This is a genomic window from Variovorax sp. BGA-UO-ETr-C22, assembly GCF_059567965.1.
The window spans coordinates 57,672-115,342 of the sequence record NZ_JCAQPA010000011.1 but is presented as its reverse complement, the minus strand read 5'-3'; the positions used below and the strand labels follow the sequence as shown (position 1 = coordinate 115,342).

Below are 57,671 nucleotides of genomic sequence, written 5' to 3'. Positions count from 1 at the left end.
GCGTCGGCGACTGGGTCGTGGTGCTGCTGCTGGCCGTGCTGGCCGCCGTGTCGGTGGGGCAGACGGCCACCAAGGTGTCGATGATCTCGCTCACGCCCGAGGCGCGCGAGGCCTTCCTGCGCAAGCACGTGCCCGGCTACGGCGTGATGGACTATGTGCGCCGCAACGTGACCGGCCGCGTCTACCAGATCGCGCTGAACGAGGCGATCTACTACGGTCCCAACCCGATCTGGGGCGACACGCTGGGGCGCTGGCGCTACCGCGACTACCTGCTGATGTCGCCCGGCGACACGGCGCGCAAGCTGGCGGCCGAGGGTTTCACCACCGTCGTCATGTCGCCCGAGATGGTGAAAGTGCTCAGCGTGCGGCCCGGCTTCGACCAGTACTATGGCCTGCTGCACGACCAAGACGGCAGCCGCGCCTACCGACTCCTTCCGACGACCGCCCCATGACGACCGACCACCGACCCGCCCCCGTGTCCGCCATGCCGCGCATTGCCGCCGTCATTCCCTGCTTCAACGAGGCCCTGGCCATCACCCAGGTGATCGAGGGCTTCCGCGCGGCCCTGCCCGGTGCCGAGATCCACGTCTTCGACAACAACTCCACCGACGACACGGCCGCCGTGGCCCGCGCGGCCGGCGCGATCGTCACGCACGTGGCCGCGCGCGGCAAGGGCAACGTGGTGCGGCGCATGTTCGCCGACGTCGAGGCCGACATCTACGTGATGGTCGACGGCGACGCCACCTACGACACCACCGCCGCGCCGCGCCTCATCGCGCGGCTGGTCGAGGGCAACCTCGACATGGTGGTCGGCAGCCGCGTGGACGACGGCCAGGACGCGCTCACCTACCGCGCCGGCCACCGCTTCGGCAACTGGCTGCTCACGGGCACCGTGGCGCAGCTCTTCGGCGGCGGCCTCACCGACATGCTCTCGGGCTACCGCGTGTTCTCGCGCCGCTACGCCAAGTCGTTCCCAGCCCTGTCGCAGGGCTTCGAGATCGAGACCGAGCTGACCGTGCACGCGCTTGAACTGCGCATGCCCTACGCCGAGGAAGCCACCGCCTACAGCACGCGCCCCGAAGGCTCGCACAGCAAGCTCTCGACCTACCGCGACGGCTGGCGCATCCTGAAGACCATCGGCAAGCTGTTCGTCAGCGAGCGGCCGCTGCAGTTCTTCTCGATCGTCGCGGCCGTGCTCGCGATCGCTGCGCTCGCGCTGGCCCTGCCGCTGTTCATGACCTACGCCCACACCGGCCTGGTGCCGCGGCTGCCCACGGCGGTGCTCGCCACCGGCGCGATGCTGGCGGCGCTGCTGTCCTTCGTCTGCGGCGTGGTGATGCACACCGTCACGCTCGGTCGGCAGGAGGCCAAGCGGCTGCGCTACCTGGCGCAGCCCTGCGTGCGCGAGAGCCTGCGCAAGAGCCTGCGCGCGCACTGACGGCGGCGCGATGAAGATCGGGCGCGAGTTCCTCTCGTTCGCCGTGGCCGGCGTGATCGGCTTCGTGGTGGACGTGACGGTGCTCTACCTGCTGGCGCCGCTCTTGGGGTGGTACGGCGCGCGCGTCGTGTCGTTCCTGGCCGCCGCCACCACCACCTGGCTCTACAACCGCCGCTACACCTTCGCGGCGAGCGCGGCCGGCGCCGCCACGGGGCGTTCGGTCTGGCGCGAATACCTGGGCTACCTCACGACCATGCTGGCCGGTGCCGTGCTGAACTACGGCGCCTACGTGCTCACGCTGCACTGGGTGGAAGGCCGATGGGCCGCCGCGCTCGGCGTGGCGCTGGGCAGCATCGCGGGCATGGGCGCCAACTTTCTCTCGGCGCGCTACCTGGTCTTCCGCTCGCACCGCAGCGGCGGCTGAGGCCGCCGCCGGGCGCGTGCACTCAGGCTCAGTGCCCGCCCGACACCACCACCGGGATCTCGGTGGCCGGCGGCGTGTTGCGGCTGCGACCGCAGCGCACGAGGCCGTCGATCATCACCATGCCCACGCCCGGGATGTCGCCCAGCTGCACGCTTTCGAGCAGGCCCGGCGCGGGCGAATGCTGGGCGCGGTCCATGAACACGAAGTCGGCCGCGCGGCCCACCTCGATCAGGCCGCAGTTGAGCTTGCGGATCTTCGCCGTGTTGCCGGTCGCGAAGCAGAACACCAGCTCGGCCGGGATGTTCGCGATGGACGACAGCATCGCCACCATGCGCAGGATGCCCAGCGGCTGCACGCCCGAGCCCGCGGGCCCGTCGGTGCCCAGGATCACGCGGTGCGGGCACTTCAGTTCGAGCGCGGCCTTGGCCGCCGCGATGGCGACTTTCTCGTTGCCGTTGTGCACGATCTCGATGGCGCGCGTGCTCTTCTCGCACAGCTCGCACACATGCGCCTCGGGCAGCGAGGTGTGGCCGCCGTTGATGTGGCCGATGATGTCGGCGTCGGCCTCGAGCACCACGTCCTTGTCGATCAGGCCCGAGCCGGGGATCGACGGGCCGCCGGTGTGGATCGTGCTCTGGATGCCGTACTTGCGCGCCCAGGCCACCATTTCCTTGGCCTCGTAGCCGGCCTTCACCGAGCCCAGGCCCACTTCGCCCAGCAGGCCCACGCCGGCTTCGGCGAGTTCCTTGAAGTCGCTCTCGACCATGCCCTTTTCGATGACCGGCGCACCGGCCAGCACCTTCACGCCGCCGGGGCGGAAGTTGTCGAAGGCGCGCTGCGCGGTGATGGCCAGCGCCTTCAGGCCGACGATGTCCTTCGGGCGGCCGGGCAGGTGCACCTCGCCGGCGGAAATCATGGTGGTCACGCCGCCGTGCATGGTGGAGTCGATCCAGCCGATCTGGCCCTGGCGCGGCGTCCAGTCGCCGAACACCGGGTGCACGTGGCTGTCGATGAGGCCGGGTGCGACGCAGGTCTTCTTCGCGTCGATGACGGTGACGGCGCCTTCGAGGTCGCAGTCTTTCTCCTTGCCGACCGCCACGATCAGGCCGTCGTTCACCACCAGGGTGTCGGCGTCGAGGATGGGCTTGTCGATGTCGCCCGAGAGCAGCAGCCCGATGTTCTTTATGACGACCTTGCCCGACTTTGCGCCGGCTGCGATTTCTGCCATTTCGTGGTGTCCTCGTCGTGGGGTGGGGAGTTGTTGTCTTGTTCCTGGATGTCGTCCGCGCGCACGGTACGCAGCAGGGTCTCGATGACGAAATCTTCCCAGTGCGCGACGGCTTCCGGCGACTCCAGCGGCTCGCCGAGGAAGGCCGTGAGCGTGTGCCGGTTCGAGGTGTAGAAATAGCCGGTGGACGCGATCAGCAGGTAGATGTCGCGCGCCACGAGGTCGGTGCGGAACAGGCCCTGGGCCGCGCCGCTGGCAAGGATTTCCGAAATGATGGCCACCGCCCGCGACGAGTACTCGCGCGCCCGCAGCGACTTCGAGATGTGCCGGCCCTTGTGCAGGTTCTCGGTGTTCAGCAGCGTGACGAACTCGGGGTTCTTGCGGTAGTAGCCGAGCACGAAGCGGATGACTTCGGTGAGCGCTTCCACGGGCCGCGAGGCGTCGAGCGCAATGGCGGCCTCGGCATCGTCCATGCGCTGGTAGATGCCTTCGAGCACCGCGATGAACAGGCCCTCTTTGCTGCCGAAGTAGTAGTAGATCATCCGGTCGTACGACTTGGCGGCCTTGGAGATCTTCTCCACGCTGCCGCCGTCGTAGCCGTACTTGGCGAACACCTTGGTCGCCGCCTTGAGGATGCTGTCGCGCGTGGCCTGGGCCGCGGCCTCGCGCACGCCGGTGCGGCGCTGGGGCTTGGGCTTGCTGACGGAGCGGGAGTCGGCCATCGTGCGCGCAGCGCCTGTGTGTCGGGTCTTACTTCTCGGCGAAGGCGCGTTCGACCACGAAGTCGCCGGGCGTCGAGGTGTTGCCTTCCTTGAAGCCGCGCTTTTCCAGGATGTGCTTCAGGTCGACCAGCAGGCCGGGGCTGCCGCACAGCATCACGCGGTCTTCCTCGACGTTCAGCGGGGGCAGGCCCAGGTCGTCGGTGAGCTTGTTGCTCTCGATCAGGTCGGTGACGCGGCCCTGGTTGCGGAACTCCTCGCGCGTGACCGTGGGGTAGTACAGCAGCTGCTTGGCGATCATCTCGCCCAGGATCTCGTGCTTGGGCAGGTGGTCGGTCACGAGGTCGTGATAAGCCAGTTCGTCGACCTGGCGCACGCCGTGCACCAGGATGACCTGCTCGAACTTCTCGTAGGTGTCGGGGTCGCGGATGATGCTCATGAACGGCGCCAGGCCGGTGCCCGTGCCGAACAGGTACAGGCGCTTGGCCGGCAGCGTGTAGTCGATGAGCAGCGTGCCCGTGGGCTTGCGGCCCACGATCACGGTGTCGCCCACCTGGATGTGCTGCAGCTTCGAGGTGAGCGGGCCGTCTTCCACCTTGATGCTCAGGAACTCCAGGTGCTCCTCGTAGTTCGGGCTCACGATGCTGTAGGCGCGCAGCAGGGGCTTGTTGTTGACCTTCAGGCCGATCATCGTGAAATGACCGTTCGAGAAGCGCAGCGCCGGGTCGCGCGTGGTGGTGAAGGTGAACAGGCGGTCGGTCCAGTGGTGGACGCTCAGGACGCGTTCTTCGCTGAATGCACTCATACAGAACTCAAGTGTTGGTTGAAGACAGAAAAGGGTGGCTGAGCCGAAATGCACGCCTTTGGGGCGTCCGCCATCGGCCGGCTAGCAACCCTCCATTGTCGTTGGTCGGAAAAACCCCGATGAACACCGCGAGAAAACACCATTGCAAGCATCGGGCCTGTTTGCTACATTGACCTTTGATGTAGTGAACGCAACATGAAAGTGTAGGGGATGCTACACAAACGAAAGCCGCCGCACAAGCACCTGCACGGCACGTTTGTTGCAAACCTCCGGGGCCTGAAGACCCGCTCCGACAGCACCACACCACGAGATCGCCTCGATGACTGAACACACCAAGACAGACGGACTGCCCGGCATCGACATGCCCCTGGTCGCGCAGGCCGGCGGCGCCGCCTTCGGCAAGGCGCCGCCGCGCAACGAGAAGATGAGCACCGCCAAGGTCGAGTGCAACGCCTGCCCGGTGCTGTGCCAGATCTCCGACGGCCGCACCGGCGCCTGCGACCGTTACGCCAACCGCCAGGGCGTGCTGGTGCGCGTCGACCCGGTGGTGCTGCTGCGCCGCACGCTCGCCGCCGAGCAGCCGGCGCTCGTGCCCTTCGATCGGCCCGGCGCCGATGCGGCAGAGGCCCATGCTGCGCCCGACTGGAACGGCGACCTGCTGCACGCCGACGAGGTCTTCGTCACCGGCGTGGGCTCGTCCACCACGTACCCCGACTACAAGCCCGCGCCCTTCATCGTGGCTTCGAAAGCCCAGGGCGTCGACATGGTCACCGTCGTCACCGAAGGCATCTTCAGCTACTGCAGCTTCAAGGTGAAGATCGACACCGACCGCTTCCTGGGCGCCGAGCAGGCCAACGTGCGCTACAAGGGCGAGGTCGTGGGCCATGTCACCACGGCCGAGTACGGCTCGCAGATGCTGTCGCTGGGCGGCGTGCACCACCTCACGGGCGGCAGCAAGAAGGAAGGCCGCATGACGGCCGAGCTCATGCAGCTCTTGGGCAACAAGCAGGCGGTCGAATGCACCATCGACGGCGGCGCCAGCCTCGTCATCCAGGCCGGCAAGGCGCCCATCGTCAACGGCGTGGAAGAACAGCGCATGCGCGTGGGCTGCGGCTCGGCCGCCGTGGGCATCTTCGCGCGCCAGTTCGCCGGCGTGGCCGACGAGGTGGTGGTGGTCGACGACCACATCACCGGCGTGCTCACCGAGCACCAGGCCGGCCGCTGCCTCGACATGACGCCCTCGGGCATCCAGATGCTGGGGCGCAAGTCGACGCCCGGGCGCTACTTCCAGGTCGCGAACCCGGGCAACGGCTGGGGCGGCACCGACATCGCCGACCCGCTCGCGATCATCGAAGGCTGGGAAGAGGGCGTGGCCCGCCCCGGCCTGCGCCTGCTCATGACCTCCACCACCGGCGAGCATGCGCAGTGGTACGTGCTCGACGAGGCCCTGAAGCCCATCGAGCAGCCCATGCCGCCCGAGGTGCGCCGCATCGTCGACCGCATCGGCGAGAACTGCGAGCCTTCGCTGTGCACCGTGCTGTTCCTCGGCGGTGCCGGCGGCAGCCTGCGCGCGGGCGTCACCGAAAACCCCGTGCTGCTCACGCGCGCCATCAAGCGCGCGCTGGTCAACGTCACCTGCGGCGGCGCACCGGCCTATGTGTGGCCCGGCGGCGGCATCACCGTCATGGCCGACGTCATGCGCATGCCCGACAACAGCTTCGGCACCGTGCCCACGCCGGCCATCGTCGCGCCCATCGAGTTCAGCATGCGGCGCGACGACTACGAGGCGCTCGGCGGGCACGTCGAACACATCTTCCCGCTCGAGCAGGCGCTCGCGCGCGGTGCGTGGCAGGAAGACGGCGCACCGCTGGCGCGCCAATGGCTCGTCATCGACGATGCCAATCCGTGGCCGCTCGGTCACGCTCCCATGCTGGGTTGAAAAATGTCCGCCCAACGCACGGCGCTCGACGCGGGCCGCTGGCATTTCAACCACGGCCCGATCGACATCGTGGCCGAAGCGCACGGCGACCCGTACGCCGTCGCCGCCGCGCACGACGCGGCCTGGGCGCGCTTCGGCCATGTGCTCGACGAACTCGTGCGCGAACTGCCGCAGCTGCGCCTGCCCGTGGCCGCACGCCAGCGCCCGCGTGGCGTGGTCGCGCGCCGCATGTGGGACGCCTGCGATGCCTTCTCGCCGCTGTTCCTCACGCCCATGGCGGCCGTGGCCGGCAGCGTGGCGCAGGAACTCATCGCCTTCTACGACCGGCCCGGCATCGAGCGCGCGTGGATCAACAACGGCGGCGACATCGCGCTGCACCTCGCGCCCGGCCACACGGCGCGCGTGGGCTTGTTTGCCGACCTCGCGCGCTTCGACTGGCGCGACAGCGGCATGCTCACGACCGACGGCCAGTTCGAACTGCACGCCGACCAGCCCGTGCGCGGCGTCGCCACCAGCGGCTGGCGCGGGCGCAGTTTCTCGCTGGGCATCGCCGACAGCGTGACGGTGTTGGCCGCCACCGCGGCGCAGGCCGACGCTGCCGCCACCGTGATCGCCAACGCCGTCGACGTGGCCGACGCCGCCATCCAGCGCCTGCCCGCCAGCGAATGCAAGGACGACAGCGACCTCGGCGACACCCTCGTCACCGTCGACGTGCCGCCGCTGGCGCCCGCGCAGGTGCACCATGCACTCGATGCGGGCGCGGCGTGCGCCCGCGCGTTGCAGAAAAGGGGGCTCGTGTGGGCCGTTCTGCTCGTTTGCCAGGGGCAGTGGCGGCGGGTGGAACCCTTATGCTCGAAGTCGCTGGACATCGCGCTGCCCGAAGCAGTTGGTTCAGTATTTGCTTAACGAAAAGCAAGGTTCTTTTTCATGATCGAAATCCGTCGCGTCTTCACCCATGTCGAGCACATCCACCACGAGTTCGGACCGCGTGCCGAAACCCCGCTGGTGCGCGGTGCCATCGGCGCGGTGCTGACCAATCCTTTCGCGGGCCGCTACGAGCCCGACATCCTGCCGATGATGGCGCTGCTCGACCCCGTGGGCGTCGACATGGCGCACCAGCTGCACGCTGCCATGGACGTGCCGCTCGAGCAGATCGCCACCTACGGCAAGGGCGCCATCGTCGGTGCCGACGGCGAGCTGGAGCACGGCGCGCTGTGGCATGTGCCCGGCGGCTACGCGATGCGCGAGCTGCTCGGCTGGAAGGGCAGCCGCGCCGCCTACACCGCGGGCAAGGCCGAAGAGAAAACCGGCCAGCCCGGCAACGCGCTGTCGATCGTGCCCTCGACCAAGAAGGTCGGCCCGCCCGGCGCCGCGCTCGACGTGCCGCTCACCAACATCAACGCCAGCTACGTGCGCGGCCAGTTCGATGCCATCGAGGTGCGCGTGCCCGGCGCGCCGATGGCCGACGAGATCGTCTTCATCCTCGCGATGAGCACCGGCTACCGCGTGCATGCGCGCGTCGGCGGCCTGCTTGCCAAGGACATCAGCAAGTGGGACGGCCTGCGCTGACCGCACAAGACAAGAGACAAGACAAGGAACACACAGACATGACCGCCAACATCCGCAAGCTCGTCATCCAGGTCGATGAAACCCGCAAGGAAATGGGGCAGGACGTGACGCCGCCCACGCGCCGCGCCGTCGCCATCGCCGTCATCGAGAACCCCTACGCCGGCCGCTACAGCGAGAACCTCGACGAGCTCATCGCCATCGGCGAAGAGCTCGGCGCGCTGCTCGGCCAGAAGGCCGTGAAGGCGCTGGGCATCGAACCCGGCCAGGCGCAGAGCTACGGCAAGGCCGCCATCGTCGGCGAGCGCGGCGAGCTGGAGCATGCCGCCGCCATCCTGCATCCCAAGCTGGGCGCGCCGCTGCGCGTGGCGGTCGAGAAGGGCGCGGCGCTCGTGCCTTCGGCCAAGAAGCAGGGCACGCTGGGCACCGCCATCGACGTGCCGCTGGGCCATAAAGACGCCGCCTTCGTGCGCAGCCACTTCGATGCCGTCGAGGCCCGCGTGAGCGACGCGCCGCGCGCCAACGAGATCGTCGTGGCCGTGGCCGTCACCGACAGCGGCCGCCCGCTGCCGCGCGTCGGCGGCCTGCAGGTCAGTGAAATCAAGGGCGAAGACGGTCTTCGCTGACCTGTCATTGCATCGTCACCCGCATCGTGTTTTCTGTTCGAACTTCTAGGAGCTTCCCGATGAATCCATTGCGCCTTGCCTTCTGCGCCGCTTCCGTCGTCACGCTGGCCACCGCCCTCGTCCCCGCGCATGCGCAGGGCGTGATCAAGATCGGCGAAATCAACAGCTACAAGGCGCAGCCCGCCTTCCTCGAGCCCTACAAGAAGGGCATGGAACTGGCGGTCGACGAGATCAACGCCAAGGGCGGCGTCAACGGCAAGAAGCTGGAGCTCATCAGCCGCGACGACAACGCCAACCCCGGCGACGCCGTGCGCGTGGCCGAAGAACTCATCTCGCGCGAGAAGGTCGACGTGCTGGCCGGCGCCTTCCTGTCGAACACCGGCCTGGCGCTGACCGACTTCGCCAAGCAGAAGAAATTCTTCTACCTCGCCGCCGAGCCGCTCACCGACAAGATCGTCTGGAGCAACGGCAACAAGTACACCTACCGCCTGCGCCCCTCGACCTACATGCAGGTCGCGATGCTGGTGCCCGAGGCCGCCAAGCTCAAGAAGAAGCGCTGGGCCATCGTGTACCCCAACTACGAATACGGCCAGTCGTCGGTCGCCACCTTCAAGACGCTGCTCAAGGCGATCCAGCCCGACGTCGAGTTCGTCGCCGAGCAGGCACCGCCGCTGGGCAAGGTCGATGCGGGCAGCGTGGTGCAGGCCCTGGCCGATGCCAAGCCCGACGCCATCTTCAACGTGCTGTTCGGCGCCGACCTGTCCAAGTTCGTGCGCGAAGGCAACACGCGCGGCCTGTTCAAGGACCGCGAGGTCGTGAGCGTGCTGACCGGCGAGCCCGAGTACCTTGACCCGCTGAAGGACGAGGCGCCCAACGGCTGGGTCGTCACCGGTTATCCCTGGTACGGTGTGAAGACCGCCGAGCACAAGGCCTTCAACGACGCCTACCAGGCCAAGTTCAAGGACTACCCGCGCCTGGGTTCGGTGGTGGGCTACAGCGCCATCTACTCGATCGCCGCCGGCGTGAAGAAGGCCGGCAGCACCGACACCGAGAAGCTCGTGGCCGCCTTTAAGGGCCTGCAGGTCGACACGCCCTTCGGCAAGATCAGCTACCGCGCGCAGGACAACCAGTCCACCATGGGCGCGTACGTCGGCAAGACCAAGAACGACGGCGGCAAGGGCGTGATGGTCGACTACGTCTATCTCGACGGCGCCAAGTTCCAGCCCACCGACGACGAAGTGAAAAAGATGCGCCCTGCGGACTGACCGCACGGCTCCTGCAACGCGTCCGCCGCCGCTTCTTGAGCGCGGCGGGGCGCGGTGTCTCCAGTTTCCTCAGGGTCCTTCATGAGCTTTTCAGGCTTCGTTGTTCAGTTGCTCAACGGGTTGGCTGGCGCGTCTTCGCTGTTTCTGGTGGCGGCCGGCCTCTCGTTGATCTTCGGCGTGACGCGCATCGTCAACTTCGCCCATGGATCTTTTTTCATGGTGGGCATCTACGTCGCGTACACGCTGGTCGAGAAGCTCGGCCCGAGCGTGGGCTTCTGGCCGGCGCTGTTGATCGCCGCGCTCGCGGTGGGCGTGCTGGGCGCGCTCATCGAGGTGCTGCTGCTGCGCCGCATCTACAAGGCGCCCGAGCTGTTCCAGCTCTTGGCCACCTTCGCGCTGGTGCTCGTCATCAAGGACGCGGTGCTGTGGCTCTGGGGGCCTGACGAACTGCTCGGCCCGCGCGCGCCGGGCCTGAAGGGCTCGGTCGAAATCCTCGGGCGCCAGTTTCCTTCCTACGACCTGTTCCTGATCGTCGTCGGACCGCTGGTGCTCGGCCTCGTGTGGCTGCTGCTCACGCGCACGCGCTTCGGCACGCTGGTGCGCGCCGCCACGCAAGACCGCGAGATGGTCAGCGCGCTGGGCGTCAACCAGGCCTGGCTCTTCACCGCGGTGTTCGCGCTTGGCGCGCTGCTCGCGGGCCTGGGCGGCGCACTGCAATTGCCGCGCGAACCCGCCACGCTCGAGATGGACCTGAACACCATCGGCGCCGCCTTCGTCGTGGTGGTGGTCGGCGGCATGGGCTCGCTGCCCGGCGCCTACGTGGCCGCGCTGCTCATCGCCGAGATCAAGGCCGTGTGCATCTGGCTGGGCGTGGTGCAGATCTTCGGCATCGACGTGTCGTTCTCCAAGCTCACGCTGATGGTCGACTTCCTCGTGATGGCCATCGTGCTGGTGTGGCGTCCGTGGGGCCTGTTCGGCCGGCCGCAGGCGCCGAGCCGCTACGTCGGCATGCAGGAAGAACCGCTGCGCCAGCCAAGCACCGCCTACATCGTGGCCGCCGCAGGGCTGGCGCTGGTGCTGGCCGCGCTGCCGCTGCTGACGGCCGGTTCGCCCTACACCACGGTGCTGATGATCGACCTGCTGATCGCCGCGCTGTTCGCCACCAGCCTGCACTTCATCATGGGGCCGGCCGGCATGCACTCCTTCGGCCACGCTGCGTACTTCGGCCTCGGGGCCTACGGCGCGGCGTTGCTGGTGCGCGCGCTGCACCTGCCGATGGAGCTGGCGCTGGTGGTCGCGCCGCTGGTGGCCGCGCTCGGCGCCTTCGTCTACGGCTGGTTCGCCGTGCGGCTGTCGGGCGTGTACCTGGCGATGCTCACGCTGGCCTTCGCGCAGATCACCTGGGCCGTCACCTACCAGTGGGACAGCTTCACGGGCGGCAGCAACGGCCTGACCGGCGTGTGGCCCTCGGAGTGGCTGTCGAACAAGCAGGTGTACTACTGGCTCACGCTGGTGCTCGTGGGCGCGGGCGTGTGGTGGCTGCGCCGCGTGCTGTTCTCGCCCTTCGGCTATGCGCTGCGCGCGGGCCGCGATTCGGTGCTGCGCGCCGACGCCATCGGCATCGACGTCAAGCGCATGCAGTGGGCGGCCTTCGTCATCGCCGGCACCGTGGCCGGCCTGGCCGGCGCGCTCTATGCGTTCTCGAAAGGCAGCATCTCGCCCGAGAGCCTGTCGGTCGGCAAGTCGGTCGACGGCCTCGTGATGGTGCTGCTGGGCGGCATCCAGACCCTGGCGGGCCCCGTGGTCGGCGCCGTCACCTTCACCTGGCTGCACGACACCGTGGCGCGCAACACCGACTACTGGCGCGCCATGCTCGGCGCCATCATCCTGATCCTGGTGCTGCTGTTCCCGCAGGGCATTGCAGGGTCGATCAAGCAACTCGTCGACAGGTGGCGCGCACCGAAGCATGATGAAGCAGACGCCAAGCTCAAGGAGGTGAAGGCATGAGCCTCCTCAAAGTAGAAAACCTCGGCAAGTCTTTCGGCGGCGTGAAGGCCGTGGACGGCATCAGCTTCGAGCTGCCGCCCGGCGAACTGCTTGCGCTCATCGGCCCCAACGGCGCCGGCAAGTCGACCACCTTCAACATGGTGAACGGCCAGCTCAAGGCCGACCAGGGCTCGATCACGCTCGACGGCCACGAACTCGTGGGCCGCAAGCCGCGCGAGATCTGGCGCAAGGGCGTGGGCCGCACCTTCCAGATCGCCGAAACTTTTGCCTCGCTCACCGTGGTCGAGAACGTGCAGATGGCGCTGCTCTCGCACGACCACAAGCTGTTCTCGATGTGGCGCCGCGCGGCCGACCACAAGCGCGACGAAGCGCTGGCGCTGCTCGACCAGGTCGGCATGAAGGCGCAGGCCGACCGGCCCTGCAGCGTGCTGGCCTACGGCGACGTGAAGCGCGTCGAACTCGCCATCGCCATGGCCAACTCGCCCAAGCTGCTGCTCATGGACGAGCCCACCGCCGGCATGGCGCCCCAGGAGCGCAACTCGCTCATGGCGCTCACCAAGGACCTCGTCATCCAGCGCGGCATGGCCGTGCTCTTCACCGAGCACAGCATGGACGTGGTGTTCGCGTACGCCGACCGCATGATCGTGCTGGCGCGCGGGCGCCTCATCGCGCAGGGCAAGCCGCTCGAGATCCGCGACCACCCGAAGGTGCAGGAGGTGTACTTCGGCAGCGGCAAGACCTTCGAGAAGATCGCCGAAAAGGCCGCCGCATTGGGAGTTGCCGCATGAGCACGCATGAACCTCTTCTGGAAGCCAAGGCGCTGTGCGCCTGGTACGGCGCCGCGCAGATCCTCTACGACGTCGACCTCGAAGTGCGGCGCGGCGAAGTCGTCGCGCTCATGGGCCGCAACGGCGCGGGCAAGTCGACCACGCTCAAGACGCTCATCGGCATGCTCACCAAGCGCCGCGGCGCCGTGCGCTTCCTGGGCCACGACATTTCGAAAAGCGAGCCGCACCACGCGGCGCGCCTGGGCCTGGGCTTCGTGCCCGAAGACCGGCGCGTGTTCACCGACCTCACGGTGATGGAGAACCTCGAGGTCGGCAAGCAGCCCGCGCGCCAATGGGCCGACGGCACGGCCGCGCCGCTGTGGACGCCCGAGCGCCTGTTCCAGTTGTTCCCCAACCTCGGCGAAATGCCGAACCGCCCCGGTGGCCGCATGAGCGGCGGCGAGCAGCAGATGCTCACCGTGGCGCGCACGCTGATGGGCAACCCCTATCTCGTGCTGCTCGACGAGCCCTCCGAGGGCGTGGCCCCGGTCATCGTCGAGCAGATGGCCAACATGATCCTCGAGCTCAAGGCGCAGGGCGTGAGCATCCTGCTGTCGGAGCAGAACATGCACTTCGCCGAGCTGGTCTCCGACCGGGCCTACGTGCTCGAGAAGGGGCAGATCCGCTACCACGCCACGATGGCCGAGTTGGCCGCGAACGAAGAAGTGCGCAGGGCTTACCTCAGCGTCTGACCGTTTCCTTTCCTCAACCACCGGAGTCCACACCATGCATCGCAGAACCGTCCTGAAGTCCGCCGCTGCCCTGGGGCTCGTCGGCAGCCTCGGCAGTTTCGGCCTCTCCGCTTTCGCGGCCGGCAAGATCAAGCCCGGTGGCAAGGCCGCGCTGATCGTGGTCGATGTGCAGAACTGTTTTCTCGACGGCGGCACGCTCGCGGTGAAGGGCGGCAACGAGGTGATCCCGGTCATCAACGCGCTGGCGCCCGCGTTCCAGAACATCGTCGTCACGCAGGACTGGCACACGGCGGGCCATGCCTCGTTCGCCAGCACCTACAGCGGCAAGAAGCCCTTCGAGACGACGAAGCTCAATTACGGCACGCAGGTGCTGTGGCCCGACCACTGCGTGCAGGGCACTGAAGACGCCGCGCTCGGCAAGGAGCTGAAGGTGCCGACCGCGCAGCTCATCATCCGCAAGGGCTTCCACAAGGACATGGACAGCTACTCCGCCTTCGAGGAGGCCGACCACAAGACGGCCACCGGCCTGGCCGGCTACCTCAAGGCGCGCGGCATCAAGACCGTGTTCGTCACGGGCCTGGCCACCGACTTCTGCGTGGCCTGGACCGCGATGGACGCGCGCAAGGCCGGCTTCGAGGCCTACGTGATCGAAGACGCCACGCGCGGCATCGATCTCAACGGCTCGCTGGCCGCCGCCTGGAAGCAGATGACGGCCAAGGGCGTCAAGCGCATCCAGTCCGGCGACATCCAGGCCGGCTGACGACGACGAAGCCCGCGGCGCCGCCGCGGCAACACCCCTCCGACGACAACAACAAAGAGACAGACGACGCATGAAGCTTTCGATTTCAAGGCGCACCCTGGTGGCGGGCGGCGCGGCCCTGGCGCTCGGCCCCGGCCTGCTGCGGCCGGCGCGCGCGGACAACGGCGTGACGGACAGCACCATCCGCATCGGCCAGTCGGCCGTGTTCAGCGGCCCGGCGAAAGACTTCGGCGTCGACTACCGCGCGGGCATCCAGCTGTACTTCGACCGCGTCAACAAGTCGGGCGGCATCCACGGCCGCAGGATCGAACTCGTCACCTACGACGACGCCTACGAGCCCGCGAAGACGGCCGCCAACACGGCCAAGTTGATCGACGAGGACAAGGTCTTCGCGCTCACCGGCTACGTCGCCACGGGCAACCTCGCGGCCGCCATGCCGCTGGCCGAGAAGGCCGGCGTGCCGATGTTCGCGCCGCTGGTGGGCACCACGTCGTTTCGCACCAAGACCAACCGCTACCTGTTCCACGTGCGCGCGGGCTACGACCTGGAGCTGCGCAAGATCATCAGCCACCTCTCGACGCTGGGCATCCAGTCGATCGCCGTGGTCTACCAGGACAGCGCCTTCGGCAAGTCGAACCTCGCCACCTGCGAGCAGCTGGCCGCCGAGTACAAGGTGAAGGTGGTGCAGACGCTGCCCATGGCCATCGCGGCCGAAGACGCCAAGCAGGTGATCGGCGGGCTCGCCGAGGGCCGGCCCGGCGCCGTCGTGATGATCATGGCCGGGCGCATGACCGAGGTCTTCATCCGCGACTACCGCGCGAGCGGCGCGGCGGCGCCGCTGTACACGCTGTCGGTCGGCATCACCGACGCGGCGGGTTCCGCCAAGCGGCTCGAAGGCAAGCTCGCCGGGCTGGTCACGGCCAGCATCGTGCCGCCGCCCGGTGCGCAGCGCGTGCCCATCGTGGCCGACTACCAGCGCGACCGCGCCGAGTTCGGCCAGAAGATCGACAGCTACACCGCGCTCGAGGGCTACATCGTCGCGCGTGTGATGACCGAGGGCCTGCGCCGCGCGGGCAAGGCGCTCACGCGCGACAGCTTCATCGCCGGGCTCGAGAGCATCGGCAGCACGCGCTTCGGCGACTTCCCCGTCGACTACAGCGCGAAGAACCACAACGGCTCGACCTTCGTGGACCTGGAGATGTACACCCGTGACGGCCAGTTGCGGCGCTGAGCCGCTGCACCTGCAGGTCAACGGCCGGGCGCACGCGCTCGCCGGCGTGCCGCGCGAAGCCTCGCTGCTGCACCTGCTGCGCAACGACCTCGGGCTCAACGGGCCCAAGTACGGCTGCGGGCTCGGGCAGTGCGGTGCGTGCACGGTGCACGTCGACGGCGTGGCCGCGCGGTCCTGCGTGATTCCGGCGCACGGCGTGGCGGGGCGCAGCATCACCACGCTCGAAGGCCTGGGCATGCGCGGGCGCTGGCACCCGGTGCAGGCCGCCTTCGAAGACGCGCAGGCCGCCCAGTGCGGCTACTGCCTCAACGGCATGGTGATGCAGGCGGCGGCGCTGCTCGCGCGTGATCCGCATGCGAGCGAGGCGCGCATCCGCAGCGAGCTCTCGGGCAACCTGTGCCGCTGCGGCACGCACATCGAGATCCTCGACGCCGTGCAGCGCGCCGCCGTGCGCCTGCGCACGGCCCCGCCGGACGCCCCCGCCGCATGACGCGCCGCGCCGACCTGCCGCAGACGCGCGCGGAATTCCTCGCTGCCGATGGCGTGCTGCTGGTGGTGCGCGAGGCGCCGCCCCCGCCGCCGCCCGCCAAGGGCCAGCCCGCCTTCATCGCCAGCCACCCCAGCGAAGGCGACGAGGTGTTGCTCGCGCTGTGGGACGACGGCAGCGTCTCCGCGCTCAACGGCCACGTCGACCTGGGCACCGGCATCCAGACCGCGCTCGCGCAGATCGTGGCCGAGGAGCTCGACCTCGGCATGCCCTGCGTGCGCATGATGCTCGGCGACACCGCGCGCGCGCCCAACCAGGGCGCGACCATCGCGAGCGCGTCGATCCAGATCCACGCGCAGCCGCTGCGGCTGGCCGCGGCGCAGGCTCGCGTTTGGCTGCTGGCGCGCGCGGCCGAACGGCTGGGCGCGGCCGTCGATGCGCTGCAGGTGCGCAACGGCGTGGTGCGCGTGGCCGAGGCGCCGGAGCGCCACCTCAACTACGCGGACCTCGTGGCGCACCAGCGCACGGTGCTGCGGCTGGACCTCGATGCCACCCCCAAGAACCCGGCCGACTACCGCCTCGTCGGCACGCGCCAGGCGCGCGTCGACATCCCGGCCAAGCTCGCGGGCGACCTCGTGTTCGTGCACGACATGCGCGTGCCCGGCATGCTGCACGGCCGCGTGGTGCGCCCGCCGTATGCGGGCGCGGACCACGGCGAGTTCATCGGCAACACGCTCGAAGCGGTCGACGAAGCGTCGATCGCGCACATCCCCGGCATCCGCGCCGTGGTCGTGGTGCGCGACTTCGTCGGCATCGTCGCCGAGCGCGAAGAGTACGCCGAGCAGGCGATGCGCGAGCTGCGCGTGACCTGGAAGCCCTGGCCCGGCATGCCCGACCTGCGCGACGTGGCACAGGCCCTGCGCGACAACCCCTCGACGCAGCGCCTGCTGGTCGACGAGGGCGATGTCGACGGCGCGATGGCCGCCGCCGCGCAGCCGATGCAGCGCACCTACGTGTGGCCCTACCAGATGCATGCGTCCATCGGCCCCTCGTGCGCGCTGGCCGAGTGGCAACCGGCGGACGGCAGCGGCATGCAACTGCGCTGCTGGGCCGGGTCGCAGAATCCGCACGTCCTGCGTGCCGATCTTGCGAAGTTGATGGGCGTGGACGACGTGCAGGTCGACGTCGTGCGCATGGAGGCCGCGGGCTGCTACGGCCGCAACGGCGCCGACGACGTGGCGGCCGATGCCGCGCTGCTCGCGCGCGCCGTGGGCGCGCCGGTGCGCGTGCAGCTCTCGCGCGAGCAGGAGCATGCGTGGGAGCCCAAGGGCGCCGCGCAGCTCATGGAGATCGACGGCGGGCTCATGGCCGACGGCCGCGTCGCCGCCTACGACTTCGAAACCTCGTACCCCTCGAACGGCGCGCCCACGCTGGCGCTGCTGCTCACGCGCACGGTCGAGCCGGTGGCGCAGGCCTACGAGATGGGCGACCGCACCGCGCGACCGCCCTACACCTACGACAACCTGCGCGTGAAGGTCAACGACATGGCGCCGATCGTGCGCGCCTCGTGGCTGCGCGGCGTGTCGGCGCTGCCGAGTTCGTTCGCGCACGAGTCGTACATCGACGAGCTGGCGACGGCCGCCGGTGTCGACCCCGTGCAGTTCCGCCTGCGGCACCTGGACGACCCGCGCGCGGTCGAGCTCGTGCAGGCCACCGCGCAGAAGGCCGGCTGGCGCATGCGCACCGGGCCGAAGGAGAACGCCGACGGCGGGCTCGGAGAGGGCGGCGACATCCTCTTCGGCCAGGGCTTTGCGTACGCGCGCTACATCCACAGCAAGTGGCCGGGCTTCGGCGCGGCGTGGGCTGCGTGGGTGGCCGATGTCGAGGTCAACCAGAAGACCGGCGAGGTGCACGTGCGCCGCGTGGTGGTGGGGCACGACGCGGGGCTGCTGGTCAACCCGGCGGGCGTCGAGCACCAGGTGCACGGCAACGTGATCCAGACCACGAGCCGTGCGCTCAAGGAGCAGGTGCAGTTCGCGCCGCAGCAGGGCGCCGCAACGGGCGGTGCGCAGTTGCCGGGCGTGCTGCCTTCGGGCGTGGTCGCGAGCCGCGAGTGGGGCAGCTACCCGATCCTCAATTTCCGCGACGTGCCGGTGATCGAGGTCATGCACATGCCGCGTCCCGGCGAGCCGTCGTTGGGCGCGGGCGAGTCGTCGTCGGTGCCGGGCACGGCGGCGATCGCCAATGCGATCTTCGATGCGACGGGCGTGCGCTTCCGCTCGCCGCCGTTCACGCCGGAGACGGTGCTGGCGGAACTGAACCGGGGTTCGCTGCCACCGCCTCCGGGCCAGGGCGATGGCCACGCGAAGGGCGATGCCGCCGGACCCTCTTCCTCAGCTGCCTCGAGCGCAGGCGTGAGCAACGCCCTGTGGCCGCGTCGCAAGGGCCTGTGGGCCACCGGCGCCGCGCTCTTCATCGGCGGCCTCGGCGTCATCGCCGGCCTGCTCGGCTGGCGCGCGGCCATCGCGCCCGTGTCGCTCAGCGCGCCGGTCTACAGCGAGTCCACCATCGAACGCGGCCGCGTGCTCGCCGCGCTCGGCGACTGCGCCGTGTGTCACACCGCACCCGGCGGCGCACCCAATGCCGGTGGCCGCGCAATGGACACGCCCTTCGGCACGCTCTACACCACCAACCTCACGCCCGACGCCGAGACGGGCCTGGGCCGCTGGTCGTTCAGCGCCTTCCAGCGCGCGATGCGCGAAGGCGTCTCGCGCGACGGCCACCACCTGTACCCCGCGTTCCCCTACACCGCCTTCGCGAAGACCAGCGACGACGACCTGCAGGCGCTCTATGCGTACTTCATGGCGATGCCGGCGGTGCGTGCGGAAACGCCCAAGTCCGAACTGAAGTTCCCGTTCAACCTGCGCCCGCTGATGGCCGGCTGGAACGCGCTGTTCCACGACCCCGCGCCGCTTCCGCCCGTGCCCACGCAGAGCGCCGAATGGAACCGCGGTGCCTACCTCGTCAACGGCCTGGGCCATTGCGGCGCCTGCCACACGCCGCGCAACGCGCTCGGCGCGGAGCAGGGCGGCAGCGCGTTCCTCTCGGGCGCAATGGTCGATGGTTGGGAAGCGCCCGCGCTCACGCAGCTGTCGAAGGCCGCCGTGCCTTGGGACACCGACGCGCTGTACCGCTACCTGCGCAACGGCCACTCGCCGCGGCACGGCATCGCGGGTGGCCCGATGGCCGAGGTGGTGCGCGAACTCGCGCAGGTGCCCGACGCCGACGTGCGCGCGATGGCCGTCTACCTCGGCTCCTTCAACCCCGAGCCGGTCGCGCAGCCGCAGGCGCTCGCGCAGCAGGCCATCGACAACGCCGCGCGCACGCAGGGCCAGCTGCTCGGCCCCGCGCAGCGCATGTTCGACAGCGCGTGTGCGTCGTGCCACCACGACGGCGACGGTCCCACGCTGCTGGGCGTGAACACGCTGCTCGCACTCAACAGCAGCCTCACGAGCACACGGCCCGACAACCTGCTGCGCACCATCCTCGACGGCGTGCGCGCACCCGCGCACCGCGACATCGGCTTCATGCCCGCGTTCCGCGAAGCGCTCGACGACCGCCAGATCGCCGACCTCGCCGGCTACATGCGCGCACGTTTCGCGCCGCAGGAAGCGCCGTGGGCGAACCTGCCCGCCGAGGTGGCGCGCGTGCGGGCCACGCCGGGCCACTGACCCGCGGCGGGCGTGGCCGCGGGCCCGCGGCTACGATGGCGCGCAGACCTTATTCACGGAGACACCCCACCATGCCTTTGGACCTTTCGACCGCTTCCAGCCTGCCCCGCGACGCCGAGCGCGCCACCCTTGTCGGCCGTCTCTGGCAACCCGGCGTGGGCCCGGTGCTGGTGGCCGTGCAGGGCGATGGCCTGCACGACCTGTCGACGCTCGCACCCACCATGAGCGACCTGCTCGAAGGCAACGGCTCGCCAGCCGAAGCCGTGCGCGCGGCACTGCAGAGTGGCACCGCGCCACGCATCGCCGCACTCGATGCCGTGCTCGCCAACAGCGACGAGAGCAAGCGCGACAGTGGCCAACCCTGGCTGCTCGCACCCTGCGACCTGCAGGTCGTGAAGGCCAGCGGCGTGACCTTCGTCGCCAGCCTGCTCGAACGCGTGATCGAAGAGCAGGCACGCGGCGATGCCTCGCGCGCCGAGGCCACGCGCGCGGCCATCGGCGACGTGCTCGGCGACAACCTCGCCGACATCGTGCCGGGCTCGCCCGAAGCCATGAAGGTGAAGGACGTGCTCATCGCGCAAGGCATGTGGTCGCAGTACCTCGAGGTCGGCATCGGCCCCGACGCCGAGGTCTTCACCAAGGCGCCGGTGCTCGCGGCCGTGGGCACGGGCGCCGACGTGGGCATCCACGCGGACTCGGCCTGGAACAACCCCGAGCCCGAGGTCGTGCTCGCGGTGAACAGCCGCGGCGAGACGCTGGGCGCCGCGCTCGGCAACGACGTCAACCTGCGCGACTTCGAAGGCCGCAGCGCACTGCTGCTGGGCAAGGCGAAGGACAACAACGCCTCGTGCGCCATCGGCCCGTTCATCCGTCTGTTCGACGCGCACTTCGGCATCGCCGATGTGCGGCGCATCACGGTCGCGCTGAACGTGACGGGGCCCGAGGGCTTCACGCTCGAAGGTTCGAGTTCGCTCGCGAAGATCAGCCGCGATCCACTCGACCTCGTGGCGCAGACACTCAACCGCCACCACGCCTACCCAGACGGTTTCATGTTGTTTCTGGGCACGATGTTCGCGCCGACACAAGACCGTCACGGACCGGGGCAAGGATTCACGCATGTCGTGGGCGACCATGTGCGCATCGCGGCCCCTGAATTGGGTGCGTTGAACAACCGCGTCGTGCATGCAGACCAGGCGCCGCGGTGGTCTTTCGGCCTCGGTGCGTTGATGCGCAACCTCGCGTCGCGCAAGTTGCTGTAGCCCGTACTTCTGCACTTTAAAAGCAGATGTACTCCTTTGGAATTCAGAGGCTGCACTTTGCATTCTGTTGCGGTTGACCATGCCTCTTCTTACCCTCAAGATGACTACCATCGCGAGTGGATAAATCAAGGGAGTCGTGGTTGCTGCCGAATGAGATCGATCTGTTGCAGACGCCCGTCGAGGGCCCGCTTCCCTGTGGTGAAGATCTGGAATACGACGCCGATTTCATGGCGCTCCAACAGGCGGCCACGGGCAAGCGCGAGCAGCAGTTCGGCGACACCATCATTCCCGCCGAGCCGCCCGACTGGGCGCGCGTAGACCGTATCGCACGGCAGCTGTGCGTACGCACGCGCGACCTGCGCGTGCTGGTGCCGCTCACGCTCGCATGGACCGAAAGCCGCGGCCTGCCCGGCTATGTCGACGGGCTGCGCCAGGTCGATGCGGTGCTGCAGACTTTCTGGAACGACGTGCATCCGCGCGTCGTCGATGGCACGAACGAAGACCCGCTGCCGCGCATGAATGCGCTGGCCGCACTGGCCGAAGCCGAAGGGCTCGGACGCAGCGTGCGCGATGCGCGGCTGCTCGAAGACGGTGGCACGGCGATGAGCCTGCGGCAGGTCGAGGCGCTGCTCGATTCGAGCAAGAGCGACCAGGTGGACTACCCCGGCGGCGTCGGCCGCCTGCGCGAGGCCGCACGCCGCGCACACGACAAGGCGGCGGCGCCGGTCGTGGCCCTGCGTGAGGCTTTGGCACTGCTGCAGCGCATCCGAGAGACCTGCGAGCGCGCGCTGGGCCAGAGCTGGGCGCCCGATTTTTCACGGCTCGAACGGTCGCTGCGCACCGTGGGCCAGTTGCTGCCGGAGCAGCCGCACAGCGAGGTGCCGCAGGCGTCGGCAGTGGGCCGTGCAGAAGACACAAGCGGTGCGGCGCAGGTGCACGCACCCGCAACGCACGTTGCAGCGGCCACGCAGGCTGCAGTGCGTCCGCTGCGGATTCAAGAGATTGAAATATCGGCTCGTGAAGATGTGCAAGTGTTGTTGGAAAAAGCATGCGAGTTCCTGGAACGAACGGAACCGAGCCATCCGGCACCCATGCTGATCCGCAGGGCCCAGCGGCTGATGGACCTCAACTTCTTCCAGATCATCGAAGAGCTCGTGCCCGAGGGATTGCAAAAGATAGAAAGCCTTGCCGGCCGCCCGTTGAACGGCGACGCCGCATTGCCCTAGCGGCCGTTGCGCCGGCGAGCAGGAACAACGCGCCGGCACCGGTCGACCGGTACGACCCATGCATTCAGTTTCAAGAGGACGCTTATGGCAGACAACCGTGTCAGGAACAGTGGTCAGAAGTTCATCGCGCGCAACCGGGCGCCGCGCGTGCAGATCGAGTACGACGTCGAGATCTACGGCAGCGAACGCAAGATCCAGCTGCCTTTCGTGATGGGCGTCATCGCCGACCTCGCGGGCAAGCAGACCGACCCCATGCCCGATCTCGCGGAGCGCGAGTTCATGGCGGTGGACATCGACAACTTCGACGAGCGCATGAAGTCCATCAAGCCGCGCGTCGCGTTCCAGGTGCCCAACACGCTCACCGGCGAAGGCCAGATGAACGTGGACATCACCTTCGACAGCATGGACGACTTCTCGCCCGCGCGCATCGCGCGCCAGGTCGATGCGCTGCAGCAGCTGCTCGAGGCGCGCACCGAGCTGTCGAACCTGCTCTCGTACATGGACGGCAAGAACGGCGCCGAGCAACTCATCGCGCAGGCGCTGCAGAACCCGGCGCTGCTCAAGTCGCTGGCGTCCGCGCCCAACCCCGCGGTCGCGCAGGCGGCCGCAGATGCCGCAGCAGCCAAGCAAGCCGACGACAGGACCGCACCATGAGCACCGCATCCCAGCAAGGCGCACGCGCCCGCACCGCCACCGTCGAAGCCCTCGAACCCAACGAGTTCTCCGACCTCCTGCAGCGCGAGTTCAAGCCCAAGACCGAGCAGGCGCGCGAGGCGGTGGAGAACGCCGTCAAGACGCTGGCCGTGCAGGCGCTCGAGAACACCGTCACCATCTCGAACGACGCCTACCGCAGCGTGCAGGCCATCATCACGGAGATCGACCGCAAGCTGTCGGAGCAGATCAACCAGATCCTGCACCACGAAGACTTCCAGCAGCTCGAAGGTGCATGGCGCGGCCTCCACTACCTCGTGAACAACACCGAGACCGACGAGCAGCTGAAGATCCGCGTCATGTGCGCATCGAAGCGTGAAGTGGCGCGCTCGCTCAAGCGCCACAAGGGCATCGGCTGGGACCAGAGCCCGATGTTCAAGAAGATCTACGAGGCCGAGTACGGCCAGTTCGGCGGCGAGCCCTTCGGCGCGCTGATCGGCGACTTCCACTTCGACCACAGCCCGCCCGACGTCGAGATGCTCGGCGAGATGGCCAAGATCGCCGCCGCCGCGCACTGCCCCTTCATCGCCGGCGCCTCGCCCACCGTGATGCAGATGGACTCGTGGCAGGAGCTGTCGAACCCGCGCGATTTGACCAAGATCTTCCAGAACACCGAGCACACCGCGTGGCGCTCGCTGCGCGATTCGGAAGACGCGCGCTACATCGGCCTGGCCATGCCGCGCTTCCTGGCGCGCTTGCCCTACGGTGCGCGCACCAACCCGGTCGACGAGTTCGAGTTCGAGGAAGAAACCGATTCGGCGCTGCACACGCGCTACACCTGGGCCAACTCGGCCTATGCGATGGGCGTGAACATCAACCGCTCGTTCAAGCAGTTCGGCTGGTGCACCTCGATCCGCGGCGTGGAGTCGGGCGGCGCGGTCGAGAACCTGCCCACCCACACCTTCCCCACCGACGACGGCGGCGTGGACATGAAGTGCCCGACCGAGATCGCCATCAGCGACCGGCGCGAGGCCGAGCTCGCCAAGAACGGTTTCATGCCGCTGGTGCACCGCAAGAACTCCGACTTCGCGGCCTTCATCGGCGCGCAGTCGCTGCAGCAGCCGGCCGAGTACTACGACGCCGACGCCACGGCCAACGCCAACCTGGCGGCGCGCCTGCCGTACCTGTTTGCGTGCTGCCGCTTCGCGCACTACCTGAAGTGCATCGTGCGCGACAAGATCGGCTCGTTCCGAGAGCGCGAGGACATGGAGCGCTGGCTCAACGACTGGATCATGAACTACGTCGACGGCAGCCCCGGCACCTCGTCGCAGGACACGAAGGCGATGAAGCCGCTGGCGGCGGCCGAGGTCCAGGTGGAAGCCATTGAGGACAACCCCGGCTACTACGCCGCCAAGTTTTTTCTCCGGCCGCACTACCAGCTCGAGGGGCTGACGGTGTCGTTGCGGCTGGTTTCGAAGCTGCCGTCCAACAAGAAGGACAGCAGCTAATTCCACTGTCCCGCTACCGGGCAATTCATCGATAACTTTTGGGGGTCAATCATGGCAGTAGACATGTTCATGCGCGTCGAGGGTGCAAACGGCGAGTCCAAGGACTCCAACCACAAGGACTGGACCGACATCAAGTCGTTTGCATGGGGAGCGACGCAGCCTGGCAACATGGTCAGCGGCGGTGGCGGCGGCGTGGGCAAGGCCAGCTTCAACGACCTGCAGGTGCTCGCGCGCATCGACAAGGCGGCGCCTTCCGTGCTGAAGAACTGCGCGAGCGGCAAGCACCTGAGCAAGGTCGAGGTGGCCGTGTGCAAGGCCGGCGGCTCGCAGATCGAGTACACGCGCGTCACGCTCGAAGAAGTGCTTGTCACCTCGGTGCAGTACACGGCCGAGCAGGGCGGTGACGCGGTGCTCGTGCAGTACGCCTTCCAGGCCGCGAAGGTGAAACAGCAGTACTGGGAACAGACCGACAAGGGCGGCAAGGGCGCCGAGACGGTGCTGGGCTGGAACATCAAGGAAAACAAGGAAGCCTGATTTCCTTGTTGCGCGGCGGGGCCGTGGCCTTCAGGGCCATGCAGCCCCCGCCGGCGGTCCACAGCCGTTTGTCTGTCTCCTGCGGCGCCCCTTCGCGGCGCGCCGCCTTTCACCTTTCAGCCAGTCAACGGGGAAGTTTCATGGGCGATGGGTTTGCAGTGCTGGGCGAGCGCTCCGTGGCCGAGCACACCGAATGGGTACAGCGGCAGATCCGCGCCAGTCCCCAGAATGCCGGCCTGCGCCTTGCCCTGTGCCACTTCCTCGCGCTGCGCGGCGAATGGCAGCGGGCCGAAGACCAGCTCAAGCTCGCGACCAAGCTCGACCCCACGTTCACGCCGGCCAGCGTCACCTGCGCGATGGCATTGCGGGGCGAGCGCGAGCGCAGCGACTTCTGGGCCGGCGGCGGACGCACGCCGGCCATCGTCTCGGGCAATGCCGACTGGGTCGAGCAACTGCTCGGCGCCGCCGTCTTGCCTGCCGAACGTGCCGACGAAGCCGCCGCGCTGCGCGAGGCCGCACGCGACGCGGCGCCGGCGTTGCAAGGCACGCTGACCACCGTCGACCGCTCCGATGCACGGGCCGTGCAGGCGCTCGACGGCGAGCCCGCGGCACACAGCGACTTCGCCTGGCTGTGCGACGGCGACGCGCGCATCGGCGCCGTGCTCGAACTGTTCACGCCCTCGGGCTATGCGTGGCTGCCGCTGCCGGCGGTGCGCCGCATCAAGTTCTCGCGCCCGCAGCACCTGGTCGACCTGCTGTGGGCGCCGGCCGAGATCGAGCTGCACGACGGACGCGGCCTCAACGGCCTCGTACCCGTGCGCTACCCGGGCGCGCTCGACAGCCTCGACGACGAGACCGCGCTGGGCCGCCGTACTGACTGGCAACCGCTCGCGGGCGACGACCAGTTCGCGGGCATCGGCCAGCGCACGCTGATCAGCGAGGCCGGCGATCACTCGCTGCTCGACCTGCGGCGCATCGAGTTCGAAGCCGCAGCGGCGGAAGGCGTGGCCGCATGACACCCGCCGTCACCACCGACATCGACGGCGACGCCCAGGAAAGCGTCGCGCGCGACCGCCTGCAGCCGGTGCTGCTCGACCGCCTCACCGACAAGGCGCCGCAGAACGGCCAGGAGCGCGCGGGCGCCTTCCTCATGAGCGGCAAGCTGCTGCGCGACTCGGTGCTGCGCGACCTGCAGTGGCTGCTCAACACCACCAACTTCGGCGCCGACCACCGCATCAACGGCATGCCGCGCGCCCGCGGCTCGGTGGTGAACTACGGCGTGCGCGGCTGGGCCGGCGGGCGCATGTCGGAGGTGGACTTCGCCGATGTCGAAGCGGCCATCCGCGCGGCCATCATCGACTTCGAGCCGCGCATCATGAAGGACAGCATCGACGTGCGCTGCGTGACCGATGCGACCGACCTGGAGCACCACAACCTGCTCGCGCTGGAGATCCGCGGCACGCTGTGGTCGGTGCCGTACCCCATCGAGTTCATCCTGCGTTCGGAGCTGGACCTTGAAAGCGGGCACATGGTGCTGCGGCCGACAGGAGGGCTGTGATGGACGCCAAGCTCCTCGACTACTACAACCGCGAGCTCACCTACATGCACGAGCTCGGGGCCGAGTTCGCGCAGCGCTACCCCAAGATCGCGGGCCGCCTGGGCATGCGCGGCATCGAGGTCAGCGACCCGTACGTGGAGCGCCTGCTCGAAGGCTTCAGCTTTCTCACGGCGCGCATCCAGCTCAAGATGGACGCGGAGTTTCCGCGCTTCTCGCAGCGCCTCTTGGAAGTGGTGTACCCCAACTTCCTCGCGCCGCTGCCCGCGATGGCCGTGGTGCAGATCGACGGCAACCTCAACGAAGGCTCGCTGAAGGCGGGCTACGAGCTGCCGCGCCACACGCTGTTGCGCGGCCGCATGATCAAGGGCGAGCAGACGGCCTGCGAGTTCCGCACGGGCCATGCCGTCACGCTGTGGCCGATCAAGATCGCCGAGGCGAGCCTCGGCCCGGTGCCGGCCGAGATCGCGCATGCGCTGCCGATGGCGGCGCGCCAGGCGAAGAGCGCGATCACCATCAAGCTCGAAGCCGTGGGCGGCGCGCGCTTTGCCGAGATGCCGCTCGATCGGCTCGAGTTCTTTCTCTCGGGCGCCGAGCTGCACGCGCTGCGCGTGCTCGAACTGGTCGCTCACCACAGCGTGGCCACCGTGTGCCGCGCCGGCCCCGGCAGCACGGCGCGCATCGTGCCGCTGGGCGACGAGGCGATCCGCCACGAGGGCTTCGACCCCGAGCAGTCGCTGCTGCCCTACGACGCGCGCTCGTTCCAGGGCTACCGCCTGCTGCACGAGTACTTCGCCTTTCCCGAGCGCTACCTGTTCTTCAGCGTGAAGCACCTGCGCGCGGCGGCCTCGGCCATCGGCGGCACCACGATGGAGATCGTGATCCTGCTCGACCGCGCCGACGCCGACCTGGAGCGGCTGGTCGATGCCAGGCACTTCTCGCTGTTCTGCACGCCCATCATCAACCTCGTGCCGCGCCGCAGCGACCGCATCCCGGTCGGGCCGGGCCAGCACGAGCATCATGCGGTGATCGACCGCACGCGCCCGCGCGACTTCGAGATATTCACCGTCGAGCGCGTCACGGGCCACATGGCCAACGGCTCCGAAGAGCGCGAGTTCCGGCCCTTCCTCGGCTCGTTCGCCTCCGACGACGGCGACTTCGGCGCCTACTTCTCGCTGCGCCGCGAGCCGCGCCTGGTGTCCGACCGCGCACGCGCGCAGGGCACGCGCACCAGCTACACCGGCAGCGAGGTGTACGTGTCGCTGGTCGATCAGCACGACGCGCCGTTTCCGCACAGCCTGCGCCACATCACCATCGACGCGCTGTGCACCAACCGCGACCTGCCGTTGCTGCTGCCCACCGGGCTCGAATCGGACTTCACGCTGCGCGTGTCGGCGCCGGTGCGCGGCGTGCGCATCCTGCGCGGGCCGTCGCGGCCGTACCCGGCGCTGGCCGAGGGCGCGCTCACCTGGCGCCTCATCAGTCACCTGGGCCTGAACTACCTGAGCCTGACCGACGTCGATGCCACGCAGGGCGCCGCCGCGCTGCGCGAGATGCTCGACCTGTACGGCAACCTCGCCGACCCGGCCGTGCGCCGGCAGATCCAGGGCGTGCGCTCGATGGCGCTGGCGCCCGTGTTCCGCCGCCTGCCCGAGCCGGGGCCGATCGTGTTCGGGCGCGGCGTGGAGATCGCGCTGCAGATCGACGAGGTCGCCTTCTCTGGCACGAGCCCGTACCTGTTCGGCGCCGTGCTGGAGCAGTTCTTCAGCCGGCACGTGTCGCTCAACGCCTTCACCGAGTTCGCGCTGTCCAGCCTGCAGCGCGGCGAAATTGCGCGCTGGACCCCGCGCGTGGGACGCCGCCCCACCGTATGAGCACGACCGGCCTCACCGACGACGCCATGCTGCAGGTGCTGCCGGTAGAGGCCGAGGCGCGCGACGAGGCGGCCGTCGATGCGCGCAGCCCGGCGCACGCGAAGGCGAAGGCCCCGCCGCGCCGCGGCGTGCCCGAGGCCGACCCCGCGCTGTGGGCCCGGCTCGTCGAGCAGCCCTTCGAGCACGACCTGTTCATGCTGCTGCGCCGGCTCGATGCGCAGGGCGACCATCCGCTGCTGGGCCGCGCGCCGCGCCCGCGCGACGAGCCGCTGCGGCTGGGCCAGGAGCCCTCGATGGCCTTCGCGCCGTCGAACGTGTCGGGCGTCGAGGTCGACGAAGACGGCGCGCCGCGCATCTCGATCTACGGCTTTGGTCTCTTCGGCCCCAACGGCCCGCTGCCGCTGCACCTGACCGAGTACGCGCGCGAGCGCAAGCGCCACCATGCCGACAACACCCTGAGCGCGTTCGCCGACCTGTTCCATCACCGGCTGATCCTGCTGTTCTACCGCGCCTGGGCCGACGCGCAGTCGGTCAACAGCCTGGACCGCACCGACGGCCACCGCTTCGTCGACTACGTGGCCAGCCTCATGAACATGGGGCAGCCCGGCCTGAAGGCGCGCGACCGCATCGCCGACCACGCGCGCACCCACATGGCGGGGCACCTGGTGCGCCAGACGCGCAACCCCGAAGGGCTCATCCAGATTCTTCGCCTGTACTTCGACGTGCCCGTGCGCGTGGTCGAGTTCGTGAGCGACTGGGTGCACATCGACGAGCACCAGGTCAGCCGCATCGGCGTGCTCGGGCGCAACCACCGACTGGGCAGCGGCGCGACCATCGGCCTGGCGGTGCGCGATGCGCAGGGCAAGTTCAGGCTCGAACTCGGCCCGCTGTCGCAGCAGCAGTTCCGCGAGTTCCTGCCGGGCAGCCCGCGGCTGCAGCAGGTGGTCGACTGGGTGCGCCAGTACGTCGGCATCGAATTCGCCTGGGAGCTGCGGCTGGTGCTCAAGAAGCCCGAGGCGCGCGGCATGCGGCTGAGCAGCGACCAGCGCCTGGGCTGGGGCAGCTGGCTCGGCACCCGCCTGTCCGACACCGACGCCGGCGACATGGTGTTCCAGCCCGAGGCGCTCTTTTCCCGCAACGCACCGGCTTCTTCATGACCGACATCCGCCGCGTTTCTCTTTTCTCCAAGTTGAATCCGATGCTCTACAAGGCATTGGAGACCGCCACCGCCTTCGCCAAGCTGCGCGGCAATGCCTACGTGGAGCTCGTGCACTGGCTGCACCAGATCCTGCAGCTGCAGGACAGCGATCTGCTGCGCATCATCAAGCGCGCCGGGCTCAACCTCGACGCGGTCGAGCAGGACCTCGTGCGCGCGCTCGACCGGCTGCCGCACGGCGCCACGTCGATCAGCGACATCTCCGAGCATGTTGACCACGCCGTCGAGCGTGCGTGGGTCTATGCCAGCCTGCGCTTCGAAGCGACGTCGATCCGCGGCGCCTACCTGCTCGCGGGCATCGTGAAGACACCGGGCCTGCGCCAGGTGCTCTCGGGCATCTCGCGCGAGTTCGACAAGCTCGTGCCCGACGTGCTGGTCGCGCAGCTTGCCGCGTGGACCGAAGGCTCGCCGGAAGACGACTACGACGCCGCGTCGGAGGCGGGCAGTGGCGCACCGGTGGCGCAGCACCAGGGCGATGCACCCGCCGCCGGCGGCTCGGCCCTGGCCAAGTACGCGAGCGATCTCACGGCCAAGGCGCGCGCGGGCGAGCTCGACCCCGTGTACGGCCGCGACGACGAGATCCGCCAGATCGTCGACATCCTCATGCGCCGGCGCCAGAACAACCCGCTGCTCACCGGCGAGGCCGGCGTCGGCAAGACAGCGGTGGTCGAAGGCCTGGCCTCGCGTCTGGCGGCCGGCGACGTGCCGCCTTCGCTGAAAGACGTGTCGCTGTGGGTGCTCGACCCCACGTTGCTGCAGGCCGGCGCGGGCGTGAAGGGCGAGTTCGAACAGCGCTTGCGGCAGGTGATCGACGAGGTCGAGAAAAGCCCGAAGCCCATCGTGCTGTTCGTCGACGAGGTGCACACGCTGGTCGGCGCGGGCGGCACCGCCGGCACCGGCGACGCGGCCAACCTGCTCAAGCCCGCGCTCGCACGCGGCCGGTTGCGCACCATCGGCGCCACGACATGGTCGGAGTACAAGAAGTACATCGAGAAAGACCCGGCGCTCACGCGGCGCTTCCAGACCATCCAGGTGCACGAGCCGACCGAGCCCAAGGCCGTGGTCATGCTGCGCGGCATCTCGGCCGAGCTGGAGAAGCACCACGGCGTGCTCATCCTCGATGCGGCGCTCGAAGCGGCCGTGAGCCTGTCGCACCGCTACATTCCCGCGCGCCAGCTGCCCGACAAGGCCGTGAGCCTGCTCGACACCGCGTGTGCGCGCGTGGCGCTGAGCCAGCACGCGTTGCCTGCGGCGCTCGAAGATTTGAAGCGGCGCATCGAGGTGCTGGGCATCGAGTCCGGCATCGCGGGACGCGAGGCGGCGATCGGGGTCGGCGAGCACCAGCGCGTGGAAGACATCGCGGCGCAGGTGGCTGCCGCGCAGGCTGAACTCGAACTGCTGGAGCAGCGTCGCGTGGAAGAAGCGGCGCTGGTCGAGCGCATCGTTGCGCTGCGCAAGCTGCTGTCGCCTGCGGCGGTGCCGGTGCAGGCCGAAGACAACAACGAAGAAGAACCGCCCGCCGAGCCCGAGCGAACACCCGAAGCCATCCGCGCCGAACTCGACGAAGCGCAAGACCAGCTCGTGCAGCTGCAGGGCGAGACACCGCTCATCCTCGCGGCGGTGGATGCGCAGGCCGTCGCCACCGTGGTCGCCGACTGGACCGGCATCCCCATCGGCCGCATGGTGCGCGACGACGCGCAGTCGGTGCTGCGCCTGGGCGAGATCTTGTCGGCCCGCGTGGTCGCGCAGCCCGATGCGCTGGAGACCATCTCGCGGCGCATCCGCACCGCGCGTGCGCGGCTGGACAACCCCAACAAGCCCGTCGGCGTGTTCCTGCTGTGCGGCCCTTCGGGCGTGGGCAAGACCGAGACCGCGCTCGCGCTGTCGGAGGCGCTGTACGGCGGCGAGCAGAACCTCGTCACCATCAACATGAGCGAGTTCCAGGAGTCGCACACCGTCTCCACGCTCAAGGGCGCGCCGCCCGGCTATGTGGGTTATGGCGAAGGCGGCGTGCTCACCGAGGCCGTGCGCCGCCGGCCCTACAGCGTGGTGCTGCTCGACGAGATCGAGAAGGCGCACCCCGACGTGCACGAGATCTTCTTCCAGGTCTTCGACAAGGGCTGGATGGAAGACGGCGAAGGCCGGCACATCGACTTCCGCAACACCGTGATCATCATGACGTCAAACGTCGGCACCGACCTCGTCATGCAGCTGTGCGAAGACCCGACCTTGCGCCCCGACCCCGAGCCGCTGGCGGCCGCGCTGCGCGAGCCGCTGCTGAAGGTGTTCGCGCCCGCGCTGCTCGGGCGCCTGGTGGTCGTGCCTTACTACCCGCTGCAGGCCGACGCGCTGCACCGGATCATTCGCCTGCAGCTGGACCGCATCGCGGCGCGCCTGCAGGCCAACCACGGCATTGCATTGGCTTACAACGACAGCGCTGTCGCGCTTGTCGCACGCCGCTGCACGGCCATAGAGTCGGGTGGCCGGATGATCGACGCGATCCTCACGCACACCATCCTGCCCCGGCTGAGCGAGGAAGTCATCGGCGCCACCGTCAGTGCGCGCAAGCTCGCCGGCGTGCAGCTGGGCGCAGCGGGCGACGACTTCCAGTACGAGTTTTCAGAACGCCCCGCGTAGACACCAGGGAGAGCCGCATGGACAGAGTCGTCAAAGCCCACACCCCGCTCGGAGAAGAACAGCTGCTGTTCCGCTCGATGCACGGCAGCGAAGGGCTGTCGCAGCTGTTCGAGTTCGAGGTCGACCTGCTGAGCCCGAACACCTCGGTCGACATGAAGGGCCTGCTCGGCAAGCCGCTCGCGCTGGAGATCCAGACCCTGAGCGGCACGCCGCGCTACCTCAACGGCCAGATCACGCGCTTCACCATGATCGGGCGCGAGGGCGGCTCCTCGCGCTACACCGTGTACCGCGCCTCGGTGCGGCCGTGGCTGTGGTACCTCACGCGCACCAGCGACTGCAAGATCTTCCAGAACAAGTCGGTCGTCGAGATTCTTGAAGACGTGCTGGGCGAGTACGGCTTCGCCTTCGAGAAGAAGCTCAGCGCCTCGTACCGCCAGTGGGAGTACTGCGTGCAGTACCAGGAGACCGACTTCGCCTTCGTGAGCCGCCTCATGGAGCACGAGGGCATCTACTACTACTTCAAGCACGACAAGAACCAGCACACGCTGGTGCTGGCCGACGACATGAGCGCGCACGAGACGCTGCCCGGCTACCCGAAGATCGGCTACCTCGCGAGCGACCGCACCACCGACCCCGGACGCGAAGTGATTGACCAGTGGGAAGTCACCGAAGAGATTCGCCCCGGCACCTACGTGGTCGACGACTTCGACTTCAAGAAGCCCCGGGCCGACCTGCTCAACACGCGCAGCCAGCCGCGCGGCAACGACCACGGCCGCTACGAGATGTACGAGTGGATGGGCGGCTACAGCGATGCGGGGCAGGGCGAGCACTACGCGCGCATCCGCCTCGAGGAAGCGCAGGCCCAGGCCGAGGTCGACACCGGCCACACCAACGTGCGCGGCATGGCGCCCGGCTACCGCTTCACCATGCAGAACGCACCGCGCAACGAGGACAACCGCGAGTACCTCGTCGTCTCGGTGATGTACAGCCTGCGCGAAGGCGGCTACGCCAGCGGCGGCATGCCGGGCGAGTACAGCTTTCATTTCGGCGTGCAGCCCACCTCGTTCCCGTTCCGCGCGCGCCGCATCACGCGCGTGCCGAGCACCCAGGGCCCGCAGACCGCCACCGTGGTCGGGCCGCCCGGCGAAGACATCTGGATCGACAAGTACGGCCGCGTGAAGGTGCAGTTCCGCTGGGACCGCTACGGCCAGCGCAACGAAGACAGCTCGTGCTGGGTGCGCGTGTCCAGCGCGTGGGCCGGCTCCAACTTCGGCGCTGTGAACCATCCGCGCGTGGGGCAGGAGGTGATCGTCGATTTCATCGCGGGCTGTCCCGACCGGCCGATCATCATCGGGCGCGTCTACAACGCGGACCAGATGCCGCCGCTGGAATTGCCGGCCAAGGCGACGGTCAGCGGGTTCATCAGCCGCACGATCAAGGGCGACGGCGAGCTGGCCAATCACTTCATCATCGACGATGACCCGGGGTGCGAGTCGATCAAGATCCATGCGCAGAAGGATCTGACGATCGAGGTGGAGAACAACGAGACGCACACGGTGGAAGGCGAGCGCACCACCTTCATCGACGGGGCCGACAAGTACACGGGCGACACTTCGCTGGACGAGACCATCAACGGCCCGCACACCCTGACGGTGAACAAGGGCGGGCCGCAGAAGATCACCGTCAACGGGGGTGACCAGTTCATCAAGGTGGACGGCGGCAACCAGCAGGTCGATGTCATCGGCAACCAGACCATCCACGTGACCGGCAAGCGGCACGACACGGTGGACACCGGCGAAGACCGGTTCATCAAACCCCACCTGAATGAAACGGTCACCGGGACGAAGGACCTCACGGTCACCGAAACGCACACCGAGACCGTGGGCCGCAAGATTCTCAAGACCACCAAAGGTCGGTGGGAGGTGGACGTCGCCATGTTCGCGACCCTGAAGACGGGCGGCTTCTACAAGGCGAACATCAAGGGCAACTACACCGTGGAGACCGAAGGCGGGGACATCACCTTCAGGGCGCCGGGGAAGAACTGGCTGGTCGAAGCTGAAAAGATCACCCACAGCTCCAACCAGAACGAGGTGAAGTACAAGAAGGGTGTGACCACGGACGCGGGCGAGTACGTCAGGACGCACGCGAAGAACGAGATCGTTTCCACCTCCGACGGAAAGGTCGAGTCGCAGGCGCCGGTCATCCATACCTATGCCGATGGCCATTTCATCATGCGTACGCCGTTCAGCATGACGTTCGCGGCCGCCGCCACCAACGTCGGTGTCCTGGCGCTGGACTTCAAGGTGCTTCGCGGTTCGAACGTGGCATTGAACCAGTCGAATGATGCCGTCGCCGCCAAGTCCAACGCGCTTTACACCAAGCTGGCCGGTCTGATTTCCTTTTTCTGAGGCCCCTCGAGATCGCCATGAAACTGACCAGCCTCGGCCTGCTCCTCGTTGCGCTGGCCTTGTTCTTCACGTTCCGTGCGCCCTCTTCGGCGTTCGAGGGCACGTGGCTGACCGTGCTGTTCGGCATGTCGGGCGCCTTCCTGCTGTGTGGCGGCGGCGAGTTGCTGCGAAACCTCGCGATGCGCCTCAGGAAGAGGCGCCTGCGCGCCCGCGCCACGGGCCAGGTGGACAGCATCGAACTGGGGCGAGGGTTGTTCAATGGCCGGGTCCTTGTTTCGCTGGTGGTGTCCTTCGCCGGTGAGGACGGTCTCGTGCGCCGGGTGAAGACCTCGGTGCCGGTGCCGCTCACCAACCTCTCACGCTATGAGAAGGGTCGATCGCTGACCGTGCTTTACGACGCCGGCCATCTGGACCGCGGCGTTCTTGTCGAGCCGATCTGAACGAGTCGCCCGTGAAAACAGTCAAACCTTTTCGACTCGCCGTACTGACGCGGCCCTACCGCTGGCAGCGGCGCGACCACCTGGGCGTCACGGTGATGGCCATGAGCACCCTTGGCGATGACGCGCGCGTGGTGCTGGAGCAGGAGCTGTGGAAAAGCACGGCGCAGGAAGTGGGGGCCGGCGCCGTGCTCGACCTCGCCGTGCCCAAGCTGACGCCAGAGGTGCTGGTCAGCGGCTACGCCTACACGAACCACCAGGAAGACAAGTCCAGTTGCGCCGTGAAGCTGCAGGTCGCCGAGCTGCAGAAGTCCCTGACGGTCTTTGGCGACCGGTATTGGCTCGGCGGACGGCCGACGCCGCCGCAGGCCTTCGAGAAGATTCGCATGGATTGGCAACACGCCTACGGCGGGCCTTCCGTGGCGGACAACCCGGTGGGCATGGGCTCGGTCGAAGAGATGGTCAACGGCGTGCACACGAAGCGGCTTGCGCACATCGAAGCGCCGGGTACGCGACCGGTCTCGCCGAAGCAGGCCGTCGCGCCGGTGGGCTTCGGCGCGATCCCGCCAGACTGGCCGCAGCGTATGTCACTGATGGGCACCCAATATGGCAAGGAGTGGCTGGAGAACGACTTCCCTGGCTTTGCGAAGGACATTGACTGGCGCTGTTTCAATGCAGCACCCGCCGACCAGCGCTGGGAAGGCCGGCAGGAGGTGCCTCCCGGCGCGAGCTACGAACTCTGGAACATGCACCCGGAGCACCCGGTCCTTCGGGGGAACCTTCCGCGCTGGCGGGCGCGCAGCTTCGTGCGGCATACCCCCAGCGGCGGCGACCTGCGCGAAGTGCCGATGCGGCTGACCACGGCCTGGTTCTTCCCGCATCTGGAGCGGGTCGCGCTTCTCTGGCACGGCGTGTTTCCGATCATCGAGGACGATGCCGCCGACATCGAGTTGATCATGGCCGCACTGGAGCGTTCGGAAGACGCGCCGCGGCCGATGGCGCACTACGAATCCGTGCTGAGGCTCCGGCTCGATCCGGAGCGCGGGGCGATCCACGCGCTGCGCGACAGCGACCTGATGCCCAAGGAACTCCTGAGCGACTGGGGCACCGTCCTTCCGGACGTGATGGGCGAGCCGCTGCCCCGCAACATGCGCGCAGGCCAGCTTCGTGACCACGAGCAGCGCCGCGAGCAACTGCGTGCCCAGGGGCTGGACCCCGATCACTACCTGCCGCCGTTGGCCCCGCTGGCCACACTGCCCGACATCGACGACCTGCCCGAATTTCTCGGCAGGCTGGACACGCAGGCGCGCGAAGCGAAGGCACAGATGGAGGCGATCGCCAAGGACCACCTGCCCGAGCAGGCCCGCCCTTTCCCCGAAGCGCAAGCCGACGACGATGGAGAAGGCGAACCGCTGCGGCCCGGGCCCGCACCCGCCGACGGGGTGTCCGCGCTCACGCAGCAGGCGCACCTGCACGGGGCGCATCTGTCGCGGCCGGCGTCGCCTGCGCCATCGTTCCGCTCCGCGAAGTGGCGTCGCCGGCTCGCAGCCGCGGACCCGGCGCAGCGCGACTTCTCACGCCTGAACCTGGCCGGGGTCGACCTGTCCGGGATGGACCTGCGAGGTGCCCGTTTCGTGGGCGCTTCGCTCGAAGACGCGAACCTCCAGGGCGCGCAACTGGACGGCTGCGATTTCTCGCAGGCCGTGCTGGCACGGGCCCAGCTGAGCCACGCATCGATGGCACGCGCCCATCTGTTCCAGGCCAACCTGGGGGGCGCGCGGTGCGAGCACACGGTCTTCGACGGTGCCGCGCTGCACGAAACCAATTGCAGCAAGACGCACTTCGATCACTGCCAGATGGTGGGGGCTTCCTTCGAGCTGACGCAGTTCCACGAGGCGGCGTTGCGCCACTGCAATTTCGCAAAGTCGCACTGGCGGCAGGTGGCCTTGATACGACTGGCGCTCGAGGAACTTCGCTTCGACGAGGCATCCTTCAATCAGATGACATGGATCGAATGCCGGCTGCAAGGCGTCTCCTTCGTCGGTGCGCATCTGCTGCGCTGCGGCTTCGTCACGACCGATTGCTCGGCCGCCGTCGATTTTTCGCAGACGAAGATGGAAGGCAGCAGTTTTGCGCATGGCAGCACGCTGGCACATGCCAGGTTCCGGTCCGCCCATTTCAAGGAGTGCGGGCTCAGAACCACGCCGATGGCGCATGCGGACCTGAGCGACGCATGGATCGAGAACAGCGATCTCTCCGAATGTGACCTGAGCCACGCCACGCTGGACCGCATGGTCGGGGGCGACAGCCTGTTCATTCGCGCCATCTTCGCCGGCGCGTCCTTGCGCGAGGCCAATCTGATTGATGCGAATCTGGCCAAGGCCGACCTGCGCGGGGCCGACCTGGCGCGCGCCAACCTGTTTCGGGCCGATGTCTCGCAGACGCGGGTCGACGCGCTCACGCGCACGGAAGGCGCCTATACGCAACATGCCAAGGTCTGGCCGGCGCGGCGGCCGGAGGCATCTGCCGAATGACGCGGGATGAACTGCTCGACAACATCCGGCATGGCGTTCCTGTCAGCAAGGCGGATTGCCGGGGTTGGGACATGAGCGGGCTCGATCTTTCCGGCGCGCTGATCGACCAGGTCGATTTCACCGGTGCGCGCTTGACGGGCGCGAACCTGGCAGGTGGCTCGCTGAGCCATTGCAAGCTGAGCGACGCCGACTTGTCGCGCAGCACGCTCAGCGACACCAGGTTCTTGCGGTGCCAGCTGGCCCGGGCGCAGCTGGATGAGGCCCGGTGCGAAGGCACCACCTTCGCGGAGTCGCAACTGCCGCAGGCCAGCTTCGAACAGGCCGTCCTTGAGCGAACCACGTTCTTCCGGTGCGAGCTGGATCAAAGCCGGCTGCGGTCCGAGCAGTTCAGGTATGCGACGTTTGCGGAATGCCGTCTGGCGGGCACCGATTTCTCGGGTGCCGCATTGAATTCGATCACTTTCCATCGTCTCGATCTGGCGAGCGCCTCTTTCGCCGGCGCGCGCTTCGACACCGTGCTCTTCATCGAATGCGACATGACGAACCAGCGCTTCCCTGCACAGCGGTTCGAGCGCTGCGTGTTCACCGACAGCCAGCTGGACAACGTGGATTTCAGCCATGCGATCCTGACGCAGTGCATCTTCAAGGGCGCCTCTCTGCGCAATGCCAGCTTCGTGGCCGCGGACGCGCCCAATGTGCTGTTTCCTGCGGCCGACCTGCGCCATGCGAAGCTGCAGGGCGGACGCTTCGATCGTTCCATCTGGGTCGAGGCCAGGCTCGAAGGCGCGGACCTCAGTGACGCGCATATCCACGAAAGCGTTTTCCATCGGGCTCGATGCACGGGAGCCAGCTTCCGCAATGCCAGCTTGCAGGATGCGGACTTCTCCTACGCCGAACTCACCGATGCCGACCTCCGGGGTGCGCACTTCCTTCGCACGCGGGTGCATCGCACGGCGCAGGACGGGGCCCGTTTTTCGAGGCGAGGTGGCATCATCGAAAGCGATCCGGAATTGCACAAGGCACAGACGTGGTCCAAGGTTCCTTGAGTGACAACGACGAGCCCGCGTTGCATCGCAGGTCTCTCAGCAGATAAAGGAGATACATCATGAATGTCGTTCCATTGCGTACGGTCGTTGAAGACTCGGGGCCGGTCCAGCGCCTGGGCCGGCTGATGTCGGCCGATGCCGACGGGCTGCTCCACGTGGAAGCCGAAGATGGCGCCCTCTGGTCGTGCCGCCGTGCGGCGAGTTGTCTGCTCAAGCCACAACCGGGCGACACGGTCCTGATGTCGGGACCGGACAGCCGCCGGGTCTATCTGATCGCCGTGATCGAACAGGCCGACGCTTCACAAAGCCGCATCGAGGTGCCCGGTGATTTGCATCTGTCGGCGCCCGCGGGCGAGGTGTCCATCGACAGCGCGACGGACATTCGTCTGCGAAGTGCTGCCGGGCTCGAGATGAAGGCGACCCAATGGTCTCTCGACGCAGGCCAGGCGCAATGCCACGTGGCCGACATGCGCTACACCGGCCAGACGCTCGACGCCACGGTCGGCCGGCTGCGCCTGGTCGGCAAGCTGTTCGAGTCGGTGGCCGATCGCATGGTCCAGATGGCACGCAGCGCCTTGCGTCTGGTCGACGAGGTCGACCAGGTGCGCGCCGGACACCTCGACGTGCGCGCGCAGGAGACGGCAGTCATCCATGGCAAGCACGTGCTGCTGACCGGCAAGGAGTTGATGAAGGTCGACGCCGGACAGATTCACATGGGCTGAACCGAAGCCCGAAATCACGCAACCTCAAGGAGAAAAACTCATGTGTCTGGCCACGCATCAATGGATGGGCGGTTCGCTGGCGTTCCCGGATGTCTGCCGAACGCCGGTGCCGTTCCCGTTTCTCAACGTCGGGCTCCGGCCCATGTCCCTGCCCGTGTGCTGGAACATCCTCCTGATGGGCGGGCCGATGCACAACATGGCCACCATGACGCCGTTCACGCTGGGTGATCAACCGGGGACCCTGGGCGGCATGATCTCGCAGGTGTTCATGCAGGTGCAGCGGCACATCACGGGCTCCTTCACCTTCCTGCTCAGGGGGACGCCGGCGACGCGCATGACCAGCCTCACGACCCAGAATCGCATGAACATCCTGGGCTTCGAGTGCATCCCCGGCCTGCACTTCAAGTTCTTCAACTTCAAATTCTGAAGCGCTTCGGCCGCGGCCTGACGGAGGGTCAGGCCGCCGTCCCCGCCAGCGTCACCTGCTGCGGCGACCCCACCCACACCGCCAGCGCCGAGTAGTTGTCGCGCGACTTGTCGGCCTTGGCCTCGGCCGCGCGGCGCAGCAGGGCGAGCCACTCTTCCGCGCTGTCGGCCAGCTGCAGCGATCGTTCCATCACCTGCTGCGAGATGAGCTGCCAGAGCCCGTCGGTGCACAGCAGGAAGGCATCGCCATCGGCCAGCCGCTGCGGTGTCGACACCGAGGTCTCCGCCGTCGCACGCGCGCCGAGCGCGCGGTACAGCAGGTTGCTCTTCACCAGGCGCTCGCCACCATTCGCGCCCTGGCCCGCGGCGGCTTCGCCCGAGCGTTCCGACAGGCTGTGGTCCTCGGTGCGCTGCATCAGCGCGCCGCGGCGGAACCAGTAGAGGCGGCTGTCGCCGACGTGGGCCCAGCAGGCTTCGCCGGTGGCGCGATCGACGAACAGCGAGACGATGGTCGCGCTCATGCGGCTCTGGTCGGCCAGCTCGCGCTGCTTGGCGAGCACGGCGTCGTTGGCCTCCTTCACCGCATGGCGGATGTCGTCGGCCGCGACGGACGGGTGGTCGACAAAAGTGTTGAGCGCGGTGTCGACCACGATGCGCGAGGCCAGCTCGCCGCCCGCGTGGCCGCCGACGCCGTCGCTCACGACGAAGCAGGCGTTGCGTTCGTCCAGGTGATAACCGATGGCATCCTGGTTGCCGCTGCGCTCGCCCACGCACGAGAACTGCGAGGTCGAGATGGGCACCGCGAAGGCGTGGGTGGCTTCAAGCACGGCGCGCCTCCTTCAAGCGTTCCATCTCGCGGTCGTAGGCCTGCTGGAAGGCACGGCCGAAGACGGCCTGGAAGTCGTCCTCGACGGCGGCGGTGGTGTGGGCGTGCAGCTGCTTCAGCTGGCGCCACAGCCGCGCTTCGCGGCCGCCGGGTAGAAACTTCTCGCCGAGCCCGCCGTCGTGCGGCGTGGCCTTGTCGAGACCGCCCGGATCGAAGCGATGCAAGAGCGTGAGCAGCGCGGCGCGCATGCCGGCCACCATGCCGAGCTGATGCGACTGCAGGTCGCCCAGCGCATCGTGCACGGCGGCCTCGGGCGTGAGAAAGCCGGGCATGCGCGCGCCGAACATCTGCATCAGCACGGCGCGGCCGTTGGGCAAGATCTTGAAGGGGTTGTTCTCTTCGTCCACGATCATGGTGATCTCGGCGCGCACCTCGCGCTTGAGCATCGCGCGCGACGACAGCAGCTCGATGGTGCCGTCGGTGAAGGCGCGCATCAGCCGGCCGAGGTGGCGCATCGCCTCGGCATCGAGCGGCTGCTGGCCCGCGATCTCGGGCACGCCGGCGCCTTCGAGGAACGCCTTGAACAGGTCGTCGCCGGAAGAGGGGGCGGGTGGTGAAGTCGGCGCTGGCGCAGCGACTGCCGCGATTGGCAAGGCAGGCGGTGCTTCTTCTTCAAGCACGGCGGGCTGCACCACCGTGGCTGAAATTTCGGGCGCTGCGACAACAACGGGCTCCTCTTCAACAGGCGCAATCTCTTCCACAGGCTCCGGCACGGCGACTGATGGCGCAACCGCCACCGGCTGCGGCGGATTGAACTGCGACGTCATCTCGCGCGCATGGTTCGCGAGGCTGTGGCCCGACGACGCGGCCGGCGGCCGTGCGATCAGGTCCATGGCCGGGTGCACGTCGTCGAGCGGGTTGTCCTGCGTCAGCGCCGTGGGGCGCGGGTCGGACAGCGGCGAGGGCGCATCGCGGTCTTCGGCGAAGAAGGAGAGCGGGTCCATGCTGCGCTTGAGCGCGAGGTCCGACAGGCCTTGCGTCGCCTGCGGATCCAGTTCGGCGAGCGGATCGACGGGGTTGCGCTGCGCCTGCGAGGGCAGGGCGAAGGGCTCGTGCGCCAGCGGGTCGGGCATCGGTACCGCCGCATCGTCGGCACGGCGCGGTGCGTTCGCGAGGATGGCGTCCCAGTCGGCGGCCGAGGGCATCTGCGCGGAGACCTGCGTGGTCGTGGAAGGCGCTGCAGCAGTGGCAGAGAACGGTGGAGGTGGCGGCGGTGCAGGCAAGGGCGCAGGGGCCGGCGCATTCACCGGCGCCGGCGCGAAGGTCGGCATCGCGACCGTCGTCTCGGGCGGTGCATCGCCCAGGGGCAGCGCGCCTTCGCCGAACAGGTCCGCGAAGACATCGGAGGCCGGCGCTGCAGTGGGCAGCAGCGCGCTGATCGACGGGGCCGACGCGAGGTTCGATGCCACAGGCGGGGCAGACACCAACTGCGACAGCGACGGCTCGGTGATCGGTGCGGCCGGTGGCTCCGTGAGCGGCTCGGTGATGGGCGCCTCGGCGATCGCCGGCGGTGGTGCCTGGCTTGCACTCGCGGCTTCGAGCACGTAGCTGCCGATGGTCACGCGGTCGCCGAGCGCGACGCGCGATTCTTCTTCGTGGCGCAGCGTGCGTCCGTTCACGCTGATCGGCAGCACCGCGCTCATGTTGCGCACCACGGCGGCGCCGTCGTCGTCGAAGCGCACGGTGGCCTGCAGGCGCGAGATCTGCCGGTGTTCGTCGGGCAGCACGAGGTGGTTGTCGGGGCTGCGGCCGATGGTGCCGCCCGGGGCGGCGAGCAGCGCCGAAGGCCCCGAGGCCACGGGCATGCCGCCGTGTTCAATCACTGTCCAGCGCATGGCATCTCCATGTTCGTCGCGGTGGGCGCGAGCGTGCCCGGGCGCGGCCGTGGCCGGCCGCGTGTCATCCGCGCTTCATCTTCTTCGCGGCCTCGAACGCGGGGCCCCACACGGGGTGGGTGCGTTCCGCGACATTCAGGTCGAAGCTTGGGAACACATCGAGGAGCTTGCGGAATTGCGTGCGGCATTCCGCGATCTGGTTGTTCACGCAGTAGCTGAAGGCTTCGAGCTTCAGCGCGGCGAGTCGCGTCGCGGGCTCGGCCCCGTCGAACACCGACACGCCGCCGCTCTTCAACGTGGAGATGGCCTTGGCGTAGTCGCCCGCATCGTAGGCCTGCTGCGCGCGTTCGAGCGTGGTGCGTGCCACTTGCTGGCTCAGGCGTTCGGGTTGCTGTGAGGCATCCGGGGTGCTCTGGCAGCCGCTCAACAGCGCAAGCATGAAGGCAAAAGACAGAACAGGCAGGCAAGACTTCAATCTTTTCTCCTACTTCGCGAGAGGCAATGCGTGAGAGAGGGCGTGCTGTTGCATCACGATGCAACAGCACGCAATGCACACCGTGCGCGTGCATGGTTTCGATAATATAGATCGCGAAGCTTTCAGGGAGATCTCATGCATCGACGGACCTTGATTCAAGGCGCATTGGCCACATCGCCGTTGCTCGCAGGCCTCGCTGGTTGCGCATCGACAGCGAAGTCGATGCCCACGCCGTATGCCATCACCGTGCGCATCGACGACGGCGTGAATCCCGATGGTCGCGGCCAGGCCGCACCGATTCTCGTGAAGGTCTTCGAACTGAAATCTTCCGGCAACTTTGAAACGGCAGACTACTTCGCGCTGCAGGACCGCGATCGCGAGACGCTCATGACCGAGCTCGTGAACGCGGACCAGGCCATCTTGCGCAGCGGCGAGGAACGCGTGTTCAAGCGCGAGGCCGGCCTCGACTCGCGCGCCATCGGTGTCATCGCCGGCTATCGCAAGCTGGAGGCGGCGCGGTGGCGCATCGTGTTGCCGTTGAAGGAGCCGAAACAAACGAATCTTTACAAGGTGTGGCAGTTTTCTCCGAGCGAGCAGAGCGTGCGCATCGCGGTGCGCAAGAGCGGCCTCGAACTGCTACCAAGTCGTTAAGTTTCAGCACGCGCTAATACGAAAGTGCGGCGCATTCGCCTCTGAAAAGGCATGCAAAACGCAAGAGGCGCCGTGTAGCATCAGACGCGAAAGAAGATCGAGCGGGGAGCCGCTGTACAGCGCATTTCCCGCCTCCGTGTGAGCACTCCAGGAGGTTCTTTGGTGACAGTTCGCAACGCGGGCGCAGCCGTTCAGGGCGCCCAATCTCAGGCATTGGCGAATCGCGTGGTGTGGTCCGAAGGCATGTACCTGCGGCCCCAGCACTTCCAGCAGATGGAGCGCTATGTCGAGCAGTACGTCACTCGCCGCACCGCGGGCATGCAGGGTGCCTACTGGGGATGGCTGCACCTGGACATCGACCGCGATGCCTTCGCGCTCGGGCGCGTGTCGCTGCTCGGCGGCGCGGGCGTGCTGCCCGACGGCACGCCGTTCTCGTTCGGCCTCGAAGACGCACCGATGCCCTTCGACGTGCCCACCGACCTCACCGACGAACTCATCGTGCTCGCACTGCCGCTGCGCCGGCCCGGCAGCGAAGAAGTGATCTTCTCGGAAGACGAAGGCTCGGCCGCGCGCTTCGGCGTGGTCGAACGCGAAGTGGCCGACGGCAACGCGGTGGCGCTCGGCCCCGCGGTGCTGCAGCTGGCGAAGCCGCGCCTGCGGCTGGCGCGCGCGTCGTCGCTCACGGCCGAGTGGCAGGCCATCGGCGCGGTGCGCGTGATCGAGCGGCGCACCGACCACAAGCTGGTGGTCGATGCCAACTACATCCCGCCGGTGCTCGATGCCTCGGCGCACCCGATGCTGCGCAGCATGACGGCCGAGCTGCACGGCCTGCTCACGCAGCGCTCCGAGGCGCTGGCCTCGCGGCTGTCGCAGCCGGGGCGCGGCGGCGTGAGCGAGGTCTCCGACTTCCTGCTGCTGGAGCTGGTCAACCGCTACCTCGCACTCACCTGGCATGCGCAGCAGGCGGTGCAGGTGCATCCCGAGACGCTGTTCGTCGACTGGCTCAAGCTGGCCTGCGACCTGGCCACGCACACCTCGCCCACGCGCCGTCCGGTGGTGTGGCCGGTGTACGACCACGACAACCTCAACGAGAGCATCCGCCCGTTGATGGAAGAGCTGCGGCGTTCGCTGTCGGCGGTGCTCGAGCAGAGCGCCATCGCCATCGAACTCGAAGAGCGCAGCCACGGCGTGCGCGTGGGCCGCATGCCCGACCCGGTGCTGGTGCGCAACGCGGCCTTCGTGCTCGCGGTGCATGCCGACCTGCCGGCCGATGCCGTGCAGCAGCGCTTCCCGACGCAGGTCAAGATCGGCTCGGTCGAGCGCATCCGCGACCTCGTGCAGCTGCAGCTGCCCGGCGTGGTCGTGCGCTCGCTGCCGGTGGCGCCGCGCCAGATCCCGTACCACGCGGGCTACCACTACTTCGAACTCGACAAGGGCGGCGACATGTGGCGCCAGCTCGAGAAATCGGGCGGCGTCGCCATGCACCTGGCCGGCGACTTTCCGGGGCTCGCCATGGAGTTCTGGGCCATCCGTCCGTGAGGGACCCTATGAACGGTGCCAATGACATGGCCGTCGGCCCGGGTGGCTTCGTGCCGCCCAATCCGGGCGGCGGCGCGACCACGCACAGCGGCCCGGGGCCGCAACCTCAGCAGCAACCCCAGCCCGATGCCTTCACCGCGTGGCATGACGCGCGGCGCCCGCATGCGGGCGACACGGCGCTGGCGGGCAACAACCCGCTGGTGGCGGCGGCCAACCCGCTGCTCGACCTGATCCCGCAGATCCGCGCCACCGGCCACCACCCGTCGCCCGCGCAACTGCGCGAGCACCTGGTCGACGAGGTGCGGCGTTTCGAGACGCGCGCGCAGCAGGCCGGCATCGCGCCCGAAGTGATCATCGGCGCGCGCTACTGCCTGTGCACGGCGGTCGACGAGGCCGCGGCGCTCACGCCGTGGGGCGGCAGCATCTGGTCGTCGCAGAGCCTGCTCGTGATGTTCCACAACGAGACCTGGGGCGGCGAGAAGTTCTTCCAGCTGCTGTCGCGCCTGGTGCAGAACCCGCAGCAGCACCTGCACCTCATCGAGCTCATCTACTTCTGCCTGGCGATGGGCTTCGAGGGGCGCTTTCGCGTCATCGACAACGGCCGCTCGCAGCTGGAGACGCTCAAGCAGCGGCTGCTGCAGATCATCCGGCAGGCGCGCGGCGAAATCGCGGCGCCGCTGTCGCCGCACTGGCAGGACGCGAGCGCGCCCGTGCGACGCACGCGCCACTGGCTGCCGGTGTGGGCCGTGGGCGCGGTGGCGGCGGTGCTGCTGGTGCTGGTGTTCGCGGTGCTCACCTTCAACCTCGCGGGCCATTCCGACGGTGCCTTCTCGGCCGTGAACGCGGTGCGCCTGCCGCAGACGCAGCGCGCGGTGGCGGTGCCCGCGGCGCAACCGCGCCTGCAGCGCTTTCTCGAGCCCGAGATCCGCGACGGCCTGCTCACGGTGCGCGACGAGGCCGACCGCAGCGTGGTGGTGCTGCGCGGCGACGGCCTGTTCGCCTCGGGCTCCGACCGCGTGCTCGACCGCTACGCGCCGGTGCTCGCGCGCGTGGCCGACGCGCTCAACGCGGTGGAAGGCAACGTGCTGGTCAGCGGCTTCAGCGACGACCAGCCGATCCGCAGCGTGCGCTTCCCGTCCAACTGGCAGCTCTCGCAGGCGCGCGCCGATGCGGTGAAGGCCATGATCGCCACGCGCCTGAGCCGGCCCGAGCGGCTGCGCGCCGAAGGCCGCGGCGATGCCGATCCGCTGGTGCCCAACGACTCGGCGGCCAACCGCGCGCGCAACCGGCGTGTCGAGGTGACGCTGCTGGTGGCGCCGGTGGCGGGCGTGCCCGTGCCGGGGTCTGCGCCGCAACCCCGGCAGCAACCACCACAAGGAGGAACCCGCTGATGCTGCGCGCGCTCTTCCGTTTTCTCGTCAGCCGCGACCTCTGGGTCTTCTTCGGGCTGGTCGCGCTCGCGTTCCTGATCTGGGTCATCGGCCCGGTGATCGCCGTGGGCCGCTACCGCCCGCTCGAAGGCGAGTTCGTGCGCATCGTGGTCATCGCGCTGATGTTCGGCGTGTGGCTGGTGCGCGTGGCCTACCGCAAGTGGCGCGAGCGCCGCCTGAACGCGCAGCTGCTGCACCAGCTGCGCACGCCGTCGCCCAAGGCGAAGGAGGCCAAGCCCGAAGAGGCGCCCGAGATCAAGGAGCTGCACAGCGGCTTTGCCGACGCCACCGCGGTGCTGAAGAACATGCGCTTCGGCCCGGGCCCCGGCGGCAAGGCGGCGGGGCGCTTCGCGCTGTTCGACCGGCAGTACCTCTACCAGCTGCCCTGGTACATCTTCATCGGCGCGCCGGGCTCGGGCAAGACCACGGCGCTGGTCAACTCCGACCTCGACTTTCCGCTCGCCGACCAGCTCGGCAAGGCCGCGGTGCGCGGCATCGGCGGCACGCGCAACTGCGACTGGTGGTTCACCAACGAGGCCGTGCTCATCGACACGGCCGGGCGCTACACCACGCACGAGAGCCACCGCGAGACCGACGAGGGCGAGTGGAAGGGCTTCATCGAGCTGCTCAAGAAGTTCCGGCCGCGCCAACCGATCAACGGCGCGATCCTCACCATCAGCATCGCCGACCTGCCGCTGGCCGACGACGCGCAGCGCGCGCGCCATGCGATGGCGCTGCGCAAGCGGCTGCTCGAGCTGCGCAACGACCTGGGCATCAACTTTCCGGTGTACGTGCTGGTCACCAAGACCGACCTGCTGGCCGGCTTCAACGAGTACTTCGGCTCGCTGGGCCGCGCCGAGCGCCAGCAGGTGTGGGGCTTCACCTTCCCGATCGAGGGCAACCCCGCCGACCCGGCCAAGGCCGACCTGCGCGAGCGCTTCCACCAGGAGTACAAGCTGCTGCACCAGCGCCTGGACGAGCGCCTGCCCGAGCTGATGGCCACCGAGCCCGACCCGATGCGACGCGCGCAGGCCTACCTGCTGCCGCAGCAGTTCGCGAGCTTCGAGGACATCCTGGGCACCTTCCTGGCCGACGTGTTCAACCCGTCGAAGTTCGAGGTGGCGCCGCTGCTGCGCGGCGTGTACTTCACCAGCGGCACGCAGGAGGGCACGGCCTTCGACCGCGTGATGGGCGCCATCAAGCGCTACCTGCAGGTGAACGCGCCGCCCGCGCCGCCGCCGGGCCCGGGCAAGAGCTACTTCCTGAAAGAGCTGCTGCAGCAGGTGATCTTCCGCGACGCGGGCGTGGCCGGCACCAACCTGCGCTGGTACCGCCGACGCCGCGCCATCGACCTGGCGGGCTACGCGCTGGTCGGCGTGCTCGCGGTGGTGCTGCTGGGCGCATGGGCCAACAGCTGGCGCCACAACAAGGCCTACGTGGCCGAGGTGGACGGCAACGCCAAGGCCTTCAACAAGGCCGCCGCGCGCGGCGAGCTGCCGACGGTGGTCGATTCGAGCGGCGACATCGCGAGCTCGCTGCTCATCCTCGACCGCCTGCGCGACCTGCCCAAATCGGCCGAGTTCGACATCGGCGATCCGCCCGTGGGCTACCGCTTCGGCCTCTACCAGGGCGAGAAGCTGCAGGCCGCCACCGACGGCGTGTACCAGCGCGCATTGGAAACCGTGCTGCTGCCGCAGGCCGCGCAGCGCGTGGAGCAGTCGCTGCGCGAGGCCGCGAAGCTCGATGCCGAATACAGCTACGAGGCGCTCAAGGCCTACCTCATGCTGTACGACCCCGAGCGCTACGACGCCGACTTTTTGCAGGCCTGGCTGCTGACCGACGTCGACCGCAAGATCGGCGCCTCGCTCACGCGCGAGCAGCGCACGAACCTCGAAGCGCACCTGAAGACGCTGTTTGCCGACCGCGTCGTGAGCTCGCCCTTCACCAAGGACGACAAGCTCATCGCGCAGACGCGCGAGCGCCTGGCCGGCGTGCCGCTGGCGCAGCGCTCGTACGCGCGGCTGCGCCGCATCCTCCTGCAGACCAGCGCGCCCAATGCCTTCACCATCGCCGAGGCGGGCGGCGCGGAGTCGGCGCTGGTGATCCGGCGCGCCAGCGGCAAGCCGCTGACCGACGGCATTCCCACGCTGTTCACCTACCGCGGCTACTGGGACATCTTCGACAAGCGCATGGCCGAGACCACGCTGGCGCTGGAGCAGGAAGACCGCTGGGTGCTGCAGATCCGCGCGCCGGGCATCGCCGACATCACCTCGCGCGAGCTGCTGCTGCGCGAGGTGCGGCGCCTGTACCTCAGCGACTACATCCGCACCTGGGACGAGTACCTGGCCGACATCCGGCTGGCCGAGAGCAAGTCGCTGCTGCAGAGCATCCAGATGACGCGCGTGCTGTCGACCGGCGAGTCGCCGATGTCGCGCCTCATCCGCGGCGCGGCGCGCGAGACCGACCTGCTGCGCAACCACGACGAGGCCACGCGCAGCCTGCTCGACCAGGCGCAGAACCGCGTGACCAGCACGCGCGAGCGCATCGAGCAGCTCATCGGCCAGCCCGACGGCAGCCAGCGCCGCAACACCGCGCCCGACCGGCCCGAGTCGCTGGTCGACAACCACTTCGCGCCGCTGCGGCGCATGGTGACCGCGCCCAAGGCCGGCGGCCAGACGCCGCTGGACCAGACGGCCGCGCTCATCAACGAGCTGTACACCTTCCTCACCGCCACCGACACCGCGCTGCGCAGCGGCAACATCCCGCCGCCGGGCGACGCCGTGACCAAGCTGCAGGCCGAAGCGGGGCGTTTGCCGGTGCCGTTCCAGGGCATGCTGAACGATCTTTCTGCCACCGCGTCGTCCAAGGCTGCGGCGGTGACGCGGCAGAACATCGGCCAGAACGCGGCGGCGACCATCGGGCAGTTCTGCAGCCAGGCGATCGCGGGGCGCTACCCGTTCGCGCGCGGCTCCAACCGCGACGTGGCGGCGGGCGACTTCGCGCAGCTGTTCGCGCCCGGCGGGATGATGGACGACTTCTTCCAGAAGAACCTCGCCTCGCAGGTCGACACCTCGGTCAACCCGTGGACCTTCAAGCGCGGTGTGGACGGCAGCGCGTCGGGGCGCTCGGCCTACCTCGATGCGTTCCAGAAGGCGCAGGCGATCCGCGACGTGTTCTTCACGGGCATGGCGGGCGGGCGCACGCCCTCGTTCACGCTCGACATCCGGCCCGAGGACATGGACGCCACGCTCACGCAGTTCACGCTGGACATCGACGGCCAGACGGTGCGCTACGCCCACGGCCCGCAGGCGCCCAGCAGCATCAAGTGGCCCGGTCCGCGCAACAGCAACCAGGTGCGGCTGCAGGTCACGGTGGCCAACGGCACGCCGGCCGGCGGCATCGTGACCGAAGGGCCGTGGGCGCTGCACCGGCTGTTCGACAAGGCCTCGATCTCGTCGGGGCGCACGCTCGAGTCGTTCAACGCGACCTTCGACCTGCAGGGCAAGAAGGTGGTGCTCGCGGTGACGGCCAACAGCGTCTACAACCCGCTGCGGCTGTCGCAGATGAACAGCTTCTCCTGCCCCGGGAAATCCTAGGATGACGCCTCCCCCGCACGCCTGGTCGCCGCTTGACGAGCAGATCGGCTGGTACGGCAAGCTGCCGTCGGCCGGCGACTTTCTCTACCGCCGCATGCCGCGCGAACTGCAGGCCTGGTGGGACCGCTGGATGCAGAACGGCCTGGGCAGCTTCAAGCGCTGGCCCGACGCCATGACGCGCCACTACGCGGTGGCCCCGGTCTGGAACTTCGCCATCCCCGCCACGCACGGCGTGAACGCGGTGCAGCTGGGCTGCATCGCGCCCAGCTGCGACCGCGTGGGCCGTTACTACCCGGCCTGCGTGGCGCTGCAGGTGGACGCGGCGCGCTACCACTCCGCGCTGCTCGAAGGTTCGGCCGCCTGGTACTGGCAGTGCGGCAGCGCGCTGCTGCAGGCCATTCGCCACGGCGTGGCGCCCGACCTCTTCGACGGCCAGGTGCTGGCCGCGGGTCGCACGGGCTTTCGCACCGCCAGCGGCGGCTCGGACGACATCCTCTCGATCCTCGGCGCGGCCGCCGGCCCTGCCAACGGTGCGCGCGGCGCGAGCGCGCAGCAGCGCCTGGGCTGGCCCGAACTGCCGCTGTGCTTCGACCCCTTCGGCGGCACCAGCTACTGGTGGACCAACCAGGCCGACGGCTCGCCGCTGCGCACCGCGGCGCACGGCGGCGGGCTCAACACGCCGCTGTTTTCCCAGTTGTTTTCGCAAGGCCACGTGCCGTGGGCATGACGCGCCCGACCCACCCGCAGGAAGAAGAGACACCCCATGACGACGCCCGCCAGCCCTAGCGCGACGCCCGACCCGCAGGAGGAGCGCCCCCATCCCCTCGGCACGGGCCACCGGCTCGACGAGTTCGAGCTGCTCGAAGTCATCGGCGAGGGCGGCTTCGGCATCGTCTACCGCGCCTACGACCACTCGCTGCAGCGCGAGGTGGCGGTCAAGGAATACATGCCCTCGATGCTCGCGCGCCGCGTGGGCGACAACAGCGTGCACGTGCGCTCCGAGCGCCTCACCGCCACCTTCGCGGCCGGCCTGCGCAGCTTCATCAACGAGGCGCGCACGCTGGCGCAGTTCAGCCATCCGGCGCTGGTGCGGGTGCATCGCTTCTGGGAGGCCAACTCCACCGCCTACATGGCGATCCAGCTCTACAAGGGCCGCACGCTGCGCCAGCTGGCCGAGAGCGAGCCGGGCACGCTGACCGAGCCCTGGCTGTTGGGCATGCTGGGGCCGCTGCTGGGCGCGCTCGACACGCTGCACCACAGCCAGTGCTTCCACCGCGACATCGCGCCCGACAACATCTTCATCCAGCAGCAGGACGACCGCCCGGTGCTGCTGGACTTCGGCGCCGCGCGCAAGTCGATCGCCGACCTGGTCGACGAGGTCGCGGTGATGGTGAAGTCGGGCTACTCGCCGATCGAGCAGTACGCCGACGACAACACGCTGCTGCAGGGCGCCTGGACCGACCTCTATGCACTGGGCGCCGTGCTGTACCGCGCGGTGACCGGCCACCCGCCGCCCTCGGCCGTGGTGCGCAGCGTGCAGGACGCCTATGTGCCGCTGTCGTCGATGGACCGCGACGACCTGAGCCCGGCCTTCTGCGCCGCGGTGGACCACACGCTGGCCGTGCACAGCAAGGACCGCACGCAGACGGTGGCGGCCTTCGCGGCGGAGCTGGGGCTGGTGAAGCTGGGCGATCTGTACGTGGTGGATCGGGCGGCGCCGCCGGCGGCGGTGGTTGCTGCTGCTGCCGTGCCCGTCGCGGCGCCCGTGCCGCAGGAGCCGCCTGCGCCGGAGCCGGTGGAGGAAGCGCCACCGTCCGCGCCCGAGGTGCAGCCCGTGCCCGTGGAAGCGGCGACCGCGCGCGTGCAGGCACCGCCGCCGCCTGCGCCGCCATCGCCCGTCGCACGCCCGAAGAAGCCGTCGAAGCGCCCGCCGTGGTTCCTCGTGGGCGCGCTGGTGCTCGCGCTGTTCGCGGTCGGCGGCTGGATCGGCTGGCGGCTGACGGCCAAGGCGCCTTCCGATCCGATGATCGCGGCCGCGCCGCCGCCCGGCACGCCGATGTCCGACCCGGGCGCGCCTCCGGCCGCGATGCCGCCGGCGGGGGCTGCCTCCGAGGCGCCGCCGGCGTCCGCGCCCGCCGCATCGGCCAGCGCCCCGCTGAGCCCGCTCGACAACGTGCCCATCGCCGCCGCGCCCACGCCACCGGCCACACCGCCGGCCGAGCCCGAGGCACAGCCCGCGCAGCCTGCACCGCCTGTGCAACCGGCGCCACCCGAAGCGCCGCCGCCCCCCGACCCCGCCGTGGTCGCCGAGGTGGAAGACTGGAACCTGGCCCAGGCCGAGAACACCCGCGAAGGCTACGAGGCCTACCTGCGGCGCCACCGCCGTGGCCTGCATGCGCGCGAGGCGCGCAGCGCCATCGCCCAGCTCAACCGACAGTCACCGCCGCCGCCCGCCGCGGGCAGCACGAACCCCGTGCCGACCGTGATCGCGGGCGCACCGCCGGCCCCGCCACCGCCACCGGCCGCGGCGCCCGGCATGGGCCGCGTGCAGTTCAACATCCGGCCCTGGGGCCAGGTCTTCGTCGACGGCGCGGACCGCGGCGTCAGCCCGCCGCTCAAGTCGCTGCCGCTGCGCCCGGGCATCTACACGATCGAAGTGCGCAACGGCGACCTCACGGCCTACCGCCAGCGCGTGACGGTGCAGGACAGCAAGTCCGCACCCGTGGTGAGCCACGAGTTCAAGTAAGAGGGCGGCGGGTCAGGGCGTGCTGGTGCGCAATGCGCGGCGGTACTGCACCGCCTCCGCCACGTGCGCGGCCTGCACGGCGTCCTGTCCCGCGAGGTCGGCGATGGTGCGCGCCACCTTCAGCGCGCGGTGCGTGCTGCGCGCCGACCAGCCCAGCCGCGCGGCCGCCTGCTGCAGCAGCTGGCGGGCGGGGCCGTCGAGCACGGCGTGGGTGTCGATCGCGCGGCCCTGCAGCGCCTGGTTCGCATGGCCCTGGCGTTGCAGCGCGCGGTCGCGTGCGCCCACCACGCGCGCGCGGATGCTGTCGGTCGATTCGCCCGCCGGCGCATCGAGCAGCTGCGGCGCCGACACGGCCGCCACCTCGATGTGCAGGTCGATGCGGTCCAGCAGCGGGCCGCTGAGCTTGCCCTGGTAGCGCGCGACGCGCTCGGGCGTGCAGCGGCAGGGCTTCAGCGTGGAGCCGAGGTAGCCGCAGGGGCAGGGGTTCATCGCGGCGATGAGCTGGAAGCGCGCCGGAAACTCCGCGCGCCGGGCGGCGCGGGTGATCGTGATGGTGCCGGTCTCCAGCGGCTCGCGCAGCGCTTCGAGCGCGGCGCGCGTGAACTCGGGGAATTCATCCAAAAACAGCACGCCATGGTGCGCGCGCGAGATCTCGCCCGGCCGGGGCGGCGAGCCGCCTGTAAGCAATGTCGAAAAATGCGAATGGCGGCAAATCTGCTGCCACTAAATGCGAGCGGGCTCGCTCAAGACGGCGACACGACCGGCTACAGTCAGTCAGAAGCAGCCGTTCGCTGGGCTCTGGCCAATTTGCGCTCGATCGGGCATTCGTAATCGGTAGTCGCCTTGAACATGAAGATGAACAGCTCTTTGTCACTGCCACGCACCTTGCTGGAACGAATTCTTCCCGGTGCAACCCTTCAGCCCGACTCGATTCTTGAAACCGCGGAGCGCAAAGGCCTTACATGCAAGTTCCTCACCATCGCAGATTGGGAGGAGACAGGGGCGCAGTATGGAAAAACCGACTTGTTCGATTTGATATTCGCCGGAAAGCCTCTCCCGCCGGGTGAGGTCATCGTGATCACCGATGAGAGTTTCATCAGCGGCGAACTGCTTTGCTGCCCGGCCCAAGAACTACGTCAAAGGGTGGACCTTTCGTCTCAGTTCATGTTCGATGGAGACGTGGTATTCATGTGGCCTCAGATTTCCGGCCTCACCGTCTTTCATCATGAGGGCGGCTTCGCCCACATTGGTTGGTGACCCCGAACCGGGACGGGACCACTGGGAGGCAGAATGCGGCCACAACCGGTCGGCCGCCGATCCAACGGTTATGACCGCTTCAGGCTGATCTGAGTCACTGGCGGTTGACCGGCCGCACGACAGCAGAGATCGTCACCAGCCATTTGTTGGTTGGCTTAACGTGTGACCGCTCATGCGCCAGCGCCACTGTGGCAATCAACATGCTTGGTGCGCCGGCGCACAGCGCTGATGCGGCCATTCTCGATGGCCAGAGTCCAGGGCGACATCGAGGGCTTCAACACCGCCAACCCGGAGCGGCGGATCACGGCGCTGAACCTAGCGTCCAGCGTCCGGATAGGGTGGCGGTATATCGAGGAGGCGGGACAGGCGGTATAGCCCACCGCGCCGCAGCGGAGGGTTCAACGCGCGCGAACCTTCTTTCTCAGAGCCGACGCGGTCCAAAGACAGATCTCCGAGCACTTTGCATAGGCTTCCTGCTGCTCGCTGGACCAGTATTCTTTTGGCAAATGGTCCATGTTCCACAGCTCGATATGGTCGCCGCTCATGTTGGCCCGATAGTAGTCCTTCAGCAAAACGATGCCCTGTTTGCCATCCAGCAAGCTCCGATAGTTGGCCCGATCTGCCTTCGTCAGCAGTTTGAGCGGCGGCCCAACCTCTTTGGCGAGTCGGGCGGCCAATCCTTCTGCGCTCGCGAGGTAGGGACGCTGAGTCTTATCGGTGGAAGAAGTCTTTCCCTTGAATGAATAGTCGTGCGCGAGAAGGTGGCCCAGCCCGACGCCATACAGCACGATGGATATTCGCGTGGCGCACATGTTGAGATACCTGGTGCCATCCTCATGGCGATCCTTTGCATGCTTTTGAATGATCTCCGATGTATAGATCTCAGAGTCTTTCAGTGCAACTATCTCGAGACGCTTCTTCCACATCGATGCAAAGAACTGCGCGTCCCGCTGCGAGTCGGTGACGCTGGCCTCCGCCTCGGAAGGACGAAGGAACGACCAAGGCCAGCGCAGTCGCGCACTTCGGACCGGAGTGATCTGTTCTTCGGGGGCAGATCTAGATTCGCCGACCTCCACAGACGTGTTGCCGCGCCGCAATGAAAGGGCCGACCCGCGCTCGGCACCGGTCGCGATGGCCGCTGCCACATCAGGGTGGTTCAACACGTCACTGTCTCGTTGCGCGTTGAGGTTCTCCGCCATCGCGTCGTTGACCTTGGCTATCGCGTTCTGCGCCTGTTCCTTGGTGATGCGGCCAGCCTTCGCATCCCGTCCGATCGATTCTTTTACCCTTGCGGGATCCGAACTGACCGGCACGCCCGTCAATGCAGTGGCGATCAGCTCCATGCTCTTCATCTGCAGCTGCGCGGCAAGCGACCCAAACGCCTGCGTCGTCGCGAACGAGTCGGCCAACGCCTCGCGCGCATTCTGCTGTGTTCCCTCCAGTCCAGTCGCATCTCGGAATGCTGCGCCGTTCGACACTGCGCCAATAGCGTTCGCGAGGCCACCGGGATGGGGTGCTGCGGGAAGTTGAGAGACAGCCTGCTGAACCATTGGTGTCGGGATGTTTGGTACGACGGGCGCCGTTGGGCGATCCCTTGTATCCAGCGACAGGGTATCGATTGGGGTCGGCTCGTCAGGCAGCGGATGCTCCCAATAGCGCCAGTTGCGCGAGTCGTCCATCTTTTCGCAGGCGTTGCAGCCGCCCATGACGGACTCCGCGAATACGCCCTTGGTGGGGATGGCGATTTCGAGTGACGGATTTGGGATGAGCGGCTGGTACAGAGATAGCAGGTCCCCTTCAGCGGCCTCGGTGTTTTCACGGATGTCGGTGAAGTAGTCGAGTCGTAGTCCGGGCGCGACCGGCATGACCAGACAGTTGCCAATGATGCCGACGACGCGGTTCTCAACGACCGAAGCCACACTGCGCCCGCCAGCGTTGGGCGCGATGAATCCGTCGAGCAGAGTGAAACGACGGTCTGGATCCATCGTCACCCAGATCACCTTGTGGTAGCGCTCCACGAACTCATCGAGATGGGCTTTCAGGCGAGCGGCTGCGAGCACATCCTCTTCCTTGGGATTGCGTAGTTCGTCGACGCTACAGGGGGTGCTGACCGTTGCATCGTCCCCGTCGTCCTGTGCGGTGCTGCTCCAGCGAATCGAGTTGTCTTCGTTGGCTCGGTCGAACAGCGATCCCTCGTAATGCGCGGTCCGATAACGCATAGACGCCGACTTCACGACCAATGAGGACTGCACTGGGACCTGCTCGGTGCTTCGGATGTGGACCGCGCCGATATCGAAACGCTTGAGGCCGGAGGCCTTGCCAGTCCATCGCAGCGAGATCGCATGCCGCTCTCCCGGTCGATAGTTGCTGGTCAAGGTCGCTTCAACAGGCAACTCGGTGCCTCCCACCAGGAACTTGAGGCCGGCGACCAAACGGCGTGCGATCACGGGAGCGATGTTCTGTGTGAAGAATGCATCGCGCCGAGAGAGCGGCGTGCTGAACAGGACGGGCAGGAAACCCACGGCGGCCTGCAGGATCTGGTAGTCGTCCGGTAGCTGGTACTCATTCATGCCTTGCGCCAACAGAGCACTGGGCAACGGCAGGTCGATCAACATCTGCATCTCGCCTTCGAGATACGTCACCAGTTCATCCGCATACCGCGTCTCAGGATAGTTGAACGCGTTCTTGATCCGAAGCATCGCATCCATTCCCTCTACTTGAGCAGGTGGCAGGAATGGGCGCAAGGATCCTTCCCAGCGCAGGATCTTGGCCTCGTTGAACGGCTCGATCGGCAACGGGATGTATAGGCATTCACGTACCGATGCAAGTTCGAAATCGATTCGCAAGTGGCGGAGGACCTCGAAGTACTGGATGGTCACAGCGTGGCACGCATTGCGGTTGGCGACGGTCTCGCTGAACGCCGTCGACCGTTCCGATTGCGACGCCTGCTGCACGGATGTAGTGCGTAGAGATCGGTAGGCACTAGCAGCCTGCATGGTGCTGTCGCGCAGTCGATTGACCATCGACGCTGCAAGTGCCCTCGTCGAGTCCTGTGACGAGGTCGACCAAGCACTTGACGAGCCGGATGATCCTCCGCCAAAGAGTGAGCCGAAGAACCCTCCCCCCCCGCCCGACGAGGCAGAACCACCGGATTCGGAGCGACCGCGAACAGATTCGCTGAGCGACGAGTTCACGATTTCAGTGATGTCGCGCTCTCGCCCCACGAAGTTGTTGAGATTCTCCGCATTGGTCTGCCCGACTTCCAGACGGTTGAGGTCGACACGGTTCCAGTCGACGATGGCAATGTTCTTTTTTTGTAGGGGCGCCAAAGGTAGCGAATAGAGCAGGTCGCCGAGAGAGTAGCCGTCCGACCGCCATTTCTGCTTGATCGTCAGGATACGCCCGTGCGAGATCGTGACTGCCTGTGTTATCACCGGCTCTGCATCCCACTGGATCTGGTGCCCGCGGTCCATTGGAT

Annotated in this window: 45 protein-coding genes and 1 pseudogene (2 of these 46 cut by a window edge); 38 read left to right on the top strand and 8 right to left on the bottom strand. The window is 68.1% G+C overall.

Going from position 1 to position 57,671, the window contains the following annotated elements; genetic code table 11:
• The 3 genes in view from AC57B8_RS20375 to AC57B8_RS20365 are tightly spaced (at most 10 nt apart) and all read left to right on the top strand, a layout consistent with a single transcriptional unit that may run on beyond the window.
• A protein-coding gene (locus tag AC57B8_RS20375) for an ArnT family glycosyltransferase (RefSeq protein ID WP_496480607.1) crosses the window boundary here: on the top strand, positions 1 to 452 show its final stretch. The gene continues 1,306 nt to the left of window position 1, outside the view; only the last 452 of its 1,758 coding nucleotides appear in the window; its start codon lies off the left edge, out of view; the stop codon is at positions 450 to 452.
• Positions 449 to 1,438 carry a glycosyltransferase family 2 protein gene (locus tag AC57B8_RS20370; protein WP_062473993.1) on the top strand — a complete coding sequence of 330 codons (990 nt, stop codon included), beginning with the start codon at positions 449 to 451 and terminating at the stop codon, positions 1,436 to 1,438. Before AC57B8_RS20375 ends, AC57B8_RS20370 begins: the two co-directional genes overlap by 4 nt.
• A 10-nt stretch (positions 1,439 to 1,448) precedes the next feature.
• Entirely contained in the window at positions 1,449 to 1,862 is a 414-nt protein-coding gene (locus tag AC57B8_RS20365; RefSeq protein ID WP_496480606.1) for a GtrA family protein, read from the top strand.
• 28 nt (positions 1,863 to 1,890) lie between these two features.
• Here AC57B8_RS20365 and AC57B8_RS20360 read toward each other — a convergent pair whose 3' ends face one another.
• The 3 genes from AC57B8_RS20360 to AC57B8_RS20350 are packed head-to-tail and all read right to left on the bottom strand — an operon-like array spanning position 1,891 to position 4,614.
• A complete protein-coding gene (locus AC57B8_RS20360; protein WP_487848888.1) occupies positions 1,891 to 3,090 on the bottom strand; it encodes an amidohydrolase family protein in 1,200 nt (399 codons plus the stop codon).
• Positions 3,045 to 3,812 carry a TetR/AcrR family transcriptional regulator gene (locus tag AC57B8_RS20355; protein WP_095743155.1) on the bottom strand — a complete coding sequence of 256 codons (768 nt, stop codon included), beginning with the start codon at positions 3,810 to 3,812 and terminating at the stop codon, positions 3,045 to 3,047. The genes AC57B8_RS20360 and AC57B8_RS20355 overlap by 46 nt, the downstream gene beginning before the upstream one ends.
• 28 nt (positions 3,813 to 3,840) lie before the next feature.
• A complete protein-coding gene (locus AC57B8_RS20350; protein ID WP_062473986.1) occupies positions 3,841 to 4,614 on the bottom strand; it encodes a ferredoxin--NADP reductase in 774 nt (257 codons plus the stop codon).
• Positions 4,615 to 4,933: 319 nt separating this feature from the next.
• Here AC57B8_RS20350 and AC57B8_RS20345 point away from each other — a divergent pair, with 319 nt between their 5' ends.
• The 28 genes from AC57B8_RS20345 (at position 4,934) to AC57B8_RS20210 (ending at position 39,779) form a co-directional block, all read left to right on the top strand.
• Positions 4,934 to 6,553: a 6-hydroxynicotinate reductase gene (locus AC57B8_RS20345; RefSeq protein ID WP_495306428.1), complete on the top strand. Its 1,620-nt coding sequence runs from the start codon at positions 4,934 to 4,936 to the stop codon at positions 6,551 to 6,553.
• A gap of 3 nt (positions 6,554 to 6,556) precedes the next feature.
• Positions 6,557 to 7,459, top strand: a complete 903-nt coding sequence (locus AC57B8_RS20340; RefSeq protein ID WP_095743157.1) for a UPF0280 family protein — start codon at positions 6,557 to 6,559, stop codon at positions 7,457 to 7,459.
• A 21-nt stretch (positions 7,460 to 7,480) separates the two neighbouring features.
• Complete coding sequence (locus tag AC57B8_RS20335) at positions 7,481 to 8,122, top strand: amino acid synthesis family protein (RefSeq protein WP_095743158.1); 642 nt, start codon at positions 7,481 to 7,483, stop codon at positions 8,120 to 8,122.
• 38 nt (positions 8,123 to 8,160) lie between these two features.
• Positions 8,161 to 8,745, top strand: coding sequence for an amino acid synthesis family protein (locus AC57B8_RS20330; protein ID WP_095949852.1), 585 nt, complete (start codon positions 8,161 to 8,163; stop codon positions 8,743 to 8,745).
• Between the two features lie 59 nt (positions 8,746 to 8,804).
• On the top strand, positions 8,805 to 10,010 hold the full coding sequence (locus AC57B8_RS20325; protein ID WP_062473975.1) for an ABC transporter substrate-binding protein: 1,206 nt from the start codon (positions 8,805 to 8,807) through the stop codon (positions 10,008 to 10,010).
• 81 nt (positions 10,011 to 10,091) lie between these two features.
• Positions 10,092 to 12,017, top strand: a complete 1,926-nt coding sequence (locus AC57B8_RS20320) for an ABC transporter permease (protein ID WP_496480605.1) — start codon at positions 10,092 to 10,094, stop codon at positions 12,015 to 12,017.
• Positions 12,014 to 12,805 (top strand): ABC transporter ATP-binding protein, encoded by a 792-nt coding sequence (locus AC57B8_RS20315; RefSeq protein ID WP_496480604.1) that lies wholly within the window; start codon positions 12,014 to 12,016, stop codon positions 12,803 to 12,805. The genes AC57B8_RS20320 and AC57B8_RS20315 overlap by 4 nt, the downstream gene beginning before the upstream one ends.
• Positions 12,802 to 13,536, top strand: a complete 735-nt coding sequence (locus AC57B8_RS20310) for an ABC transporter ATP-binding protein (RefSeq protein ID WP_139703387.1) — start codon at positions 12,802 to 12,804, stop codon at positions 13,534 to 13,536. Before AC57B8_RS20315 ends, AC57B8_RS20310 begins: the two co-directional genes overlap by 4 nt.
• 34 nt (positions 13,537 to 13,570) lie before the next feature.
• On the top strand, positions 13,571 to 14,296 hold the full coding sequence (gene pncA / locus AC57B8_RS20305; protein ID WP_496480603.1) for a bifunctional nicotinamidase/pyrazinamidase: 726 nt from the start codon (positions 13,571 to 13,573) through the stop codon (positions 14,294 to 14,296).
• Between the two features lie 70 nt (positions 14,297 to 14,366).
• Entirely contained in the window at positions 14,367 to 15,527 is a 1,161-nt protein-coding gene (locus AC57B8_RS20300) for an ABC transporter substrate-binding protein (protein WP_496480602.1), read from the top strand.
• Positions 15,505 to 16,017, top strand: coding sequence for a (2Fe-2S)-binding protein (locus AC57B8_RS20295; RefSeq protein ID WP_496480601.1), 513 nt, complete (start codon positions 15,505 to 15,507; stop codon positions 16,015 to 16,017). Before AC57B8_RS20300 ends, AC57B8_RS20295 begins: the two co-directional genes overlap by 23 nt.
• Complete coding sequence (locus tag AC57B8_RS20290) at positions 16,014 to 19,745, top strand: molybdopterin cofactor-binding domain-containing protein (RefSeq protein ID WP_496480600.1); 3,732 nt, start codon at positions 16,014 to 16,016, stop codon at positions 19,743 to 19,745. Before AC57B8_RS20295 ends, AC57B8_RS20290 begins: the two co-directional genes overlap by 4 nt.
• 71 nt (positions 19,746 to 19,816) lie before the next feature.
• Positions 19,817 to 21,004: a fumarylacetoacetate hydrolase family protein gene (locus AC57B8_RS20285; protein WP_496480599.1), complete on the top strand. Its 1,188-nt coding sequence runs from the start codon at positions 19,817 to 19,819 to the stop codon at positions 21,002 to 21,004.
• Positions 21,005 to 21,144: 140 nt separating this feature from the next.
• Positions 21,145 to 22,230, top strand: a complete 1,086-nt coding sequence (tssA, locus tag AC57B8_RS20280) for a type VI secretion system protein TssA (RefSeq protein ID WP_496480598.1) — start codon at positions 21,145 to 21,147, stop codon at positions 22,228 to 22,230.
• A gap of 84 nt (positions 22,231 to 22,314) precedes the next feature.
• A complete protein-coding gene (gene tssB, locus AC57B8_RS20275; protein WP_062473966.1) occupies positions 22,315 to 22,884 on the top strand; it encodes a type VI secretion system contractile sheath small subunit in 570 nt (189 codons plus the stop codon).
• Positions 22,881 to 24,389: a type VI secretion system contractile sheath large subunit gene (tssC, locus tag AC57B8_RS20270; RefSeq protein WP_056583649.1), complete on the top strand. Its 1,509-nt coding sequence runs from the start codon at positions 22,881 to 22,883 to the stop codon at positions 24,387 to 24,389. The genes tssB and tssC overlap by 4 nt, the downstream gene beginning before the upstream one ends.
• 51 nt (positions 24,390 to 24,440) lie before the next feature.
• A complete protein-coding gene (locus AC57B8_RS20265; RefSeq protein WP_062473964.1) occupies positions 24,441 to 24,923 on the top strand; it encodes an Hcp family type VI secretion system effector in 483 nt (160 codons plus the stop codon).
• 140 nt (positions 24,924 to 25,063) lie between these two features.
• Complete coding sequence (locus AC57B8_RS20260; RefSeq protein WP_496480597.1) at positions 25,064 to 25,939, top strand: type VI secretion system accessory protein TagJ; 876 nt, start codon at positions 25,064 to 25,066, stop codon at positions 25,937 to 25,939.
• Positions 25,936 to 26,481, top strand: coding sequence for a type VI secretion system baseplate subunit TssE (gene tssE / locus AC57B8_RS20255; protein ID WP_062473960.1), 546 nt, complete (start codon positions 25,936 to 25,938; stop codon positions 26,479 to 26,481). The genes AC57B8_RS20260 and tssE overlap by 4 nt, the downstream gene beginning before the upstream one ends.
• Positions 26,481 to 28,352, top strand: a complete 1,872-nt coding sequence (tssF, locus tag AC57B8_RS20250) for a type VI secretion system baseplate subunit TssF (RefSeq protein WP_159273457.1) — start codon at positions 26,481 to 26,483, stop codon at positions 28,350 to 28,352. The genes tssE and tssF overlap by 1 nt, the downstream gene beginning before the upstream one ends.
• On the top strand, positions 28,349 to 29,509 hold the full coding sequence (gene tssG / locus AC57B8_RS20245) for a type VI secretion system baseplate subunit TssG (protein WP_496480596.1): 1,161 nt from the start codon (positions 28,349 to 28,351) through the stop codon (positions 29,507 to 29,509). The genes tssF and tssG overlap by 4 nt, the downstream gene beginning before the upstream one ends.
• Positions 29,506 to 32,205: a type VI secretion system ATPase TssH gene (gene tssH, locus AC57B8_RS20240; protein WP_496480595.1), complete on the top strand. Its 2,700-nt coding sequence runs from the start codon at positions 29,506 to 29,508 to the stop codon at positions 32,203 to 32,205. Before tssG ends, tssH begins: the two co-directional genes overlap by 4 nt.
• Positions 32,206 to 32,222: 17 nt before the next feature.
• Complete coding sequence (locus AC57B8_RS20235) at positions 32,223 to 34,613, top strand: type VI secretion system Vgr family protein (RefSeq protein WP_496480594.1); 2,391 nt, start codon at positions 32,223 to 32,225, stop codon at positions 34,611 to 34,613.
• A gap of 17 nt (positions 34,614 to 34,630) precedes the next feature.
• Positions 34,631 to 35,053 (top strand): hypothetical protein, encoded by a 423-nt coding sequence (locus AC57B8_RS20230; RefSeq protein ID WP_492731393.1) that lies wholly within the window; start codon positions 34,631 to 34,633, stop codon positions 35,051 to 35,053.
• A gap of 11 nt (positions 35,054 to 35,064) precedes the next feature.
• Positions 35,065 to 37,584, top strand: coding sequence for a DUF2169 family type VI secretion system accessory protein (locus tag AC57B8_RS20225; RefSeq protein WP_496480593.1), 2,520 nt, complete (start codon positions 35,065 to 35,067; stop codon positions 37,582 to 37,584).
• Complete coding sequence (locus AC57B8_RS20220; protein WP_496480592.1) at positions 37,581 to 38,630, top strand: pentapeptide repeat-containing protein; 1,050 nt, start codon at positions 37,581 to 37,583, stop codon at positions 38,628 to 38,630. The genes AC57B8_RS20225 and AC57B8_RS20220 overlap by 4 nt, the downstream gene beginning before the upstream one ends.
• 59 nt (positions 38,631 to 38,689) lie before the next feature.
• Positions 38,690 to 39,352 carry a DUF3540 domain-containing protein gene (locus AC57B8_RS20215; RefSeq protein ID WP_496480591.1) on the top strand — a complete coding sequence of 221 codons (663 nt, stop codon included), beginning with the start codon at positions 38,690 to 38,692 and terminating at the stop codon, positions 39,350 to 39,352.
• 40 nt (positions 39,353 to 39,392) lie between these two features.
• Positions 39,393 to 39,779: a DUF4150 domain-containing protein gene (locus AC57B8_RS20210; protein WP_454899598.1), complete on the top strand. Its 387-nt coding sequence runs from the start codon at positions 39,393 to 39,395 to the stop codon at positions 39,777 to 39,779.
• A 28-nt stretch (positions 39,780 to 39,807) separates the two neighbouring features.
• Here AC57B8_RS20210 and AC57B8_RS20205 read toward each other — a convergent pair whose 3' ends face one another.
• From AC57B8_RS20205 to AC57B8_RS20195, 3 genes are all read right to left on the bottom strand, one after another.
• A complete protein-coding gene (locus tag AC57B8_RS20205) occupies positions 39,808 to 40,605 on the bottom strand; it encodes a PP2C family protein-serine/threonine phosphatase (protein ID WP_095949836.1) in 798 nt (265 codons plus the stop codon).
• Entirely contained in the window at positions 40,598 to 42,499 is a 1,902-nt protein-coding gene (tagH, locus tag AC57B8_RS20200; protein ID WP_496480590.1) for a type VI secretion system-associated FHA domain protein TagH, read from the bottom strand. The genes AC57B8_RS20205 and tagH overlap by 8 nt, the downstream gene beginning before the upstream one ends.
• Before the next feature lie 64 nt (positions 42,500 to 42,563).
• Positions 42,564 to 42,938, bottom strand: a complete 375-nt coding sequence (locus AC57B8_RS20195; protein WP_223301458.1) for a TssQ family T6SS-associated lipoprotein — start codon at positions 42,936 to 42,938, stop codon at positions 42,564 to 42,566.
• 171 nt (positions 42,939 to 43,109) lie between these two features.
• Here AC57B8_RS20195 and tssJ point away from each other — a divergent pair, with 171 nt between their 5' ends.
• The 6 genes from tssJ (at position 43,110) to AC57B8_RS20165 (ending at position 52,936) form a co-directional block, all read left to right on the top strand.
• On the top strand, positions 43,110 to 43,625 hold the full coding sequence (gene tssJ, locus AC57B8_RS20190) for a type VI secretion system lipoprotein TssJ (RefSeq protein ID WP_062473939.1): 516 nt from the start codon (positions 43,110 to 43,112) through the stop codon (positions 43,623 to 43,625).
• A gap of 243 nt (positions 43,626 to 43,868) precedes the next feature.
• Positions 43,869 to 45,164: a type VI secretion system baseplate subunit TssK gene (gene tssK / locus AC57B8_RS20185; protein WP_235926916.1), complete on the top strand. Its 1,296-nt coding sequence runs from the start codon at positions 43,869 to 43,871 to the stop codon at positions 45,162 to 45,164.
• An 8-nt stretch (positions 45,165 to 45,172) separates the two neighbouring features.
• Positions 45,173 to 46,555, top strand: a complete 1,383-nt coding sequence (locus AC57B8_RS20180) for a DotU family type VI secretion system protein (RefSeq protein ID WP_369645871.1) — start codon at positions 45,173 to 45,175, stop codon at positions 46,553 to 46,555.
• Positions 46,555 to 50,190 carry a type VI secretion system membrane subunit TssM gene (gene tssM, locus AC57B8_RS20175; RefSeq protein WP_496480589.1) on the top strand — a complete coding sequence of 1,212 codons (3,636 nt, stop codon included), beginning with the start codon at positions 46,555 to 46,557 and terminating at the stop codon, positions 50,188 to 50,190. The genes AC57B8_RS20180 and tssM overlap by 1 nt, the downstream gene beginning before the upstream one ends.
• Position 50,191: 1 nt before the next feature.
• Positions 50,192 to 50,917 carry a type VI secretion system-associated protein TagF gene (gene tagF / locus AC57B8_RS20170; RefSeq protein ID WP_496480588.1) on the top strand — a complete coding sequence of 242 codons (726 nt, stop codon included), beginning with the start codon at positions 50,192 to 50,194 and terminating at the stop codon, positions 50,915 to 50,917.
• 36 nt (positions 50,918 to 50,953) lie between these two features.
• Positions 50,954 to 52,936 carry a serine/threonine-protein kinase gene (locus AC57B8_RS20165; RefSeq protein WP_496480587.1) on the top strand — a complete coding sequence of 661 codons (1,983 nt, stop codon included), beginning with the start codon at positions 50,954 to 50,956 and terminating at the stop codon, positions 52,934 to 52,936.
• Between the two features lie 12 nt (positions 52,937 to 52,948).
• On the opposite strand, the pseudogene AC57B8_RS20160 reads toward AC57B8_RS20165, so the two are convergent.
• Positions 52,949 to 53,623 (bottom strand): annotated as a pseudogene (locus tag AC57B8_RS20160) (ATP-binding protein); the annotation flags it as partial.
• Between the two features lie 168 nt (positions 53,624 to 53,791).
• Here AC57B8_RS20160 and AC57B8_RS20155 point away from each other — a divergent pair.
• Positions 53,792 to 54,193 (top strand): hypothetical protein, encoded by a 402-nt coding sequence (locus AC57B8_RS20155; protein ID WP_496480586.1) that lies wholly within the window; start codon positions 53,792 to 53,794, stop codon positions 54,191 to 54,193.
• A gap of 398 nt (positions 54,194 to 54,591) precedes the next feature.
• Here AC57B8_RS20155 and AC57B8_RS20150 read toward each other — a convergent pair whose 3' ends face one another.
• Positions 54,592 to 57,671 carry the 3' portion of a T6SS effector amidase Tae4 family protein gene (locus AC57B8_RS20150; RefSeq protein ID WP_496480585.1) on the bottom strand. It continues 1,537 nt past the right edge of the window, so only the last 3,080 of its 4,617 coding nucleotides appear in the window; the start codon falls outside the window, past its right edge — the gene reads right to left on this strand; the stop codon is at positions 54,592 to 54,594.

Coding starts and splice junctions, on each gene's coding strand:
- tssM (WP_496480589.1), top strand. CDS start 46,555: ATGCTGCGCGCGCTCTTCCGTTTTCTCGTCAGCCGCGACCTCTGGGTC.
- tagH (WP_496480590.1), bottom strand. CDS start 42,499: ATGCGCTGGACAGTGATTGAACACGGCGGCATGCCCGTGGCCTCGGGG.
- AC57B8_RS20320 (WP_496480605.1), top strand. CDS start 10,092: ATGAGCTTTTCAGGCTTCGTTGTTCAGTTGCTCAACGGGTTGGCTGGC.
- AC57B8_RS20180 (WP_369645871.1), top strand. CDS start 45,173: ATGAACGGTGCCAATGACATGGCCGTCGGCCCGGGTGGCTTCGTGCCG.
- tssJ (WP_062473939.1), top strand. CDS start 43,110: ATGCATCGACGGACCTTGATTCAAGGCGCATTGGCCACATCGCCGTTG.
- AC57B8_RS20335 (WP_095743158.1), top strand. CDS start 7,481: ATGATCGAAATCCGTCGCGTCTTCACCCATGTCGAGCACATCCACCAC.
- AC57B8_RS20310 (WP_139703387.1), top strand. CDS start 12,802: ATGAGCACGCATGAACCTCTTCTGGAAGCCAAGGCGCTGTGCGCCTGG.
- tagF (WP_496480588.1), top strand. CDS start 50,192: ATGACGCCTCCCCCGCACGCCTGGTCGCCGCTTGACGAGCAGATCGGC.
- tssH (WP_496480595.1), top strand. CDS start 29,506: ATGACCGACATCCGCCGCGTTTCTCTTTTCTCCAAGTTGAATCCGATG.
- AC57B8_RS20340 (WP_095743157.1), top strand. CDS start 6,557: ATGTCCGCCCAACGCACGGCGCTCGACGCGGGCCGCTGGCATTTCAAC.
- tssE (WP_062473960.1), top strand. CDS start 25,936: ATGACACCCGCCGTCACCACCGACATCGACGGCGACGCCCAGGAAAGC.
- AC57B8_RS20155 (WP_496480586.1), top strand. CDS start 53,792: ATGAACAGCTCTTTGTCACTGCCACGCACCTTGCTGGAACGAATTCTT.
- tssF (WP_159273457.1), top strand. CDS start 26,481: ATGGACGCCAAGCTCCTCGACTACTACAACCGCGAGCTCACCTACATG.
- AC57B8_RS20230 (WP_492731393.1), top strand. CDS start 34,631: ATGAAACTGACCAGCCTCGGCCTGCTCCTCGTTGCGCTGGCCTTGTTC.
- AC57B8_RS20290 (WP_496480600.1), top strand. CDS start 16,014: ATGACGCGCCGCGCCGACCTGCCGCAGACGCGCGCGGAATTCCTCGCT.
- AC57B8_RS20315 (WP_496480604.1), top strand. CDS start 12,014: ATGAGCCTCCTCAAAGTAGAAAACCTCGGCAAGTCTTTCGGCGGCGTG.
- AC57B8_RS20355 (WP_095743155.1), bottom strand. CDS start 3,812: ATGGCCGACTCCCGCTCCGTCAGCAAGCCCAAGCCCCAGCGCCGCACC.
- AC57B8_RS20210 (WP_454899598.1), top strand. CDS start 39,393: ATGTGTCTGGCCACGCATCAATGGATGGGCGGTTCGCTGGCGTTCCCG.
- tssB (WP_062473966.1), top strand. CDS start 22,315: ATGGCAGACAACCGTGTCAGGAACAGTGGTCAGAAGTTCATCGCGCGC.
- AC57B8_RS20285 (WP_496480599.1), top strand. CDS start 19,817: ATGCCTTTGGACCTTTCGACCGCTTCCAGCCTGCCCCGCGACGCCGAG.
- AC57B8_RS20220 (WP_496480592.1), top strand. CDS start 37,581: ATGACGCGGGATGAACTGCTCGACAACATCCGGCATGGCGTTCCTGTC.
- AC57B8_RS20235 (WP_496480594.1), top strand. CDS start 32,223: ATGGACAGAGTCGTCAAAGCCCACACCCCGCTCGGAGAAGAACAGCTG.
- AC57B8_RS20330 (WP_095949852.1), top strand. CDS start 8,161: ATGACCGCCAACATCCGCAAGCTCGTCATCCAGGTCGATGAAACCCGC.
- AC57B8_RS20365 (WP_496480606.1), top strand. CDS start 1,449: ATGAAGATCGGGCGCGAGTTCCTCTCGTTCGCCGTGGCCGGCGTGATC.
- tssG (WP_496480596.1), top strand. CDS start 28,349: ATGAGCACGACCGGCCTCACCGACGACGCCATGCTGCAGGTGCTGCCG.
- tssK (WP_235926916.1), top strand. CDS start 43,869: ATGTACCTGCGGCCCCAGCACTTCCAGCAGATGGAGCGCTATGTCGAG.
- AC57B8_RS20195 (WP_223301458.1), bottom strand. CDS start 42,938: ATGCTTGCGCTGTTGAGCGGCTGCCAGAGCACCCCGGATGCCTCACAG.
- AC57B8_RS20260 (WP_496480597.1), top strand. CDS start 25,064: ATGGGCGATGGGTTTGCAGTGCTGGGCGAGCGCTCCGTGGCCGAGCAC.
- pncA (WP_496480603.1), top strand. CDS start 13,571: ATGCATCGCAGAACCGTCCTGAAGTCCGCCGCTGCCCTGGGGCTCGTC.
- AC57B8_RS20265 (WP_062473964.1), top strand. CDS start 24,441: ATGGCAGTAGACATGTTCATGCGCGTCGAGGGTGCAAACGGCGAGTCC.
- tssC (WP_056583649.1), top strand. CDS start 22,881: ATGAGCACCGCATCCCAGCAAGGCGCACGCGCCCGCACCGCCACCGTC.
- AC57B8_RS20215 (WP_496480591.1), top strand. CDS start 38,690: ATGAATGTCGTTCCATTGCGTACGGTCGTTGAAGACTCGGGGCCGGTC.
- AC57B8_RS20300 (WP_496480602.1), top strand. CDS start 14,367: ATGAAGCTTTCGATTTCAAGGCGCACCCTGGTGGCGGGCGGCGCGGCC.
- AC57B8_RS20370 (WP_062473993.1), top strand. CDS start 449: ATGACGACCGACCACCGACCCGCCCCCGTGTCCGCCATGCCGCGCATT.
- AC57B8_RS20345 (WP_495306428.1), top strand. CDS start 4,934: ATGACTGAACACACCAAGACAGACGGACTGCCCGGCATCGACATGCCC.
- AC57B8_RS20350 (WP_062473986.1), bottom strand. CDS start 4,614: ATGAGTGCATTCAGCGAAGAACGCGTCCTGAGCGTCCACCACTGGACC.
- AC57B8_RS20325 (WP_062473975.1), top strand. CDS start 8,805: ATGAATCCATTGCGCCTTGCCTTCTGCGCCGCTTCCGTCGTCACGCTG.
- AC57B8_RS20165 (WP_496480587.1), top strand. CDS start 50,954: ATGACGACGCCCGCCAGCCCTAGCGCGACGCCCGACCCGCAGGAGGAG.
- AC57B8_RS20360 (WP_487848888.1), bottom strand. CDS start 3,090: ATGGCAGAAATCGCAGCCGGCGCAAAGTCGGGCAAGGTCGTCATAAAG.